The following is a 56,824-nucleotide window of genomic DNA, read 5'->3' on the forward strand; positions in this document are numbered from 1 at the left end:
CGCCCTTCGCGAGCGCATCACGAAACGCCGCCCGGTCCGCCTGCACGAACGTCAGTCCCTTGGCGGACAGCTGAGTCTGCAGCGAGGCATTCATGCGTACGACGTCTTCGCGCTGCTCCATGCTCGCCCGGTCGAACTCGCGGCGCACGATGGCCTTCAGGTCGTCGGGCAGCGCCTTGAACGCGCGCGGATTGCCGAGCAGCCAGAACGGATCCCAGATGTGATTGGTCTGGGACACGTATTTCTGCACCTCGTATAGCTTGCCTGCCTCGATCGTGACGAGGCCGTTCTCCTGCCCGTCGACCAGATGTGTCTGCAGCGCCGTGTAGAGCTCGTTGAAATTGATCGACGTGGGATTCGCACCGAGCGTCTGAAACAGAGACGTGAACATGGGCGACACGGGAACGCGAATCCGGTATCCGCGCAGATCCTCGGGTGTCTTGATCGGCTTCGTAGCCGAGGTGATCTGCCTGAACCCGTTATCCGCCGCTTTCGATACGGAGACATAGCCGGTCTTGTCGATCTGCGCGCGGACCATCTTGCCGAGGTCGCCGTCGACGCCGCGCCAGACCTGGTCGTAGTCCGTGAACGCGAAGCCCAGGTTGGTGATGGCCGCGAGCGGAATGGTCGTCGACAGCACCGAACCCGCGATGTTCAGGAACTCGATGCCGCAGGAACGCACCTGTGACAAGAGATCGGTATCGGAACCCAGTTGCGATGCGGGAAAGAACCGGATCTCGAGCCGCCCATTGCTCGCCTCGCGGATCCGGTCGATCGCCTGCTTGAGTCGCGCATTGATCGGCTGATTGAGGGATTGCCCGGTCGCGAGCTTGTAGGTGAACTCCGCAGCGCGCGCAGGCCGGGTCCAGATCGACACCAGCGGAAGAGCGGCCGCAGCCTTCAACACCGCGCGTCGCGAGATGCGACGCGGCGAACTCGACGTGCTCATGATCCTGTCTCCTGTTTTAGTGAACATCCCGCGTCCCGCGCCCCTTTATGGATGAGGCGTCGAGGCACGTCGCGGCGGGCTGTATTCGATTCTTCTGGCCTCGCCGCCTGCCTTGCGTGAGCAAAATATAAGAGGCTTGTTGGTGAAGAACAATTCAATTATTTTGTGAGACGTTGTAGCCAATCTACAAGGTGACTCTTCATGTATCTGCCGTTGCGCGCCATCAGTGTCTTCCACGCTGCCGCAAGTTCGGGCAGCATCTCGCGGGCGGCCGCCGAGCTGAACGTCACGCCGTCCGCGGTCAGTCAGCAGATCCAGTCGCTCGAGACGCATCTGGGCACGGCGTTGATGACGAAGGTCGGACGGGGCGTCGGGTTGACTGAAGCGGGCGAGCGCTACTTCGCGATGATCTCCGAAGAGATCGACCGGATCGCCGAAGCGACTCAACGAATGCGAGGATTGCGCTCCGTCACGCTGCTCACGGTGCGCGCCACGCCCACCCTCTCGACGAAGTGGCTTCTGCCGCGGCTACGCTCGTTCCTGGACGGTCATCCAGATCTCGAAGTGCGGCTCAACGGAACCAACGAAGTGACCGACTTCGCTCAGGACGCGGTCGATATCGAGATCCGTCATGGAAGCGGGCAATGGCCGGGCGTGTACGTCGAAGCGTTGGCCGAGGAGACCTTCTTGCCGGTCTGTTCACCCGCTTACTGCGCAGCGGCCAGTCTCGATGCGGCGGACCTGCCGCGCCACCGTCTCATCCACTCCGTGAAGTCCCAGGTCCAGTGGCCATACTGGTTTTCGGCAGCGCAGACGCCACCGTTCGATCCGGGCCAGCGCGTCCTCTTCGACCGCAGCCACATGGCGATCGACGCCGCCGTCGACGGCATGGGTATCGCACTCGAAAGCACGTTGATGATGTGGCGCGAACTGCGTGACGGCACGCTCACGTGCCCGGTCAGGCAACCTCCGGACATCCGCCTGAAGACGCAATGGATCGTTTGCCCGTACGAGCATCTGCATAAAAAGAAGGTCACGCTGTTTCTCGACTGGCTGCGCGCGGAGCGTGCGGCCTGGGAAGCGGCGTCGGGCGCGTCCGCCGTGCACGGATCATGAAGCGTGACTTAAAGATCGGATCGGAAATGTTAATTGTTCTGGTGCAAGCGCCTGACTACACTTGCTCGCAAGAAAGACGCATCGCTGTTCGGCTTTCGAATCCGACCAAGAGGCGCGTTGCCGCACGCCGGTCATGCGGCCGTGACCCATGATCTCAACCACAAAGGATTGCAAATGAATCTCTCCAGTCTGCTCCAGGCACGCAATGCTTCCGGGCGTCCGGTTCGCATCGGCCTGATCGGCGCCGGCAAGTTCGGCTCGATGGTCCTGTCGCAAGCACGCCATATCGAAGGTCTGCATGTGGTGGGCGTCGCCGATCTGGACGTCGGAAAGGCGCGCGCCTCGCTCGCGCGAGTCGGCTGGCCCGAGGCGCAATACGGCGCGAAGACCCTTGCGGATGCGGTCAGGACCGGCGCGACGTGCGTGCTCGACGATGCCGCCGCCCTCGCCGACTGCGGCGAGATCGAATGCATCATAGAAGCAACCGGCCACCCGATCGCGGGTGTGCGGCATGCACTCGCCGCGATCGACGGCGGCAAGCATGTCGTCATGGTCAATGTGGAAGCGGACGCCATGTGTGGCCCGCTTCTGGCAGCACGGGCTCGTGAGCGCGGCCTTGTCTACAGCATGGCGTATGGCGACCAGCCCGCGATCATCTGTGAACTCGTGGACTGGGTCCGCTCCTGCGGCTTCGAACTCACCTCGGCCGGCAAGGGGATGAACTTCGAGCCGCGCTACCGCTATTCGACGCCGGACACGGTGTGGGGCTTCTTCGGCTGGTCCGAGGAGGAAGTCGCCAAGGGGGATTTCAATCCCAAGATGTACAACTCTTTCACCGACGGCACCAAAGCGGCGATTGAAATGGCGGCGGTCGCGAACGGCACCGGTCTCGACTGCCCGGACAACGGCCTCGCGTTTCCGCCGACCGGCCTGCACGATCTCGCGCGCGTGTTCCGGCCCGCGGCGGACGGCGGACGCCTCGCGCGCAGCGGCCTTGTCGACATCGCAGCGAGTCAGGAGCCGGACGGCCGCGAAGTGTTCAACAACATTCGGTATGGCGTATTCGTGACGTTCAAGGCACCGAACGAGTATGCGCGCGCCTGCTTCAAGCAGTACGGTCTGCTGGTCGATCCGTCGGGCTGGTATGGATCGATGTGGCGTCCGTTCCACATGATTGGTCTCGAGACCAGCGTGAGCGTGCTGTCCGCCGTGCTGCGCGGAGAGGCGACCGGGACATCCAGGGAATTCCGCGGCGACGCCGTCGCAACGGCCAAGCGGGATCTCAAGCCTGGAGAGATGCTCGATGGCGAGGGCGGCTATGCGGTGTGGGCCAACGCCATTCCCGCAGCGAAAAGCCTGGCGATCGGCGGCTTGCCTATCGGCCTTGCGCACAACGTGAAGCTCAAGCGCCCGGTCGCCAAGGACAGCATCGTGCGCTTCGAAGACGTGGAGCTCGAACGCGATCTCGACGTCGTCGCACTGCGCCGCGAAATGGAACAAAGCGCGCTCGGCCAGCAAGCCAAGGCGGCGTGAAGCGGACACCATGAAATCGAATGGAGAAGCCCGCATGAAGAGCCAGTCAGGGGTGTCGACGCCGTTTGTGGTTATCGCGGAATTCGAAGTGAAGCCCGAATGTCTTTCCGACTTTCTCGCGCTCGCCCGCGATGACGCCCAGCACTCTCTCGCCGACGAATCCGGCTGCCGCCAATTCGATATCGTCCGCGTCGAGGATACGACGCCGCGGGTCGTGTTCTATGAGGTGTACGACGATCGCGCGGCTTTCGATGCGCACTTGCAGACCCCGCACCTGAGTCGCTTTCGTGGGGGCTTTCCGGCGCTGATCGTCGCGGAACGCCCGGTACGCTTCGGCGCACGCGAGCATTCATGATGCGGACATCCCTCACCGTGGGCTTTCTTGGCACCGGCATCATGGGTTCGCCCATGGTTCGCCGGATCGCCGGAGCCGGATATCGCGTCGCCGCGTGGAACCGCACGCGCGACAAGGCGGCGCCGCTCGTCTCGGCGGGCGTCGGAATCGTCGATCAGGCGCGCGACGCCGTATGCGATGCCGACGTCGTGGTCTGCATGCTGAGTTCGGGGCCGGCGTGCGACAGCCTGCTGCTTGGCGAGCGCGGCATCATCGCGGCCATGCGTGCCGGAAGCGTGCTGATCGTGATGAGCTCGATTCCGGTCGACACCGCGCAACGCCACGCCCACGCTGCCGCGGCGCACGGCATCGGCTATCTCGACGCGCCCGTATCGGGGGGCGAACGGGGTGCGCAGGATGGGACCCTCGCGATCATGGCGGGCGGTGATGCCGACGTTTTCGAACGATCGCGCGCATTGCTGCAGACGATGGGTCGTCCAACTCGTATTGGCCCGGCTGGTACGGGCCAACTCGCGAAGCTCGTCAACCAGATGATGGTCGCGAGCACCATTGCCACCGTCGCGGAGGCGATGCTGCTGGCGGAGCAGGGAGGCGCCGACCCCGCCCAGGTGCGCGCGGCACTGCTCGGCGGCTTCGCGGACTCGACCATCCTTCGTCAGCATGCCGCCCGCATGATCACGCGCGACTTTACGCCCGGCGGACCGGCAAAGTATCAGGTCAAGGACACGAAGACCGCGCTCGCCTTTGCTCGAAACGTCGGGCTCAGTCTTCCGGTGCTGGGACTGGTAGACGACCTGTTCTCGGATATGGTCGAGCACGGCGATGGCGAACTCGACCATAGTGCGCTGATCCGTGAATTGCGCAGGCGCAATGGCTTGCCCGACTCGTGATCGGTCAACTGACAAGTCGATCGGCGTGTCGCTCATTCACGTGTCCGCGACAAGCGCGATTAGCGCTTTATGACTTCTTGTGTCTCGCCGAGCACGACCGCAGGACCGTGCTTCACGCGCTCTCTCCCCGCTTAGCCATTGAGGCTGTTTTCAAGCGCATTGAGCTTTTCCACGCGCCGGCGGAAATCCTCGTCGGTTGAGAATTCGGCACCGAGAAACGCGTCGATGAGATCCGTCGCGAGCCATGCACCGACGATCTGCGCGCCGAGGCACATGACGTTGACATCGTCGTGCTCGACCGACTGATGCGCGGAATGCACGTCATGGCACACCGCCGCGCGAATGCCCCTGATCTTGTTCGCTGCAATCGATGCACCGACTCCGGTGCCGCACACCATGATGCCGCGCTCGGCGCGCGCCGCCAGCACTTCGCTCGTCAGAAGCTGCGCGATGTCCGGAAAGTCGACGGGCGTATCGCTGAAGCCACCGACGTCGATCACTTCGTGTCCCAACGATCTGATATGGCCGATCACCGTGGACTTCAACGACCATCCCGCGTGATCCGAACCGATTACGATGCGCATTCCATGCTCCCTTTGTCTTGTTGAACGTCGCGGCGCGCCACGCGCACGCCTTGGTTGCTTCGATTCTGCTCAACGCATCTGAGGAGGCAGATCGTTGCCGTGGTACTTCTTGTAGATGGCGTTGAGCTTGCCGTTCTTCAGGTTCGCATCGATCCACTCGTTGAGTTTGGCGAGCAACTGCGTTTCGCCTTTTTTCACGCCGACCGCCAGATCGAATACATGCAACACGACTTTTTTCTCGAACGGCCGATCGGGCGTCTTCTTCGTGATCTGGTTGACGATGGTGAGGGACGTCGCGATCAGATCGCACTGGCCGCTCACCGCGGCGGTCACGTCGGTCGCGTCGTCGTCGTAGCGGGCAACCTGAAAGCCCTTGTCGCGCGAGATCTTCGTCAGCTCGACGTCCTGCGTCGTGCCGCGCGTGACGCAGACGGTGCGGCCCTTCAGATCGTCGATGCTCTTGACCGGCACGTCCTTGCGCCCGCCGATGACCGATTCGAGCACCGCGTAAGGCTTCGAGAAATCGATCACCTTGGCGCGCTCGGGTGTCACCGACAGTGTGGAGATCGCGATATCCGCCTTGCCGGTCTGCAGATTCGGAATGCGCGTCGCGCCAGTCGTCTGCACGAAATCGAGCTTGAGCCCCCAGTCCTTCGCGAGCAGTTGCGCGGTTTCCACGTCCGATCCGATCGGCTTCATGCTCGCGTCCATCATGCCCGAGGGCGGAATGGCGAGATCGGTCGCGACGCGGATCGATTTCGACTTCGCGATGTCGTCGAGGACATCCGCGTGCACGGCGCCGGCGGCCGCGCCCAGAACACAGGTCGTGATCGCGGCAAGGGTGAACTTCCTGCTTGTCATCATGATGATGCGGTCTCCTGGTTGATAAGGAATATAGTGGTATGAATGTGTTCAGACGCGCTCTAGAGATCGCAGTCGAGGAATTGCTGCAATTCGGCCGATCCCGGCGCGCGCATGATCTCCGGGCCGCCGCGTTCCCAGACGCGTCCCTGATGCATGAAAAGCACCTGATCCGCGACATTGCGCGCAAAGCCCATTTCGTGCGTCACCATGATCATCGTCATGCCGCCGGCCGCGAGGTCCTCGATGACGCGCAGCACTTCGCCGGTCAGTTGCGGATCGAGCGCCGAGGTGACTTCATCGAACAGCATGACCTTCGGCTGCATCGCGAGCGAACGCGCAATGGCAGCGCGTTGCTGCTGACCGCCCGAGAGCTGCTCGGGATAGTGATCGGCCTTGTCCGCAAGTCCCACGCGCTTGATGGCCTCGCGCGCCAGCTCGCGCGTCTCGCGCTTCGGCACGGATTTGGCCAGACGCGGCGCGAGCGCGATGTTCTGCTCGACCGTCAGATGCGGAAACAGGTTGTATTGCTGAAACACGATGCCGACATCCAGCCGCAGCGCCTTGAGCGAGACGTTCGGATCGTCCACGCGATGCCCGCACACCGTGATCTCGCCGCGATCGATCTCTTCGAGGCGATTGATGCAGCGCAGGGCCGTGCTCTTGCCGGAGCCGCTTCGTCCGATGATCACGGTCACCGTGCCGCGACCCACGTCGAAGCTCACGCCATTCAGCACCTGCGTGGCGCCAAAGCGCTTGTGCACGTCCTCGACCACGACGACCGGATCGGCGGCCTGCGGAAGGATTGCCGAAGCGCCGGCATCGTAAAGCTCGGCCCCCTTGACCGGCTGAGGAAATTCAGTCATGCGCGATTGGCCTCCAATTTCAGCGCCCGCGCGAATCCGGTGCGGCGTTCCAGCGAGCGGCTAAGACGCGAGATCGGGTAACACAAACAAAAATAGACCGCGGCGATGATCAGATAGACGATGAACGGCTGGAACAGCGAGTTATTGATGATCTGCCCGGACCGTGCGAGCTCGACGAAACCCACCACCGATGCGAGCGAGGTGTTCTTGATGATCTGCACCATGAAGCCGACCGTAGGCGGCGTGGCGATTCTGACGGCCTGCGGGAGAATGACCCGGAACATCCGCTGTGTGCGACCGAGCGCGAGACACTCCGCAGCTTCCCATTGCGGCTTCGGCACGGACTGGATCGCGCCGCGCCAGATCTCGCCGAGATACGCGCTGACATTGAGCGTGAGCGAAGCGCCCGCCGCGACGAGCGGTGAAATCGTTACGCCTAAAGTTGGCGATCCGAAATAGGTCACAAACATGACGACCAGAAGCGGCGTTCCCTGTATCAGCTGCACGTAGCCGGTTGCGGCCATCCGCACACCTTCGCGCGGCGAAATGCGCGCCAGCGCGACGAGAAAGCCCACCAGTCCGCCGCCGATCAACGCCACCAGCGAGAGCACGACCGTCCAGAGCGCTCCGTCGATCAGAAACTCGAGGTGAGTGGCGTTCAGATGTCCAGGCATTTCGATATCCGTTGTAGTGACCGTGCGTCAGAGCGGCGTGCCGAGCCTGCGGCGTCGCGGAAACAGCCAGGCGCCCAGTGCCCAGAAGCCGATTCGCATCAGCAGCGACAGCGCCACATAAGCCACCGCGACGACGAGATACGTCTCCAGCGGCCGATACGTCTCCGACTGAACGAAGTTCGCCACCGCGGTGAGCTCTTCCGTCGATATCTGCGAGCACACCGACGACGCGAGCATCATCAGCACGAACTGGCTCGTGAGCGCGGGATAGACGCGCTCCAGGCCCGGCAGCAGGATAACGTGGCAATAGACCTGCAGGCGCGACAGCCCGAGACATTCGGCCGCCTCGATCTGGCCGCGCTGGATCGAATCGAAGCCCGCGCGCATGATCTCGGCCGCGTACGCGCCCACGTTGATGACCAGCGCGAGGATCGCCACGGTGACCGCGGAAAGCCGCAATCCCATGCTCGAGAGACCGAAATAGACCAGGAAGATCTGCACGAGCAACGGCGTGTTGCGGATCGCTTCGACATAGCCGCCGCAGAGTGCGGCAAGCCAGCCGATCGAGCTGCGGCGGCCGATCGCACACAAGGTGCCGATGAGAAATCCCAGCATCGTCGCCGCGACCGCGAGGATCAGCGACAGGAACGCGCCTTCCATCAACTCGGGCCAGTGCTCGAGCACGACAGAGAAATCGAGGTTCGTCATGGCGATGAGAGCGAGGTGCGAAACAGGCGCTTAGCCGGCGCTCTGGCCCGTCATGCGGTCGTACACGCGGAACAACGCCTGATTGCCGTTGCGTCCCTCGCCGTGCGCGACCGCGTCGAGATATTGGTTCGTCACCAGCGCCGATGCCGGCAGCGGCACGTTGAGCGTGTGCGACTGCTCCTGCACGAGACGCAGATCCTTGAGCATCAGATCGATGCGAAAGCCCGCGGACGCGTCGCCGTCGATCATCGCGGGCCCGAGCTTGTCCATCATCCACGACGCCGCCGAGCCGCCCAGCAGCACCTCGCGCAATTGCTTGAGATCCACGCCCGCAGCGCGACCGAGTGCGAGCGCTTCGCAGATCGCCTGGATGTTGATGCCGCAGATGAGCTGGTTGCAGAGCTTCACGGTCTGGCCCGCCCCGCTCGCACCAACGTGCGTGATCGTGGTGCCCATCGCCTCGAAGAACGGCGACGCCATCTCGAACGCCTGCGCCGTGCCGCCGGCCATGATGGTCAGCGTGGCGTTCTTCGCGCCGATGGGACCGCCTGACACCGGCGCATCGACGTATTCGATGCCCTGCGCCGCGCACTGCGCATGCATGCGCCGTTCGGCTGCGGGCGCGATCGTGCTCATGTCGATGATCAGACGCCCCGCCGGCGGATGCGCGAGCAGCCCCTCCTCTCCGAGCACGACCGCTTCCACGTCGGGCGTGTTGGGCAGCATCGTGATGGCTGCGTCCGCGCCCTGCGCCGCGTCGGCGACACTGCTCGCCGCATGGGCGCCAAGCGCCGCGAGTTCGTCGACTGCTTCACGGCGCACGTCGAACACGCGCACGGCGATACCCGCCTTCATCAGATTCAGGGCCATCTCGCGCCCCATGGTACCCAGACCAATGAAACCCGCCGTGCGCGGCGCTGTGCTCTGTGACATCGAATCCCCTTTCTGATCTCTTTCAGGAATGGTGAAAGCGCTGGACCGCCCTGCGCTCAGGAAGACTTCCATTCGGTTGCGGCCTTGTGCCGGTACTCGTCGCCGATGCTGAAGTGCTCGCGCAGAATCCGGTCGGCCGCCTCTTCGTCGCGATCGACGATGGCCTGAAAAATCCGCCGATGATCCGCGATGACGCGCGACTTGATATCCGGATGCATCTGCACGGTCTCGCGGCGGTTGCGATGTGAATGCATCAGCAACGCGGCGACCGTGCTGTGCAGGTTCATCAGCGTCTTCGAGCCGCCCGCCTGCACCAGCGCCGCGTGGAATTCGAAATCCGCCTGGCTGCCCAGCTCGAGCTGGTCGACGGTGGCCTCGATCCGATCGATCGCGGCGCGCAGGCGCTCGAGGTCGGCGAGCGTCGCGCGGCGGCACGCGAGCCGGATGGACTGGCACTCGATCGCGACGCGCGCCTCCATCACGTCTTCGACGACGTCCTTCTCCTGCGCGAGTGCGAAGGCGAAGAACTCCCCGAGCGTGGACACGTCCGGGCGGCGCACGATGGTCCCGATGCGTTCGCGGATCTCGACGGCGCCGATCATCGACAGCGCCCGCAGCGCCTCGCGCACCACGGGACGGCTCACGCCGAGCTTCAACGCGAGATCGCGCTCGGGAATGAGCTTGTCGCCGGGCTGTATGGCACCTTCCAGCAGCAGGTCGCGGAGGAAGGAAAAGACCTTCTCGAAGCCCTTGCTGTCCTCCTCTTGCCGAACGATTTGCATGACATCTCTTGCGGTAAAACCGTGGTAAGACCAGAAGATAAAGGAAGGGATGATCGTTACCTATACGGGCTTTCCCGAAGCGCCGCATCGATCCACGTGGTCCGGGCCGGCGCTGATCAGGCCGTGCGTAGGCCGTGCGACGCACGCCTTCGGTTTTTACTTGCGGTGAAAGGCATTGATTCGAATGTCCGTTGCTCGCAAGGCCAGGTCGCCTCACCCGATCAACTCCTTGCGGGCCGGAACAACCGGAGAAACGGCGCAATGGTTAGCGCGGCGCCGTCCATCCTTTGTAGTTCCCGACGTTATCCCGCGTGACCAGCGTCGATGGCATCAGAGTCATCGCCTGGGCGGGCGGCTTGCCATTCATGATGTCGTAGCCGATCGTGACGGCTTGTTGGGCCATCGTGTAAGGATCCTGGCTCGACGAGGCCTGGATCAGCGAGTCGGGTGACTTCAGCGCGGTTTCGATTTCGGGAGCACCGTCCACGGACGTGATGAAGAGGTCTTTCCGGCGCAACTGTTTCGCGGCGAGGTCGCTTCCGAGCGCTTGCGGGTCGTTGATCGCGAATACGGCATCGATCCTCGGATAGCGGGTGAGATACCCCTGCATCGCATTCATGCCGCCTTCGCGAGAGGCCTTGCCGTCCTGATCGTCGGACAGCACCTTGATACCCGGATTCTTCGCCAGCACCGCCTTGCACGCACTGACACGATCCACGATGGATGACACCTGAGGCCCGTTCTCGATGATCACGTTGCCCTTGCCGTTGAGTTTCTTCACGATGTACTCACAGGCCAGCTGCCCGGCTTGCAGATTGTTGGTCTGGACCGTGGCGTTCGCGCCGGCCGAGGCCACGTCCACCGCCACTACCACGATGCCCGCGGCTCGCGCACGCATGACGGCAGGCTCGATCGCCTTCGGGTCGGCCGAATTCAGCAAGATCATGTCGACGTGTGCGGAGATGAAGTTGTCCATCTGCGTGAACTGCTTGTTCAGGTCGTATTCCGCCGACACCGAAGTCACTTTCGCGTCGGGGTTGATCTGCTTCGCGCGCGCTTCGGCGCCCTTCACCACCGTCACCAAATACGGGTTGCCGAGCGAACCCACGGTAATGCCGATCGACTTGAGCGGCTTGCCGTCGGCATGGGCTGTTGCCGTCGCCATCATCCCGAGCGCGAGCGCGGCGCTCGCGAGTACACCTTTCTTCTTGAACATGTTCTCCGTCTCCGAGGAGGTCCGTTTGCGCTTTCTGGCGACGAAGGGACCCGCTTCGCCGCCTGGCAAAGTTTCGATGTGAACTTGGGAGCCCGGCCTGTCGATCGTCAGGCCGGGCAATCAGGCATGCGCTCAGCGAGCGCCGATCTGCTGCTTCAATGCATCGAGCCACAGCGCGACGGCGACCGCTCCACCATCGGGTACGCCGACTGCCCGCGCGCCCAGATAGCTCGCGCGGCCCACGCGCGGCATCATATTGGCGGTGTCCTCTGCCCCCTTCCGAGCAGCGGAAACAGCGGCAACCCAAGCGTCTTGCGCAGACTTGCCGGCATTCAGCGCTTCCGCGAAGGTGTTCGCGGCGGGCAGCAAGGCATCGAGCATCGTGCGATCGCCGGCCTTTGCGCCGCCCAGATCGCTGATGGATTGCACCGCTTCCCTGAACGCCAGGGCCCAGTCCTTCGCGTCAGGTTCGACACTCGCGCTCAGATGGCGCGCTGCACGCATCAACGCGGTCGCGTAGAACGGGCCCGAGCTGCCCGCGATGGCCTTGCGCAACGCTGCGCTCAAGGCGGATAGCGCACGATCGGGCGCGCCGAGTGCGCCAGGCGGCACGTCGAGCATCGCCTGCCCCGCCCGTTTCATGCTCGCGCCCAAGTCACCATCTCCGGCGAGCGAATCGAGTTCGGTCAGCCTGGGCTCGTTCGCGATCAACGCATTTGCGACGGATTCCAGGGCCGGTCGGATGCGCTCCCCCCAACCCCTGGCGGATTCGCTTTCCGCATCGGCTTCCAGCGTGGGTGGCTCGGCGGTAACATCGATATGAATTGCGCGATTGACCGCGCCGCTGCCCGGCCATGCATGTGCTTGCGTCGGCGCATCCAGCAGGTCGAGCGTCGCGTCATCCACACGCAGAAGCGAGATCGAACAGCCCGGCATGTTCAATGCCGACAGCAACGTGCCCGCCCAGGCGCGCTCGATCCGCATGTCGCGGCGAGCGAGATTGTCATGTGCCGCGCGCAGCACGATATCCAGTTCCATTTGCGGCGTTGCACCCAGACCGTTCACGAGCAAAGCGACACGTTCGCCGCTCTTCAGATGCAGGTCGTCGACGATGTTGGAAACGAGCGTATCGGCGAGTTGATCCACGGGCATCGGCTTCGTTCGCTCGACGCCCTTTTCGCCGTGGATGCCGAGGCCGAGCTCGATCTCATCGTCGGCAAGCACGAAGCCGGATTTGTCGATGCCCGGCAGGGTGCAGCCGTCGAGCGCGACGCCCATCGTGCCAAGTCTGCCTGCGGCGTCACGCGCGATCGTCGCCACTTCGTCGAGCGCGAGTCCACGAGCCGCGGCGGCACCCGCAATCTTGTGAATCAGCACCGTCCCCGCGATGCCGCGACGCTGACTGCGTCCCGCTTGATGGCGCAGGGACACGTCGTCCGCAACGATCACGACTTCGACCGGAATGTTCTCCGAGCGGGCCAGTTCCGCGGCCAGCCCGAAGTTGAGGCGGTCGCCCGTATAGTTCTTGACGATGAGGAGTGCGCCACTCGGTCCCGCAGTCGCACGAATCGCCGCGAGCACCGCGTCGGTCGAGGGCGAGGTGAACACCTGCCCGCACACCGCCGCGCTCAACATGCCCGCGCCGACATATCCTCCGTGGGCGGGCTCATGGCCGCTCCCGCCACCGGAGATGACGGCGACGGTGCGGTCGGTGCTTTCATTCTGGTCGCGGCGCACGAGCACGTTCTCGTCACCGAGAATCGCGACGTTCGGCGCTTGCCGGGCAATCCCTTCGAGCATCTCGCGCACGACGTCCGCAGGGTTGTTGATGAGTTTTTTCATGACGAATTTCCGGAAGGCGTTATCGATGTCTCTCCGCTCATGCGATCAGGCGGCGCGAACGAGCGCGGCACGGCTTTCGGCCTCCTGTTCGGCGAGTACCGAACGCTCGCTTCCGGTATCGAACGCGTGCGGCGTGTCGGCCTTGTGCCTGAGGGTGATCGATCTGCCGACCTCCAGTCCTTCGCGACGTTCGAACTGCGCCATGACAACCGCGTCTCCGGTCGACACCTGGACCATGACCTGCGAGCCGAGCGGCTCGATCAGTTCGATGCGGCCGCGCACGAAACCGGCGCCGCCTTGCACGCTCTCCCCCTCATCGGCCGGGAAGAGATGCTCGGGCCGAATGCCTGCGATGACCTTGCCCTTGCCGGACTCCGCCAGCGCCCGGCTCACATGCTCGGACGTGCGCAACTCAAAGCCAGCGCCTTGCAATACCTGCCCGTTGCCTTGCACGCTCGCGTCGAGAAAATTCATCGACGGACTGCCGATGAAGCTCGCGACAAACTTGTTGACCGGTTCGTCATAAATTCGCTGCGGCGTATCGATCTGCTGTGCCACGCCATTCCTCATTACGATGACGCGATGGCCCATCGTCAAAGCTTCGAGCTGGTCGTGCGTGACGTAGAAGGTCGTCACTCTCAGGCGGCGGCAGAGCTTGATGATCTCGCCTCGCATGTCCACCCGCAGCTTGGCATCGAGGTTGGACAGCGGCTCGTCCATGATGAAAATGCGTGGCTCGCGCACGATCGCACGGCCGAGTGCGACGCGCTGACGCTGACCGCCCGAGAGCGCAGCCGGCTTGCGTTCCAGGTATGGCGTGAGTGCCAGCGATTCGGCGACCTGCCGAACGCGCTCGTCGATACGCGCCTTGGACCATTTGCGCACTTGCAGGCAGAACGCGATGTTGTCGTAGACGGTGAGGTGCGGATACAGCGCGTAATTTTGAAAGACCATCGCCACATCCCGCTCGGTGGGCGTCTGGTCCGTGACGTCGGCGCCATCGATGAGAATCGAACCGGAGGACACGTCTTCGAGTCCCGCGATCATGCGCATCGTCGTGGACTTGCCGCAGCCCGACGGGCCGACAATGACGATGAATTCACCGTCCACGGTCTTCAGGTTGAGCGAATCGACGGCATTGGCACCGGCAAAGGACTTCTTGAGATTGCGTAATTCGACGACTGCCACGGTTGTCTCCTTTAATCGATTAGGCGGGGTGCGGCCTTTTTTTCATGCACTAGGCGGCCCGCTGATGCCGAAGTTCCTCGACGAAGGCGCGGAACCGAATGAAGTTGCGTTCGTACAGGTCTTGCCATTCCGGATAGGGCTGAATGAATCTCACGTTTCGCTTCAACGGCGCGCGGTCAGCGCCAAGCGCGTCCTGAGCGATCAATGCGACACCGAGCGCCGTGAGCTCGTCCTCTTCGACCGCGGCCACGGGTTCGCCAAAGACGCTCGCCCGCAGACGCAACAGTGCGTCGGAGCGCGCCCAACCGCCGATCGAATAGATCGGATTTGCCGGGGCGCCCGCTGCGCGAATCGAGTCGCGCATGCAGCGTGCATAGAACGTCGCGGCGTCGACCGATGCCCGGAGCCGATCCGGCGCAGTCGATGGGCCCGGCCGCAACGCATGGTCGATCGCGGCAAGGACGTCCGTCATCGGCGCCGGTTCACCCGGTGCGACCTCGCCCGAAAGAAAAGCGCTCAAGCCGGACGCGCGAAACCTTTCGAGCGACGCGGCAAACTCGAATACGCCGAGACATGCCACGCCGGACTGGCCCAGGGCGGGGACGGAAAACGCCACGTACGGGTCCGCGCGCGGTGCCAGCGCTGCAACCTCGTCATACATGAGGTTGGCCGTGCCGAGCGAATCCACCAGTACGTGCGACCTGAGCCGACGCACGGCGGAGGCAGCGACCGGATGATCGTGGCCGCCGGCCACCAGCAGCGTATTGCCGTCCGCGGCGCCATGTGCGAGCAACGAGCCTGTTGCCACTGTTCCGACCGCTGTGCCGGCCGCAACGACGCGCGGTAGCGGCAAGGCACCGGATGCATCGAGCAGCGATGCGATCCACTTTCGGTCGAACACGTCGTAGCACGCGGTTCGTGCGGCCAGGGTCTCGGTCATGAACGGCGTCTGACTCCACCACGCGGCCGGAAAGTCCGTCAGCGCCAGCCAGAGGTGCGCCTTGCGGGCAACCTCGGGACGATGCTGTCGCAGCCACTTCCATTTCGCCGCCGTGCGAGAGAAGTCGATCGCGACGCCTGCGCGGACGCATTCGCCGACCTGCGCTCTCAGCTGCAGGGCTTCCCTCTCCGCGCGCCGGTCGAACCACGGAATGGCGAGATCGAGCGGACGCAGATCCGAGGCAACCGGCACGCCGTCCTCGCCCACGCCCGTCACGGCGATCGCCAGAAGCGGCGAGACCGCACCCGTCGCGCTCCAGCCTTCGATGATCATCGCCTCGAGCGTCGACACGAGGGCGAGCGCATCCGTCGCCGGACGGCCTTCATCGATCACGCGGGGCACCGCGAGAGCTTTCGTCCACACCGTGGTCGCGTCTTTGTCGACGAGCGTGACCTTGACGTTGGTCGAGCCAACGTCGATGCCGCAGACAAGTCCCTCTGGGTGATCAGGGCGATCAGGGCGATCAGGGCGATCGGTCGCAAGCGTCATGATCAATCGAACCGCAGCTGCGTTTTGACGGACGTGCCCGACGACATCCTTTGCACGGCCGTGGCGAACTCCCACACGGAAAACGTGTCGCCGATGATCTTGCCTGCGTTCCGTGCCACGTCATACATCAGGTCGACCGCGGCGGGAAACTGGTTCGCGAGAGAGTTCGAGCCGATGATGCGCAACTCGTGCTCATAGACCGTGAACGGATTGATGTCGACGGTGGCTTCGACATGGTGGACACCGACCTGCACCAGCACGCCGGTCTTGCGGATGTGTTTCAACGCTTGCCGCAACGCGGGCATCGCGCCGGCCGCCTCGAACACGACTTCGTATTTCTCGCCTTCGATCGCATCGGGCGTTGCAACCTTATGCGCGCCGACATCGCGTGCGATCTGATGCTTGCCGACATTCGGATCGACGACCGTCACTTCGGCCGCGCCGAGATGCTTTGCGATGATGGCAGTCAGTAGCCCCATCGTGCCCGCGCCGATCACCAGCACGCGCCTGTCTTTCACGCCCTGCGACGACTCGACCGCATGCAGCGCGCATGCGAGCGGCTCGATCAGGGCGGCTACGCCATGACCGATGTCCTCGCGCACGACATGCGCGTTCTTGCCTGGTACTGCGGCCTGCTCCGCCGCGGCACCCCCGCGGCCGACGCCGATGGGCGTGAGCGCATTGCACAGATGAGGTTTGCCTTCGCGACACCACTCGCACACGCCACACGAAACATTGGGATTCACCGCGACGAAGTCGCCCTCACGGATGCCCTTGACCTCGCGTCCCACCGCGAGCACGTGTCCGGCGAACTCGTGCCCCGGCGTGACGGGATAATTCGTGCCCGGAAAACCGTGCTGGCAGATATGCAGATCGGTCCCGCAGATGCCGCACGCGAGCGGCCGAACTACAATCTCGTCCGCTTTTGCTACCGGGTCCGGCACTTCCACGACGTCGATCGTGTGATTGCTTTGGATACGCACTGCGCGCATTTCATGACCTCGATGATATGTTTTATCGGACCGCGCCAAATGTGAGACCGCGTGTCAGGCTCTTTTGTGCGAGCCAGCCCGCCACTACGACAGGGATGTTGAGCAGCGTCGCCACCGCCGCGACCTGCGCCGTGTATAGCTCGCCGAAGCTCAGGAACTTCTGCAGGAACACAGGCAGCGTGCTCGATGTCGTCGTCAGGTTCACCGCGAGGAAGAACTCGTTCCACGCGAAGATGCCGCACAGGAGCGCCGTCGATGCAAGGCCCGGCATGATGAGGGGCACCACGACCAAGAGCAGTTCGCGGAAGAATCCCGCGCCGTCCACACGCACCGCATCGAACACTTCCACTGGAATTTCGTTCATGAACGAGCGGATCATCCAGATGGCGAGCGGCAGATTCATCGACGTGTAGACGATGATGAGTAGACCCGCCGTGTTGAGCAGGTTCAGGCTTTGCGCGACGAGGTAGATCGGCACGATGCCCGCTGCGATCGGCATCATCTTCGTCGAAATGAAGAAGAACAGCACATCACGCCATTTTTCGACGGGGCGCACGGCAAGTGCGTAGGCTGCGGGCACGGCAAGGCACACCACGATCGCGGTCGAGATGCCCGTCGCCAGCACGGAATGCAGCACGAACGCGCCAAAGTCGTTGTCGAAGATGCGGCGATAGTGATCGAAGGTCGGTGCGAAGAAGAGCTTCGGTGGCGAGCTCACGGCGTCCTGTTCTGTCTTGAAGCTCGTGAGCACCATCCACGCGATGGGCGCGAACATGGCTAGCGCGCCGACCCATGTCAGCACGCTCAGCACGACGTCGAAGGCCTGGTTGCGGTCCTTGCGGCTCATGCGCGGCCTCCCGTCTTGAAGATGCCCGCGACGACCTTGAGCATCGGCATCACTAGCGCAATGGCGATGACAAGCGTAATGACGCCATACGCCGATGCCTGTCCGAGATCGAATGCGCTGAACGCTTCGAGATAGACGTAATACGACAGATTGGTGGTTGCGTACGCGGGGCCGCCTGAAGTTAGCGTGGCGATCGCCGCAAAGTTTTCCAGCACATACATCGACGCGAGCAGCGCGGTCAGTTCGAAGAACGGGCGCAGATGCGGCAGCATCAGTCGTCTGAAGGTCATCCAGCGACCGGCGCCGTCGATGGATGCAGCCTCGGTCACTTCCACCGGGAAGGACTGCATGCCCGCAAGCAGAATCAGCAAGGCAAACGACGACCACTGCCATGCGGTCAGGAAGATGATCGAAAGGCGCGGATATTCGCTCACCCAGTTCACGCGCCCGAGCCCGAGCGCCGAGGTTGACCATCCGAGCAGGCCGAAAGTCGGATCGAAGAGGCCCGCTTTCCAGAACAGCGCCGCAGCAACCGGCATGACGAAGAACGGCGTGACCGCAAGCGTGCGCGCAACGGCGCGTCCGGGAAAACTGCGCGAAAGCCCGAGTGCGAGCAGCGTGCCGACGACGATCGCGCCCACCACGATGCTCACGGTCATGAATGCCGTATTGCCGATGGCCTTCAGGAACACGGGGTCGCTCACGGCATCGATGTAGTTCTTGAAGCCGACGAAACGCCGCGCACTCGTCGAGACGAGATTCCAGCGAAACAGGCTATAGAACGCCGTGATGAAAAATGGCGCCTGCGTCACGGCGATGACCACGAGCAATGCCGGCAGAAGCGGCGCCCTCAACTGCCAGACCTTCCGATGCATGCGCGCTCCGCGAGCCGCGAGCCGGGCGTCGTCAGCCGGCGCGGCGGTTGCTGTTGAATAAGGCATGAGCATTCTTTCCAGGTTGATGCGACCGGCAGCGCTGCCGCCGGCGTCGTACTGCTGCCTATCGATGCGCAACGTCATGCGCCGTGTCACTTGAGGTAACCCGCGTCCTCCATGATGTCCTTCGTCTTCTTCTCCGACGCGGCAATCGCCTGGTCTACCGACATCTGCCCGCTGATTGCGCCGGCGATCTGTTGGGAGGAAAAGTCGCCGATCTGCTCGAACTCAGGAATATCGACGTACTGCACCCCGGTGTACGGGACGGGTTTGACCGTCGGATGCAGCGGATCGGCCGCGTTGATGGACGCGAGCGTCAGGTCGCCGAATGCCTGGACGGCCTTCTTGTATTCAGGAATTTGATAGGTCGACGTGCGCGATCCCGGCGGCACCTGGCCCCAACCCGCTTTCTGGCCGGCCAGCTTGATGTATTCGGGGCTCGTGAGCCACGCGATGAGCTTCCACGCGGCATCGCGGTTGCGGCTGGTGCTCGGGATCGACAGGCCCCATGCCCAGAGCCATCCGGATGCTTTGGTCGCTTTCACGGGCGCCATCGCGAAGCCGATGTTCTCGCGCAGACCAGGCGCCGCCTGATCGAGCACCGGACCGGCAAACACGGTGTCGTCGTACCACATGGCCGCATGGCCTTGCGAAAAGAGTTGCAGGCATTCCTGCCAGCCGTCCTTGGCCGCGTCCGGCTGCCCATGCTCGCGCAGCAGGTTCACGTAGAACGTGATCGCCGCTTTCGACTCGGGTGAAGAAAGCGCCGGTTGCCATTTCTCGTCGAACCAGCGCCCGCCGTAAGTGTTGATTACCGTCGTCAGGGACGCGAGATTCTGACCCCAGCCCGGCACGCCGCGCAGGCAGATACCGGATACGCTCGCGCTCTTGTTGTCGAGCTTGGCCGCGAACTGCGCGATCTGATCCCATGTCGGGTTCGCCGGCATCGTCAGGCCCGCCTTGGCGAACAGGTCCTTGCGATAGAACATGAACGAGGATGAACCGTAGAACGGCGTGGCGTACAGATGGTCCTTGTACGACACCAGATTGCGGATCGGCTTGAGCAGGTCGCCCTGATTCCACGCGGTGTCGGCCTTCGCGTACGAATCGAGATCGACGATCCAGCCCTTCTGCGCCCACAGTGGTACTTCGTACGCGCCGATCATCACCACGTCGTACTGGCCGGACTTGGTCGCCACGTCCTTCAGGACAGCGGGACGCAACTGGTTCTCCGGTAGCGTCTGGAAACGGACCTTGATGTCCGGATACTTCTGCTCGAAGTTGCCGATCAGCTTCGCCGCAGTCTGCATTTGCGGGTTCGCGGCGAGCGCCACCGTCAACGTGGTTTCGCTGTACGCGAGGGTCGTGAAACCCAATCCCGCCGAGGCAACAAGACAGCTTTGCAGTGCGAGCGTGCGCAATCCGGCATGAAATGTCATTTAAGTCTCCTAACTTATTCTGTTGGTACGCCGGGATGTCCGGCGCGAAACGTTGGATTTCAGTCGTTGTTCAGTGCGGCCTGCGCGTCCACAGTTACCTTCACCACGTCACTGCGCAGCCATGACGTGTAGAAATCGAAGGGCTTGCCGTCGGCGCCCCATGACACCGAGGTCACGAGCAGAAGCGGCGAGCCAACGGGCACTTCAAGCAGCGTGGACAGATCCCGTGTCGCGGCCACGGCCTCGACGCCACGGCGGGCGCGAAACACTTCGTACCCGGCCGCCTTCAGTGTGCGGTTCAATGAGGCGCCTGAGGTCAGGACCTCGCTGGACCGGAGTACGCTCTCGATTTCGAGCAGCAGATAGTTCACCGAGTACAACGCGAGCTGGCCATCCAGTCGACGCACGCGCGCCAGCCTGAAGCCGCCGATACCGCTGTCGAGATCCAGCGCTTGCGCAACCGCATCAGGCAGGATGCATCGTTCGGCTTCGAGGACCTTGGTCTCCACTGAGCGATGTTGCTCCACTTCCGCTTCGAAGAACCCCTGTGCGACCTGCAGGGTCCAGCCCGATTGCGCCTGCTCCGCGACGAACGCGCCCCGGCGCGGGATCATCTTGACCTTCCCTTGGTCCGCCAGATGCCGAAGCGTCTCCCGCACGGTCGAGCGGGCGAGCTCATAGTCGCGGCACAGGTCGCTCTCGGACGGCAGCCGGTCGCCGGGCGCATAGTCGCCACGGTCGATCGCCTGCATCATCAGCTGCGAGAGCTGAAGGTAATAGGGAACCGGCGACGAGCGGTCGATTCCAGGCGCGAGTGAAGAGACTGCATTCATACCGATGTTCGCGATGTAGGTGTTGTACGTACAAGACGCACCGAGTATAGGCGGCGGGTCGAGCGAAGAAAAGAGCGGGTTCTCCCCTACTTTTGTACGTTCTGTCCGTGTGTATCATACGGTACGTATTGTACGTACAACACGTACAGAAGCACTTTCTTCAACCGGGTGTCTGCAACACGGGTCGCTGCACCCGCATTTCGTCAAGGGATGCTCTCTCATGTCTATGGATTACCGCCTTCGCCGTACGCTGCCCGGTGACCGTGTCGCCATCATCATGCCGGTGGATCACGGCCTGATTTTCGATCGCATCGAGGGGCTGGAAACCCCCTCGGCGCCCTTTGCCGCCTGGGGCAAGCAGGATGTCACCGGCTTTATGATGACGCCGGGTCAGGTCCGGCAATCCGCCAGGTTCTTCGCGGCCAATCCGCATCTCACGCGCGTGTTGACCATCGACACGTATTACGACTATCGGCAGCAGGATGGCGGCGGCTCCCACGGGCTGATCACGAGCGTTGAAGAAGCGGTCCGCATGGGCGTCGATGCGGTAAAGATGCTCTTCCCCTGGAACATGTCGCGCGCAGAGCAGGTCGCAATGTGCACGCGCGTCGGGCAGGTCGTGAACGAATGCAACCGCTGGGAGATCCCGCTCGTGCTCGAACCCGTGCTGATCGGTGCGCCGCGCACGGAAGCGGTCATCGAGCAGGAAGAGAAAGTGGCGCGCATTGCCTACGATCTGGGCGCGCACATCATCAAGATCGCGTTCCCGGGCGAGGAGCGCACCCGGCGCCTGGTGGATGAACTGAAAGTGCCCCTCGTGATCGCAGGCGGTCCCCTGTCAGGCGAACCGGGCGATACCGTGGATGCGGTCGCGCAGACGATCCGGGCGGGCGCGCGGGGCGTCATTGTCGGACGCAATATCTGGCAGCGGGAGCCAGGCGCGGGCAAGAAAGTGCTGGCTGACATCGCCAGGCTCACGCGCCAAGTGAAGTTCGACGACTGATCCTTCAGACATGCGGGCGCTCCCGGTTGGTGCGGGCGTCCGCATCGCTCACTTGTCCCCAAAGCGTCACAACACGCCGGGGAACGTCGCTGGAGGAAGCGGGTTCAATCTCGACGGCTGCTGTCGAAGGAAGGCAAACGGCCGCAGACCGCCAGCCCTTTCGGTCTTCGACAGCCAAAAGCGAGCGCCACCGATGACCGACCTCGCAGCCGCTCTCAACCATTGAAACGTAACGTCTCGATCACCAACGCCAAAGCCGGGGAAATCTGGCGTCGGTTGGCATAGTAAAGGTGATAGCCGGGATACTGCGGCCACCATTCCTGCAGCACGGGTATCAGTCGACCCGCCGCCACGTGGGGTTCGATCAGATCGAATGGTACGTAGGCAAGCCCCGTCGCGTCCAACGCGGCCTGCAGCATCAGGGACGTGCTGTTGAAGACCGTCTGACCGTCTACCCGCACGTTGAACCAATCACCATCCTTTTCGAAGTCCCACGCATAAAGACCTCCGTGGGTTGGCAGGCGCAGATTGATGCACTGATGATCCGTCAGATTACGTGGCGTTTTCGGAACCGGACGTCCCGCGAAATACTCCGGTGAACCGGCCACGGCCATTCGAAAGGCAGGGCCGATGCACACGGCGATCATGTCCTTGTCTACGCGATCGCCCACCCGTACACCGGCATCGAAGCGTTGCGCTGCGATGTCCGTGAACGCGTAGTCCACGCTGAATTCAAGATGGATGTCGGGATACTCGCGCAGCAGCGATCTCAACCGCGGCCAGAGCACGGTGACGATGGCGTGATCGTGGGCCGTAATGCGCACGGTGCCAGCGGGCTTGTCTCGCAGCAAGGCAAGAGACGCCAGTTCTGCCTCGATCTCATCGAGCCGAGGCGCCAACGTCCCGAGAAGCCGTGCTCCAGCCTCGGTGGTGGAAACGCTGCGTGTGGTGCGCGTGAGCAGCCGCACGCCCAGACGTGCCTCGAGCGCCAGCATGGCATGGCTCAACGCCGAGCGGGAAACGCCCAGCTGCGCAGCGGCTCGCGTGAAGCTGCGCTCACGCGCGACCGTGACGAAGGCCTGAAGGTCGTTCAAATTTTCCTTTCGCATTGGTGAGCTCGTTGCACCATCGTGTGCAGATTTTCCTATCTTCTCAAACAATAGGCGCGCTTGTACATTTTTGGATGAGCGGTCGACGCACGAACGACGGCATAAGACTCCGGACCCGAACCATCATCTTGCCTACGCCGGCGCGAATCCGAGGCTGCCGCGAATGTCTCGGAAAGATGCTGCACGAATGCGGTCGGGCCGTGCGCCGTCCGAACCTTTACCTGGAAAACTGAAGGAAGAGATCATGGAACTGAAGCGTGCTGGCTCCCAGCCGTCCGTCAAAGGCCCTGCCGAGTTCTTTACCGGGATCGTTCGCATCGATCCGTTGAATAATCCGCCGGCGCCGGCGCGTGTGTCATGCGCCAGCGTGACCTTCGAGCCTGGTGCACGGTCCGCATGGCATACCCATCCGCTCGGACAGACGCTGATCGTGACGGCAGGTTGCGGCTGGACACAGTGCGAAGGCGAAGACATCGTCGAGATCCGCGCGGGCGACGTCATCTGGTGTCCGCCCGGACACAAGCACTGGCACGGCGCGACGCCCACGACGTCGATGACGCATATCGCCGTTCAGGAAGCGCTCGACGGCAAGAACGTCGAGTGGCTCGAGCACGTCACCGATGAGCAGTACCTGGTCGGACCCAGAGACGGCCAGTGAGGTCCAGACGCGCTCGCGAACGAGGAAAACAGTCATGAACAAGACTCTCGATGTTGTCGCGGCATGCATCGCGATGCTGCCGGTCGTCATGGCCGGCGCAGCCCAGCCGGTGCCGGTCGAAGCGTCTCCGGCAGCGAGCCAGCAGCTCACACCCGCGGGCGCGCAGGCCTCTGCTGCGGGACCGGCCGGATACTTCACCGGTCGGGTGCGCGTAGACCCGTTATCGCCGGCCAACGACACCATCAATGTGTCGAGCGCCTACGTGACCTTCGAGCCCGGCGCCCGCTCGTCCTGGCACACGCATCCCAAGGGCCAGTTCCTGGTGGTGACCTCAGGCGTCGGCCTGACCCAGGAGTGGGGCCGACCCGTCGAGGTAATTCGTCCCGGCGACGTCGTATGGTGTCCGCCCGGCATCAAGCATTGGCACGGCGCGGCGGCGAACACGGCGATGACCCATCTGGCCATCACCGGCACCGTCGACGGCAAGAACGTGAACTGGATGGAGAAAGTCACCGATGCGCAATACGACGCCCGGCATGATGTCTCTTCACACGACTGATCAACCTCCGCCCCTTCGGCGTAGTCGATGGCTTCCAGCCTTGGCGCTCGGGATGGCGGTGGCGGCCGGGACGTCGCTCTGTCTCGCCCAAAGCGTGCCGGCTGCGGCACTAGAGGGACATACGAAGATGGATAGCGAACAGACACTTACCGCGAAGCAGCAAGCGATTGCTCCAATCGCAGCCTTTGCGGCGACCGGTGACATGGCCCGTCTCGACAATGCGCTGAATCAGGGATTGGACGCTGGACTGAGCGTGAGCGAGGTCAAGGAGATGCTCGTGCAGCTCTACGCCTACGCCGGTTTTCCCCGCAGCCTGAATGCGCTCGGTCAGTTGATGAAGGTAATCGACGCGCGCCGGCACCGCGGGATCGAGGATGCGCCCGGTCGCGAGCCGGGCCGGCCCATCCCGACCGGCGAGGCGCTCCTTGCCGCCGGCACCGCCAATCAGACGAAGCTGGCAGGGACACCGGTGAAGGGACCGCTGTTCGACTTCGCGCCTGCCATCGATCGGTTCCTGAAGACGCATTTGTTCGGCGACATCTTCGAGCGCGACAACCTTGACTGGCAGAGCCGCGAGCTGGCTACCGTGGGAGCGCTGGCCGCGCTCGACGGCGTTGAGCCGCAACTGCAAGCGCACATTCGTATCAGTCTGAACGTGGGCCTGAGCGCGTCCCAGTTGCGTCAACTGGCGCAGGCGTTGCACGAACGCGGCGACCCCGCCGCGGCCGCGCGCGTGCAGGCTGCGCTCGGCAAACAACTGGCGACCGACAGCTAAGTCGTCGATCCGTAGCGGATCGTGGATGGACCGCCTCCGCGATCGCGGCGATATTCATATCTGCAGGCCCTTTGGCCGAGCGAATCATGCGCGTGTCGCCAGGCAAGGAAACGGTTCTCTCGCTGCTTCATATTTTCGGGCTTGAACATGTCATTTGAATCCACCGAACCGCGCTTGCCCGTCATCACCCAACAACGCACGTTGGGAACGGGCAGCAACCGCATGCAAGTCTCCGCACAGGGCTTTGGCGTGATGGGGATGAGTTACAACCGCGGCCGCCCCCCCGATCGGAACGCGATGATCGCCTTGCTTCGGCGGGCTGCGGAACGCGGCGTCACGCTGTTCGACACCGCGCAGATCTACGGACCGCTGGTCAACGAGGAATTAGCGGGCGAGGCGCTTTATCCCTACCGGAACAAAGTGAGCGTGACGACGAAGTTCGGGCATGGCATCGTCGACGGGAAGCATGTCGTCGGAAAGCTGGACAGTCGTCCCGCGACCATTCGCCGCGTCGCGGAGGAATCGCTCAAGCGCCTGCGGGTCGAGGCCATCGATCTCTTCTATCAGCATCGGCTCGATCCGGACGTGCCGATCGAAGACGTTGCGGGCGCCGTGAAAGACCTGATCCGGCAAGGCAAGGTGAAACGGTTTGGGCTCTGTGAAGTGGGTGTACAAACCATCCGCCGTGCCCACGCCGTGCAGCCGGTGACTGCCGTGCAAAGCGAATATCACTTGATGTGGAGAGAACCGGAATCGGACGTCTTTCCTGTGCTGGATGAACTCGGCATTGGATTTGTCCCCTACAGCCCGCTTAACCGTGGATTTCTCACAGGCGCAATCAACGAATACACGCGCTTCGATTCCGGCAATGACAATCGCAATACGTTGCCGCGTTTCACTCCGGAAGCAATACGGTCCAACCTGGCGCTCGTCGAGGTGCTTGACGCTTTCGGCAAGACTCGCGGCGCGACATCGGCGCAAGTGGCGTTGGCATGGCTGATGGCACAGAAGCCGTGGATCGTTCCCATTCCGGGCACCACCAAGCTGGCGCATCTGGACGAGAACCTTGGGGCGGCCGACTTGACGTTGACGCCCGACGAACGGCGCGAACTCGAAAGCGCCGTTGCGAAGATTCAAATCGTCGGTGATCGGTATCCGACTGAACAGCAACGACAGATCTCACGCTGACATCGCGGCGATTTCACGAAAGGCAACATCAGTGTCGACAGGACACTAAAAGGATCAACGGCCGGTCCAGCGCGACCAGCCGATTAGATATCGCTTGGAGAAGCATGGTGAATATTTCATTTGAAAATCAGGTGGCACTCGTTACCGGCGCGGCCTCGGGGTTGGGGCTTGCAACGGCGAAGGCCTTCGCGGCATCCGGCGCGTCCGTTGCGCTAGCGGACTGTGACGAAAGTGCCGTGCGCGATGCGGCCGAGGAATTGGCCGCTGAAGGCCATAGGACATTAGCCATCCGTTGCGACGTATCCGACGATGCGCAGGTCGAAGCAATGGTCGAACAGACTGTTCGCACCTTCGGCCGGCTCGACGCTGCATACAACAATGCGGGCGTTCAAAACGTTCTTGCTGAGACCGCGGACTCGCCGCGTGAGGATTACGACCGGGTCATGGCGATCAATCTGCGCGGTGTGTGGAGCTGCATGAAGTTCGAGCTGCAGCACATGCGCAGGCAACGAAGCGGCGCCATCGTCAACTGCTCATCGCTTGGCGGCCTGGTCGGAGGCGCTGAGCGCGGCACCTATCACGCGGCCAAGCATGGAGTCATCGGGCTCACGAAAAGTGCAGCACTCGAATATGCCGCGCGCGGCATTCGGATCAACGCGGTGTGTCCCGGACTGATCTGGACACCGATGGCAGACCAGATGGTCGCCTCGGGGCAGGGAGAGGCGCTCAACGCGATGCTGGCTAATATTCCGATGGGACGCCATGGACGCGCGGACGAAATCGCTGACGCTGTCTTGTGGCTTTGCAGCACGGCTGCAAGCTATGTGACTGGTCAGTCGATCTCGGTTGACGGCGGATTCATCATGCGTTGAGCGTCGGCGATAAATGGCGCTTCATGAGGAAGCAAGCACTCTCTCTCCATGCAGCGCCGCCCGGCGGGATTTCCGCACATCAGGACGACGGCCTCGTCCGCCGTGCCTTGCAACTGACGACGATAGCCGATTAGGCAGTGTTCGCCCTCGAAACATCGAACGGTCGTTCGCGAACGTCGCACGCTGCAGGAAGTGCGCGGCCCGGTCATTGACGCGGTCCGGTCGCCAAGCGGATGAAAATCGCAATCTTTACTGGATTTCCTCGTAACTTTGCCGTTATTGCGAATTGCGACCGGCGGTCCTTCTGCGCTGAGGAGGCGGCTATGGAGAGCGGGCTAAACGCATCGCCCGCCGGCGACATCGATAAGTAGTTTCTAACGGGGACAAGCGAAATGTTGCGAAGAACGATCTCGATCAAAGGCCGCATAGCAGTCGCTGTAGGCTTCCTGGCCGCGCTGCTGCTGATAACGGGCACGCTCGGCTTGATGGGGATGAGCCACACGAACACGGCGCTTCAAGAAACGGCGACCGGTCAAATGCCGAGCGCGACCAACGTGGCAAATGCCGAGATCTACGCGGCTCGAGCGCGTCTGGCGCTGGATCGGGCCGCACTGATGACCGACGCCGCCGAAGCCAAGCCAGTCCTGGATCGAGCCAGGATGCTCTACTCGACGTCCGAGTCGTGGTGGCAAAAATATCTCGCATTGGCTCGCGATGGCGATCAGGATCGACTCGCTCAGGATGTCAAACGGGCGCGCGAGGTGTATGCCAATGCACTCGCCCGATTCGCCGCCGTGATCGAGTCAGGTGACCGCCCGGCGTTCGTGGATCACGCCAACCAGCTTCAAGTCGCCTATAACAAGCTGTCGCAGGCGGATGACGCACTGGGCAAGTTCCAGGCAGAAAGCGCGGAGCACGGTCTCGCGGAGGCCCGTTCCAATTATCTGATCCTGCGTCTCGTCACAATCGTTGCGCTATGCGCGGGATTGTGTGCGGCGCTTGCCGCGTACCTTACGCTGCGCCGCGCCATCGGAGCGCCGCTGGCCGAGGCTTTGCAGCATTTTGAGGCGATTGCGGGCGGCGACTTGCGCCGCACGATCGTCTCAAGCTCCAGCGACGAAATGGGCCAACTCCTCCAGGGGGTCTCCCGTATGCAGCAGCGCTTGACTGAAACGGTACGGTCCGTACGAACCGGCTCAGAATCCATCGCCTCAGCCACCAAAGAGATTGCGGCGGGAAATAGCGACCTGTCCTCGCGCACCGAAGAACAGGCGTCGGCGCTGCAGGAGACGGCCTCAAGCATGGAGCAACTCACAGGAACCGTGCGCCACAATGCCGACAGCGCACGTCAAGCCTCGGCACTGGCATCCAGCGCGTCTGAAATAGCGAACAAAGGAAATGACGTCGTGACCCAAGTGGTGGGCACAATGGGGGAAATCAGCCGGAGTTCAACGCGCATCGCCGACATTATCTCCATCATCGAAGGCATCGCTTTCCAGACAAACATATTGGCGCTCAATGCTGCCGTCGAGGCAGCGCGCGCTGGCGAAGAAGGACGCGGATTTGCGGTCGTGGCGGGCGAGGTGCGCACACTTGCGCAACGCTCCTCCGCTGCAGCCAAGGAGATCAAGGAACTCATCGATTCCTCCGTGGCATGCGTGAATACCGGATCAACGCTCGTACACGAAGCCGGAAATACGATGAACGAGATCATCAGTGCGGTACAGCGCGTGACCGACATCATGGGCGAGATAGCCGCAGCTTCGGAGGAGCAAAGTGCAGGCATCGATCAGGTCGCGCGTGCCGTCACGCAAATGGACGAGGTTACTCAGCAAAACGCCGCGCTTGTCGAGCAGGCAGCGGCAGCAGCGCAGTCCCTCGACGATCAGGCAACGAAGCTCCAGCAGGCGGTTTCCGTTTTTTCGGTCGGCGCCGCAGAAAGGCATCATGCTTGAGCATTCGGTCGCAGCCGCCTGAAACGGCGCAGCTTGCCTCGCCAATCGCAGGAAGCGCTTGGGAATAGTTGCCGCCGCTGACAGCTGTTCCGCGCCGCATCGGGGCGCGGTCTATTGCGGCATCTCGAGATCCTTGATGACCGCGGCGAGAAAACGTGCCGCCTCGCCGCCGGTGACGACCCGATGATCGAAGGTCAGGCTGAGTGGCACGATCCGGTGCACCACGGGAACACCGTTCTGCGCCACGACCTGTTCATGAATGCGCCCGGCTCCGAGAATCGCAACCGTCGGCGGCACGACAATCGGTGCCGCATACTTGCCGGCGATCATGCCGAAGTTCGACAAGGTGATCGTGTTGTTGCGCAGTTCCTCGGGTGGAATCTTCCGCGCCCGGATGTCGGCGCGCATCCGGTCGAGCCCTGCGCGCAGGTCGGCGGCATCGCGGTGCACGATATCGCGCAACACCGGGACAAAAAGCCCCTCGGGCAGGTCGACGGCGATGCCGAGATCGATCTTCTCGAGCACATGGCGCCGTCCCGCGTGGCCGTCGAACCAGGCATTCAGCCCCGGCTCCGCCCGGCATCCGGCCGCGAGCGCACGGATCAGCCGGATCGTGACATCGGCATGCTCGGACCACGCCTCTATGTCGGCGTCGTCGATGACCGTCGCCGCCGCCACTTCGCTCTGCGCACGCGCCATGTTTTGCGCCATCGCGCGCCGCACGCCGCGCAGTACTTCGGGCGGCCCCAGTTCAGCGAGGGTCTTCGCCGCGCGTTGCACGTCCGCGGCCGTGATCACGCCTTCCGGCCCCGACGGCGTCACCATCGCCAGGTCGACGTCCAGCTTGCGCGCGAGCGCCCGCACCGCGGGAATCGCCTTGATCGAGACCGCACCGGCACCGCCGCCGAGGGCGGCCGGCGCTTCCTGCACCACTTGCCGGCCCACGTCCATGTGCCCGACCACGGTGCCTGCGTCCGCATCGCCGCCCTCGCCCTCGCCCTCGAACCCAACGAGCGGCGCGCCCAGATGCACGATCTCGCCCGGCTGACCAAAGAGCCTCGCGATGCGCCCGGAATAAGGCGACGGGATCTCGACGATGGCCTTGGCCGTCTCCACCGACAGAAGGGGCTGATCGGCGCGAACCTCGTCGCCCGCCTTGACATGCCACTCGACGATTTCCGCTTCCTGCAAGCCCTCGCCGAGATCCGGCAACTTGAAGACCTTCATGACGTCACGCCGCCTCCATTGCCTGCCTGACCGCGGCGACGATCCGTTGCGGGCCGGGCATGTATTGATTCTCGAGCCTGTACAGCGGGACCACCACGTCGTAACCGGTGACGCGCTGCACGGGCGCGAGCAGGGAATACAGGCCGTGCTCGGCGATGCAGGCGGCGATCTCCGCGCCTACCCCGCCGGTGCGCGAGCCTTCGTGTACGATCACGCACCGTCCGGTTTTCGCCACCGACTCAAGAATCGTGTTCATGTCGAGCGGCTTGAGCGTCGTCACGTCGATCACCTCGGCCATCACGCCTTCCGGCGCCAACTGGTCCGCGGCGGCCAGCACGTCCTGCAAGGCGCCTCCCCAGCCTACGAGGGTCACGTCCGACCCGTCGCGCAGCGGATAGCAGCAGTCGAGCGGCAATGCTTCGCCATTGTCCTCCACCGTCTGCCTGAACAGCCGGTACAGGCGGGTCGGCTCGAAGAAGATCACCGGGTCCGGGTCGCGAATCGCGGCGAGCAGCAAGCCATAGGCGCGCGCCGGCGACGACGGCGTCACGACGCGCAGGCCGGGCATATGCACGAACAATGCTTCGGGACTTTCGGAATGGTGTTCGGGTGCATGAATCCCCGCGCCGCATGGCGTGCGGATCACGAGCGGGCAGCCGAGGCGCCCTCGCGTGCGGTGCCGCAGACGGGCGGCATGGTTCAGGACGTGATCGATGGCCGGATAGATGAAGCCGCTGAACTGGATCTCCGCGACGGGTCTCAGGCCCATGGCCGCCATGCCGATGGCCGAGCCGACGATCGCCGTTTCGGCGAGCGGCGTGTCGACTACGCGCTCGGCGCCGAAGCGAGCCTGCAATCCGAGCGTCGCACGAAACACCCCGCCATTTGCGCCGATGTCCTCGCCGAGCAGCACGACCGCCGGATCATGCTCGAGCTCGTACGAAAGCGCCAGATTGATCGCCTCGACCATGTTGAGCTCAGCCATTGAGGTCTCCTGCCGGCGCGAAACGCCGTGCCGTCGCCAGTTGCTCCTGCATGGCCCGAGGCAATGCCGCGTAAAGATGGTCGAACATCGCCGATGTATCCGGCGCGGGCGTCGCGAGATATGCCTCTACGGCCCGCTCGACCTCCGCATGGCACGCCTTGCCCAGCGCTTCTTCCTGCTCCTTGTCCCACACCTTCATGCGCATCAGGTAGAGGCGCAACCGACGCAGCGGCTCGGATTCCCATCGCTGGCTCACAACCTCGGCATCGCGATAGCGTGACGCGTCATCGGCCGTGGTGTGGTCGCCCAGCCGGTAGCTGAGGGCTTCGATCAATGTCGGACCCTCGCCCCGCCGCGCCTTGGCGAGCGCCGCACCGGCAACCTCACGCACGGCAATCACATCGTTGCCATCGACCTGAAGACCGTCGATGCCGGCCGCGATCGCCTTCTGCGCGAGCGTTTGCGCGGCCGTCTGGCGGCTGCGCGGCACCGAAATCGCCCACTGATTGTCGTTGATGACGAGCACGAGCGGCGCCCGCCACACGCCGGCCATGTTCATCGCCTCGTAGAAGTCGCCCTTTGATGTGCCGCCGTCGCCGAAGATCGCCACCGCGACGCGCGGTTCGCGACGCAGCCGGAATGCGTAGGCCGCGCCCGCTGCATGGCAGACCTGCGTGGCGATCGGCACGCAGTTGGGAAAATCGTTGCGGGGTACGCTGAAATCGCTGCCGCGCTCGTCGCCACCCCAGTACAGCAGACTTTCCGTCATCGTGACGCCGCGCAGCAATTGCGCCGCGTGGTCGCGATAGGATGGAAACAGCACGTCGTCGGCTCGCATTGCGCTCGCCACTCCGACACCGATCGCCTCCTGACCGACCGACGACGCGAACGTGCCGAGCTGACCGGTACGTTGCAGCGCAACCGCCTTCGTGTCGAACGCCCGTGTCAGCACCATCCTTCGATAGAGCTCGATCAGCACGGCGGCGTCGCTCGCAAAGCCCGGTAGCGCCTGAACACACTCGCCATCGGGGCCGAGGAATTGGGTGTACCCGATGTTGAAGCTGGCAGCCGTGGTCATGACTCGCCTCCGCGTCCTTGCGGATATCGTAGTCCTTCCTGCATCGACGCGCTTATGCTCCGCGTGAATGCGACATCAGCGCCGGATATCCGACACGCGTCAGCCCGATTGCTTATCGCGACAGTTCCAGTTGGCATGTCCGAAACGATTCACCTAAAGTACAGATTAACCGGCTGCTTTTCGCATGTTCGCCATCCCCGCCTGGCGCGACGGCAGCTCCGGGAGGTGTGTCGTGTTGCGCCAGTGTCTTGCCCGTCTTCTGTTGCGCGTCGCGGTGCCGATCGCGATGCTCGCGGGCATTGCGTGCCTTGCATTTGCGGCGGCTCCAGCAGGCACGCTGTCAGCGACTGGCGAGCAACCCGCACCGAAAGCGGCCCTCGCGGCGAGTGCCGCCGAAACGTTGGATTTTCCCGCCATCGTCGAGCGCTACGGACCGGCCGTCGTGAATGTCAGGGCCGCCACGCCCGACGATCAGCCGCAAACGGCGACCCCCGACATCCTCGATGCCGACGATCCGCTCCTCGCCTTCTTCAAGAGCGTCGCGCCGCAATTTAAGGAACCGGCCAGTCCTCCGGGCGTCATCTTCGCCACGGGCTCCGGGTTCATCGTGAGCGCCGACGGTCTCATCCTCACGACCGCGCATGTCGTGAACCAGGCCGACGAAGTCAGCGTGACCCTGACCGACCGGCGTGAATTCAAGGCGAAGGTCCTTTCGATCGATGCCGCGAGCGACGTCGCGCTGCTGCGCATCGACGCGGCCGGGCTTCCCACCGTCAGGCTCGGCGACTCCTCGAAGGTGCGGCCCGGCGAGCAGGTGTTGACGATCGGCTCGCCCGGACGCTTTCAGACGACGGTCACGGCGGGCATCGTCAACGCGACGTCGCCCGATATGCCGGACGGCAAACGCTTTGCCTTCTTCCAGACCGATGTCGCGACCCATCCGGACAATTCCGGCGGCCCGCTCTTCAATCGCGCCGGGGAGGTGATCGGCATCGACGTGCAGGTGTATGGCGGCTCGGAGCGTTTCCAGAGCCTGAGCTTCGCCATTCCGATCAACGCGGCGAAGGCGCGCATGCAGCCCGAAGGACCGCGCGAGGTATCGAAGGGCCGGCTCGGCATCGAGGTGCAGGACGTGGATCCCGGGCTGGCGGGCGCCTTCGGCTTGCCGCGGGCGGCGGGCGCGCTCGTGATTTCGGTCGCGCCCGGTTCGCCGGCGCTCGACGCGGGCCTCAAGCCGGGCGACGTCGTCGAGCAGGTCGGGGACAAACCGATCGATCATGCCGCGGATTTCGTCGAGCGGGATGCGGCGCTCGCGCCGGGCGAAAAAGTTGCGCTTCGGATCGTGCGCAACGCCAAACCGATGACGCTGACGATCAACCCTGGCGTGGACGCAAAGAGCGCGCATGCGCCGAAGAGCGAAGCGAGCACCGCGGATCGGCTCGGTCTTTCCGTGCATCCGCTGACCCTTGCCGAGCGCCGCACGAGCGATCTACCGCAAGGCCTGATGGTCGACGCCGCCTCCGGGGCGGCGGCGAAGGCGGGCATTCAGCCCGGCGACATCGTCCTGGGAGTGAACGATGCGCTCGTCGAATCGCAAGAGGAACTCGCCGCGTTGACTTCCAAGGCCGGCAAGAAGGCCGCCTTGCTGATTCAGCGCGACCGTGCGCGCAATTTTGTGTCCGTCGACTTGAAATGAACGATTGGGGCGCGGCGGGGTGTGTTGAACTTCATTGGAAGGGTTGGGTTTGCCGGATGCGAACACGATGACGAAACTTGCCGCTGCCTTGCTTCTCGCGGCCACAGCACTCGTGGTATTCGCCGGCACATCGATGATCGGCGACGCCGACTCGACCGCCTCAAGCACTCCGGCTCGCGCATACAGGTTGGCGCAAAGCTCGAATGCGAGGACATACGCCGATGTTCGAGTTCAACGATACTTATTATCGGCCAAAGTCCGATCATATCTTGCAGCGCAGGACGTCAACCAGACGTACTCTAGCAACATTGCGCGCTTGTGCCGGAAGCAAGCAGTCCTCGATCGCACGACAACGTTCGAGTCGCTTGAGAACTATGCAGATTCAAGGGAGTCCGCTTATGAAGGCAAACGACCCACGAGACATTGAGCAACTTGAGCCGCACGATGAAAATGATCTCTTGGACGAGGCACTCAAAGAAACCTTTCCCGCTAGTGATCCGATAGCCGTTCGGCCGGATCGCACGCGTTCCGACAAAACGCCGGCCGAAGCCAATACTCACCACGCGGGGGCCGTGCATATCGAACGCGTCGTGTCCTTGCGCCCATCCGACTACCGCTGTTAGCATCAAGGCGTCAGGGTTTCGCGTCGGCAGGCTTGAACAATTGCGATCGATGTCTATATTCGAATCTGTCTCCTCCACTTCTCCAGAGTGGTTTGCAGCCCGCCTAAAAGCGGGCTACTTTTTTTAGCGCTCCATCATTCGGGCCCCCGCACTATCCGAGCCCGTGACGATTGTCCTAGATGCCGGTTAGCGCCTCACGAGCAGCGACGGCACTCCGATAAACCTTGAAAGCGTCTTGCTGCTTGCCAGCTGCCAGGTCGAGCTCGGCCTTTGTCCTCGCCGACTCACACGCCGCTCTTGCAAGCGCATAGGCTTCCGCGCAATTCTGTTGAAGCTCTTGAACGTCGGCATCGCCCGAATTTTCCATGTCCGATCTCCCATTGATAGCAATCTCGCCTTCACAACGAGGGCGCCGCCGCTCCCGTTCGAGGATCAAGAAGCGGATGAGTCGTGCTCTATATAATCGACTCGGCCGAATCACCGGCGAGTAACAATTGCGGAAGTTGTGAGAATGACCACCCAGCCCCCGCACTTTCAAGTATCCAGACCATATCGAAGCGGTGTTCCGGCCACGCTGAAGGCACCTTGGGAGCATTGGGCAGCATTCCGATTAGAGACGGCAGGATTTTGTGCTCCCATGTAATCAGAACCACCCCCGCTTCAACGAGTACGTCCTTCATCAACGCTTCACCGTCATCCTTCAGGTAATTAGACGAATATTTGACGCGCGATGTTTCCTTGAGCAGCGCGACAAGAGGCGCAACCGTCTGCATTGACCGCTTGCTTTTGCTGCTGGGTCCGCTCCCCGCGGCGAAAACACAACTCGGTGTCAATTGTTCGCGTCGTCGCTCGTCCGTCGGCCGAAAAAATTGAGCCAACGCTCCGGCACGCTGCCAACCACGGACCGCGAGGCTCTCTTCGTCGGACTTCCCCATCTCGTCGATTCCAGCCCCTGTTGAAGCAGTAGGCTTTTCCGCGTGTCGAATGAACATGATTCGATGGGGTGCCATGTCGTCTCCGTGGACAGTCGATGCACAGGGCAATATGTAATATACGACCAGACTTTGTATTCGATGAAAGCTAGCGATACGGCGAATGAACTCGGAACAGAGGATGCACGCCGAACGCGAGTGTTGATTGTTGAAGGCTAGCACGTAATGCCCCCGCCGGCTCTATTGTCGCTGGGACTCTCGGGCTTTCGTGCCGACCTCAGCATGCTCGGCCGACGCGACCATGGACGGGAGTTGTTTCAATCCGCAAACAACAATCCAAAAATATTGGCCACCGAGTCGAAACTTAACGCCTGACACTATGACCAAGCTGTATATCAAGGCACCCTACCCGATTCCAGTCGCACAGCCAAACGTAGAGGCGCTCAACGACGCTCGAAGCCTCGGGAGGTCGACCAGGATGGCCTTTCCACGTAACCTCGCCACATGTTCAGCTTGCTGATGGTGCAGTCGAGCGTTCAAGCTTGAAAACGTGAGACGATCAAGGCAAAGCTTGTCCAGAGTGTTTTTTATCTGAACCGCTCATCTTGTCACGGGAGATCCTTGTGAGCCCAAAAACTACGCCGATCAGTGACGCCCAGCGGGCACTTGACACCGAGCCACAATCTATCGATGCCCCGATGTCAGCGGCGGCGGCATTCCTCGTCCTGGTGGTAAAAGATGACGACGAGTCAATCGCTAGTGCGCGCTCGGTGGTAGGCGGCATCGATGACCTGGTAAAAGATCTCAGGATCCGGGCCAACAGCGGATTGTTCACCTGTAACGTCGGGATCTCGCACCGCATTTGGGAATCGCTCACAGGCAAGCCGCTACCCAGCGAACTCAGACCATTTCGCGAGGTGCGAGGCGCCCAGCATATCGCAGTCGCTACCGCGGGTGATTTGTTGTATCACATTCGTGCTGAATCGATGGATCTGGTTATCGAGTTCGAGAAGCTCCTTCTTGAAGCCTTCGGCGATTCGGTGACCGCTGTTGATGACGTGGCCGGGTTTCGCTACTTTGACGGACGCGACTTGCTCGAATTCGTCGATGGAACTGCGAACCCGGACGGCCTCGACCTGCCGGCCGCGACGATTGTCGGCGATGAGGATCCCGATCATGCCGGCGGGAGCTATGTCGTCGTTCAGAAATACCTTCATGACCTCCCCGCCTGGAGAGCTCAAAAAGTGGAAGCTCAGGAGGCGATCATTGGACGCACAAAGTTCGACAATGTCGAGCTACCGGACGCCACAGAGGGCCAAAAATCTCACAAGACTCTTTGTACAATCCAGGACGCCGAAGGGGAGCATGACATCCTCCGCGACAATATGCCGTTCGCGGTTCCTGGTCTCGGGCAGTACGGTACCTACTTTATCGGTTACTCGCGTCACTTGTGGGTGATCGAAAAAATGATAGAGCGGATGTTTATTGGCGACCCTGCTCCGCTCCACGACCGCATTTTGGACTTCTCAAAGGCAGTTGCCGGGGTGACGTTCTTTGCTCCGAGCCGCAAGTTTCTAAGCAACCTAGCCGATTAAACGATCGTTTTACGAGTCCGTGTTGAGCTGCAGGAAGGGGGCACCGTCTACGGAATTTTTAGCTCGGTGCATACATGACGCAGCGGCGAATCGTCGACAAGTCTGGCATGCGGAGCAGACGCTCAGAAGATCGATCCGGATACTGATGCGGCGGTGGACATTGGCCGAATTTGACTGAGCACGACTACGTGCGCGACGTCTGCCTCAGCAGCGAGAATCGTTCGACTGTCTTTTCGCTCACCCACGACGATGACGCTCGATCGAAGTCGCGACAATGCGGCGCGGCGAGATGGAGTCTGAACGCGTCTTCATCGACGTATTTCTCGTAGAGGAAGAACACCGGACGGTCCTGTGCCTCGCAGACGTCGAACACGATGCAGCCGTCCTCTTCTTCCAGTGATGTCGCCGCATTCGCGAGGATCGCGTTCGGCGGGGCAAGCGGGTCGCTGGCAAGCATCCCGACGGTTCTGCTTTTTCGACTACCCATCAAGGACCTGGAGGGCTCGACGCTTGGCATCATCGGTGACGGCGCATTGGGAAAGGCGACCGCCGATATTGGAAGAGCATTGGGGCTGAAGGTGCTTTTCTCGGCCTTCAAGGGACGCGACGATATGGGAATGCTCTACACGCCATTCGAGCGCGTGCTCGAAGCGTCCGACATCATCACGCTACATTGTCCGCTCAACGAGCAGACCCGCGACCTCATCGGCGATGCGGAGTTCGCGAGGATGAGACAGCGCCCTCTTCTCATCAACATGGCGCGCGGTGGACTCGTGAACGAGGCGGCATTGGTTCGTGCCTTCAAGGGTGGCTTGATATCAGGCGCAGGATTCGATGTCGTCAGTCAGGAGCCGCTTCCAGAAGCCAATCCGTTGAACGAAATCCTGGATCATCCGGCGTTCATTCTCACACCCCACGTCGCGTGGGCAAGCGACGGCGCAATTCAAGCGTTCGCGAATCAACTCATGGACAATGTTGCTGCGTATGTCGCAGGGAAGCCGCAAAACACCGTTAATGCACCGCGCGGCAAAGGACTGGCTGTCTGAGCGTGGGAATGTTTCCTGCAGATTCAGCGTGGTTGCCTGAGATGGGACGGCCGGCGAGTGCGATGCCGGTCGATGACCGCCTCCGCGATTCGAATCGTCACGCGAAGGGCGGCCTGCCGGAAAAGAAGAACTCCAGACTCCGACACACTCGTTCGCTTTTCGCATCGCGTGACATATGCCCTGTCTCGACAGCAAACCGCGTGTAACATCGTTCGAATACCACCCATCGTGGTCGATTGATTGCGGTATTCCAATGCCGCGTGCTCCACCCGTACGAATGTGCACGTGCTACCGGGAGACGATGCGATGCGCGTACTGCTCGTCGATGATCACGAGCTCTTCAGAGCCGGTCTTGCACTGCTCATCAAAGAGCTGTTCCCGGATGCCGAACTCTTGCATGCGAGTACGTTGTCGCAAGGAGTCGATCTGGCGATGACCGAGCATCCGGATATCGTCTTTTTGGATCTCGAACTTCCTGACGGGCACGGTTGCGACGCGCTGGCCCAATTGAAAGACGCACGACCGTCCTTGCCCGTGGTCGTGATATCGGCTGACGAAAGCGTGGAGACCGTCGGTCGATGTCTCGAACTCCGCGCAATGGGCTACGTGCCGAAATCGTCTTCGCCCGAAGCACTCCATGCCGCGATCGTTGCCGTACTCTCAGGCGGCGTGTTCCTGCCCGCGGCGAGCATCGCCGGGCTGAGGCGCACGATCGACACCCACGAAGCGCAGCCACGCGAATCAGGAAAAGCGCAGCCGAACGGTAGCGTTGAACCTTGGGACGCTCCGGGCCTCGGGCTCACGCCCCGTGAGTACGAAACGCTCGCGTGGCTCGTACGCGGTCTTCCTTCCAAAGCCATCGCGTCGAAGATGGGGCTCGAAGATATCACCGTGCGCAAATACATCAGTCATCTGCTCGCGCACTTCAACCTGCGGCGCCGCACCGAGCTCATCGTGCTGCTGGCGGACAAGGGCATTACGCTCGGGACGGTGTCAGTCACGGATCCTTCGCGAGAGCGGGGTTCATCTTCCGCTGAGCGGCAACGAACCCGCTGATTTCCGCCAGCAAGTCCTCCGGTGCGGAGGACTTGCGCAATAGCACGAACGGCTGGGGAAAGTCGCGAAGGACGCGATCGGACAGTAGCTCACCGGTGATGAATGCAACGGGAATGACGCCCGCCCACGCGAAATGACGCCTGATGCGATCGGCAACCTCCGTGCCGGTGGCTCCGTCGCGCAGCCGGATATCGGTGACGATGAGATCCGGAATGCGGCTGTCATCGGCGAGGATGGTTTCGAATCCGGCCATCGACTCGGCGGCGAGCACGAGCGCGCCCGCGCTCGAGAAAAGACGCCGCAGGCCTTCGAGGACGGTCGGTTCGTCGTCGCACAGGAGCATGAACGTGCGGTTGAGATCGGGCGTGCAAACGTTGCCTCCCTGATCTTCCGCTCCGGCGGCCAAGGTCGATGTCGAAACGGTCGCGTAGAGCGAAAAGCGTGATCCGCGGCCTTCGACCGATGCGAAGCTCATGCCGTGTCCCGGCAGAATGCGGATCACCCGATGCACGATAGACAGCCCCAGTCCCAGCCCTTTCGAACGGTCGCGTCCCGGATTGTTGATCTGATAGTACTCGGCGAAAATAGCCTCGCGGTGGGCGGCGGCAATGCCGATTCCCGTATCCCATACGTCGACGCGCAGCCGTCCATCCAGTCGCACCCAGCCGAGCACGACGCCGCCCGACGACGTGTTCTTGATCGCGTTCGATACGAGATTGGATACGGCCCGCTTGAAGAGCGACCGGTCGGTCTCAATGAACGGCGGGGACCCTCGCCGCCCGGCGATTCTGAGATCGATTCCCCGCAACCGGGCCGTCTCTCGATATTGCTCGAAGACCTCGGTCAATAGATCATGCGTGTTGACTGGCGTGAGATGGGGAATATACGAACCCAGCTCGCTGTAGTCCTGAATGTCCTTGAACATGCCAAGGATGTCGGACGCGGTCTCCTGGATGACGTCGAGGTCGCGATCCACCGCGTGTCCGTCCCTGATCCTGGTCCGGGCGCTGCGGATGAAGAGGTTGATCGCGGCGAGAGGCTGCTGGATGTCGTGATACGCCGATGAAAAGAAACGCTCTTTCTCCTTGACGAGCTCCTGCATGCGTTTGTTCTGCTCGTTGACCACGCGCGACGCCGCTTCGACGCGCGCCTTGGCCGCGCGCAACGTGCGCCGGTACACGAATTCACGCCTCGCGGCACGTTCCAGCGGAATACTGACGAGCAAACCGACGATATACATCATCGGCACCATCGTGGCGTGCGCAATCACGGACTCCACGCGCACGTCGACGCTCTGGCCGCTAGGCTTGAAATAGAGCATGACCAGGTAACTGACGACGCATAGCCCGATCAGCCACGCCGCCGTGATCACTCGAAGCCGGAAGGCCATGAATATCATGAAAAGGGAGAACGTCAGGATCGGGTAAGCTTCCCGCCAGGCAAGGTCGCCCGGATAGATCTGCACCATTCTCAGGACCGCGAACCAGCAAGTGACCGTCCAGACACTCAGCAGCCCGACGGCCCAGCGCTCCTCCAATGCGCGCGGGGTCCACAACAGCACGGGCACCGTCATGCCGATCGTCCCGGCGATTCTCAGGAGAATGAGCTCGTTATGGTGCAGGTGGACCGGATCCAGCGCGTCGAGCCGCCAGAAGTCGCGAATGGAAAATGCGATCCACAGCGCGGTGAAGATTGCAATGGCGAGCCGCCGCTGTCCGGAGAAACGCCGCGCGTAGTCCATCCGGAACGCGCGTTCCTGAGCCGCAGATCTGAACCTGCGCACCCCGAGGCCTGACGATCTCATGACGATGCTCGATCAGGAAATTCGCCGTCCGCTGATACGGCAGCGTGCAACTCAAACAGAATAGCAGGACGCCATTCGAAGTCGAATACACAAATGTAGCAGTTTTGATGTGCCTGCCAGCTCCCGACCACCTACATCTTTCGCGCCTGGATCTGCAGCGCTCGCCTACCTACGTGGGTATCGACGGCGCTGCCTTCGACCGAGAATCCATATGACAGCGCCGGGAAACGAGAGTTGAGCTCTCTTCGTAATGGCCGATCATCTTGATACGCCCTCCTCTTCCGGACTTTCACCAGACGCGCCATGAATGGCGCAGGTTGCACGCGTCAGTGATTCAGGCGTACAAGGAGAGCGTTCGTGAAACTCAATCGATCTATTGCCACCAGTCTCGTGCTGGCGGCAGGCGTCACGGCAGGCACATGCCTGGCGCAGTCCTCAAACGATCAGCAGGAGACCATGACGGGTAGTGGTGCGGCACAAGTTTCAGCGGTGGCCGTTCCGTCGGCGGCACTGCCGACCACTGTCGCCGAGAAAACCCGCGCGCAGGTCATGCGTGAACTCGTCGAGTTTCAAAACAGCCCTCAGGCTGCACAAGTGGGCGAGCTTTACCGAGGAAGCTGACAGGAATGCGATGTGGCCGGCGAGTGCAGTCGCCCGCAAGACCGTTGCGTAAAGGAGGGCTCGTTGCGGCCGGCGGCCCTCCTTCGCTGGGCCGTTGGCCCATATCGCGCCAAAGCCTGACGCGGCCATGACGCGAGGGCCGTATCCGACCGTATCGAAGCCCAAGGTTTTTCCGCCCGGAGCTCGATGGCCAACTATCGGACCTTGCGCCCGAATCCCGCTCCCTGGCATTCACGAGGAGGTTGCCATGAAATCAATCCTTATCGCGGTCGTTGCAGCGTCGGCGCTTTCCCTATCCGTTGCCGCGCTCTCTCAGACGGATGCGACACCGACGCGTGCCCAGGTACGTGCCGAGCTACAGCAGCTCGAACAGGCCGGCTATGATCCGGCCAAAGGTGAGGATGCGAGTTATCCGAGCGACATCCAGGCGGCAGAGGCGCGGATATCGACCCACGGCTCAACCGCGTATGGCGGCGTGGCGTCCAGCTCTTCGACGTCCGGCTCTCGTGCCGTCGTTCGCCCCGCCTCTGCCGAAGACATGAAGCAGCTCTATTTTGGAGGTCAATAGCAGCTTCCGTTTCTTCCCTCTTTGGGGTAAGACGACGCGACCTCGGCTTGCTCAAGCCTGGATCGGCTCGAGCGCCGAAGATTGGTCAGTCTTCGGCGAACGTCGGACGCCAGAGGACTGGTCGACGCCTCCGGCGCGCCATATATCCCACCGGTCATTTGCCATTCTGCTGGGTTTGTCGATTGTCCTCGAACGCATGCGCCCGCTCGCGCCAGCGACCGGCCCAGGTCGACCCCTTGCGGACACTCAACACTAACGACTCCCGCCGAACGCGAACAGATGCGATGATAGGGTCGGCCAAAGGCACTGGCGAGATGTCGCAAGCGACTCCCCGACCATTCGCCGCTCACTCCGCCGAACGGTGATAGCGCGCCACGTAGCGCGCCTGGCCGATGATCTTTCCGTGCATCTGATAGGCGACGAGCGCCGGACTGGAATCCGCTTTGACATCAAGGCTGGAAACCGCCAGTGCCGAAACCGTCACGATATATCGATGGGATTCGCCTTGCGGCGGGCACGGTCCGCCATAAGCCGAGGCACCAAAATCGGTCAGCGTCTCGATGGCACCTATTGGCAGCACTCGGGCATTGCCCGACGCGCCTTTCTCGATCGAGGTTTGCGACGGCGGAATGTTTGCCACTTGCCAGTGCGTCCAGCCCAGACCGCCCGTGGGCGCATCGGGGTCGTGGATGGTGATGACGATGCTCTTCGTGCCGGTCGGAATATGCGACCACGAAATGCGCGGAGACACGTTTTCGCCGTGGCAGCCAAATCGACCGTACACTTGTTCGTTTCCGAACTGACCGCGATTCAGCCCATCGACTTTGACAGTGAAAGAGTTTGCAACCGCGACGGCTGGTACAGTTGCAAGCAAAGCCGTGCAGAAGGCTGGCAGGAGACCGTTGAGTTTCATATCGAGTCCGTTGTGTAGAACTAGTAGAAGAAATGTGCTCATTAACTTTCATTGGCTGAACGTTATGAGCAGGCACCCGCGGAAATGCCGGCACCTTGCGGGTTTCAATCAACCACAGTAGTCCAAGAAGACCGGCGCGCAACGAAAAGCGTCGCCGTCCAATGCCATTCGGCCGGCAGAGAGGAATGGCAGGTGTGCAGCCGCAAGCAACTCATCGGTATCAGCCACGTTCCGCAAGAGATCGACCCGAACGCGTACAGCCTCATCAGCGTCGTGTTCGAAGCCGTTATGCCAGTTCGGACTCGAAGCCAACGGGGAACACGGCGTCGCCGGCCGGCGTCAGTCGATCGCCGTCGTGGCGACCACGAAGATGCTGTGTCCAGGGCTACGGCCGCCAGTGATGCAGACACCCATCGAAGCCACCTCGCACTGCTCCTCGAATAGCTGGAGTCGGCTTTCGTAGGCACACTGAAGTCGAGCCAATCAGTAGTCCCACTGTACCGGCACAAAACGGAAGCCCTTACCGGTCTTTGCAATGTGACCGATGGACGGAAACGCGACATGCGCTGCGGCCAGGAGCGCGCGGGTTTCAGCGGCTTCGTTGAACAGCGCGATACGCACGTTCACAGCCGCTTCAGGATCGTGCTCGAAGCCATTTTGCCAATCGGGATTGTCGAAGTTGACTTCGAAAATCGCGTCGCCTACGAACGTCAGCTTCTCCCCGTTTGATGCGACATCCACTACGCAATGCCCCGGCGTATGACCACCGGTTACGCGCGCCGACACGCCCGCTGCGACTTCCACGGTCTGCTCGAACTGCACGATGTTTTCGCTGTAGAGTTTCACGAACTTTGCAGCAGCCTCGCGGAGCGCGGGAGGAACCGTTTCTGGCATCACCGTCTTGCTGAAGTCTGGATTTTTCCAGAACTCCACTTCTGCGGCTGACACGTGAATGCGCACGTCCGGACGCAGCCTGGCCTTGACACCATCGACGTTCAGCCCGCCGACGTGATCCATGTGCATATGCGTGACCACGATATCGGTGATCGCAGCCAGGTCGATGCCAGCTGACTCCAGGCGCATGACCGACTGACCGGCGCGCGAGAAGTATTCGAAACCGTCGCCTACGCCAGAGTCGATCAGGACTAGGCGTTCGCCGCTGCGCACGAGCGCGATATTCAACGCCCAATCGAACATATCGCGTTGCAGGAAACGACCATCGAACCAATCGTTGCGGTCTGCTTCGCTCACGTTGGTGGACATGGTGGAAGTCGGCAGCGGCAGGACGCCATCGCTGATCAACGCCACGTCGACGTCACCCACGCGCACGGCGTAGCGGGAAGGCACGAGTTCGACCGAACCTTCTTTGCCGAGATTGGCGATAACGGGCTGCACGTTGCGGATTGTTTGGCTCATCTTCGATAGTCCTGGAAATTAAGTGGAGTAAGCCGCACTGCGCGGCGTGTTTTCACGAGCACGACCACGAATGCCGCGCGCTTCGTTTTGCTCGCATTTCGACCGAGCGTGTGACGGATTGTAGGTAGAGGTGGCGAAGGCCAGTAGCATCACGAATGAGTACACCGTGTTGTCTGGGTGGCGACAATAGACGACGGACAGGCGGTGAGTGGCGGCTCGATCCGGCGATTGCGCAACAGCCGACGAAGCCGCTCGGAGTTGAAGCCGCGGTCGGCGGCGATCACGCGCAGGCATTGCAGTGCAGTGGATGGCCGCGCAATCCGCGAATCGGTGGAGTCGCGTTGATCGGCGGCACTGATTGCCTGACGTCCTTGACGTTCGTCTATATGGGGATCGTGGCGAGCGAGATGCCGTTGGCGCCGGTCACGGTGTGGTGAAGCTGACCTCCATGGGCATGGAAGACACCTGCCAGGAAAGAAGCCATGCCCGGGAAAAGCGCGGCGCTCCGCTCAGTTATAAAGAAAGCACGCCACAGTTTTCTCGACGGCTGTTAGCGCCGAGTGAGCAAAGATCTCATGAACCCGCATGCGGCATGAGCGACTGTTTTCAAGCCAAGTTCCACCGTTCGAAACGCGAAGCCGATTGTCGGCTTCTGGCCGAACTGAGCCGGCTGCACGCCCTACCGCACCCTAAGGCTCCCATCCTGAAGGAAGCGACCCACGCGACCCCCAGCGAACCTCCCCGCCCTCACCGTTGCTCGATCCAGGTCTCCATCGCGGACAGAGTTCAGACTTGAGCGAACAAAGCGTCAGCCGTCGACCCACATCAGCCCACCGAACTCGCGGGACATCAACGGCGCCTTCCCGTGGACTTCAGACATCCGCCGCGCAGCGCGCGACAACGCAATATGCGCAGCGAGTCTCGAAGCCACTACACCCGATCCTCGCCACGCCAACGATTCGACGCGGCGATCCGCCCGCTTCGACTTATCACAATGCGGGCGGCAGGAGCTTCCGGTCTATGAAAGACTGGAGCGCGTTGCAAAATGCGTCCCGAGTGTCGACGGCCGCATTGAATCCCGCTTTGCGAAGCTTGATGGTGCTGACGAAAGCAACCGGGCCGGCCGGTGCGCCGTATGCAAACGCAAAGTCCGCATGCTGATCGCCCTGTCCGACGAACGCATGGAGATCGCCACTCGCAAGGCCGTACTTCTCGACGACCTTCGCCCACACGTCGGCATTGTCGCGAATGTACTGCGCAATACTGACAGGCTCATCCGCTCCGACGTTCACGCCCAGCGTCTTCGCCATCGCGGGCCAAACGCTGCGCCATTCGAAGACATCTCCGTTGGTGACGTTGAAGATCTCGTTCGCCGCCTGCGGGGATTGCGCCGCCCAAACCATCACCTGGCCGACGAGGTCGGCGTCGGCCATTTCCCACACGAACGATGGGCCGCCCGGAAAGCTGAATGCTTCGCCCTTTTCGCGGCGGATCGCTGCATAGACGCCAATGGCCGGTAGCACGTTGAGCGCGCCGGCCGTCTTCCCGGTGACAAGTTGCGGGCGCAGCACGGTGTAGGCGAAGCCGAACTTTTCACCTGCGTCGCGGACGTAATCCTGTTGATCGAAGAAGAAGTTCGCGTGATTGTCACGGGGGTCGCTCTCGCGTGCAGGGATAGCGATAGGGTGAAGGTGGACGCCGTACGCCTTCGTCCCCTGCAGAATGGACACGTGCTTGAGTGTCGACTTCCCTGAAACGAGGGGCTCAATGACATTGCTCAGCATCGCATTGTTGATTTCGATCTGCCTTGCGTTCGACCAGCCGCTCACCAGATCTTCGGCGTTCTCGTAGATTGCTGCGTATGCAACATGCGTGATGCCGTCGAGCGCGGACAGCGCTTCACGGGCAGCCTTTTCGTTGCGCAAGTCCACCGGGATAAATTCGAAGTCACGGCCGCTCGGCAGTTCCGGCTTGCGCCTGGAAATGCCAACAACATCCCAACCTGCAGAGAGGAAGCCCTCGATAGCGGCTACGCCAATGAGCCCGCTTGAGCCCGCCACCAGAACCTTATTGCTCGCGTTCATTCAATTTCTCCGATTCCATCGTTTCTATACCGGCTCAAAGCTTGCGCACCGCATATCGCGCGACAGGTTTGAGCGACCTTCCGACGTCCGGTCGGTTGAATGAAATTTAGTCTCGAGCAGAAGCTGGCAGTAGTAGGCGTCGCGGAATTCCGGTTATTCCGTCGAGTAATGGGTTGGGCCGATACGGCTCGCAATTACGCCCGAGCGAGAGCCTCTTCGACGAACTCAACGAAAGCGCGCGCTCTCGCCGTCACCAGCCGCCCTGACGGGAAGACGGCCCACAGATCGAGCGCGGGCAAAGTCCAGTCAGTCAACACGGCCTTGACCTTGCCGGAGGCCAGTTCGGGGGAAAACATCCAGCGCGATGCAACGGCGAGCCCCATTCCGCCGAGGACCGCCGTCCGTATTCCTTCGGCCGCACTCACGCGAAGGCGTCCTGACACCGTCACGTCCTCTTCGTCGCCGTTCCTGCTGAACGTCCACGATTCACCGCCGCCGCGCTGGGAATAAACGATTGCCTGATGCTGGCTCAGCTCGGCGGGCGTCGTGGGCACGCCGGCACGCGCGAAATACCCGGGCGTGCCGATGACGAGCCGCGGGCTCCGGCCGATGCGCCGCGCCGTCATGTTGGAATCGGCCAGCGATCCCATCCGCAACGCCACGTCCAGGCCCTCTTCGAGCAGATCGATGTTGCGATCGTCGAGCCTCAGGTCGATTTCCAGCTGCGGATGCCGGCTCATGAGGGCATCCAGCGCCGGCAGCACGTGAAGACACGCGAACGTCACCGCTGCGCTCACGCGCAGCATGCCAGACAGGCTATCGGACGCGTCACGAACGATCTGTTCGGCCTCGTCGGCCTCCATGATCGCGAGCTTCGCATGCTCGTAGAAACGCTGGCCGGCGTCCGTCATCGTCAGACCTCGCGTCGAGCGCAAGATGAGCCGCGCACCCAGGCGCTCTTCGAGTTGCGCGACGGCTTTCGAAATGGCGGGCTGCCCGACATTCATCCGCTTTGCCGCTGCCGAAAACGATCCCGCCTCGGCGACGCTCACAAAAATTTCCATGGCAGCCAGTCGATCCATACTGCGCGTCTCCCGCATTATTCGAGGTCACTGTGCGGCCGCCGACATGCGCGACGACGATTCAGTCGCCGAAAAACTCCATCGCCTGCCCGTTCAAGCGAGGATGATCGACGACCACGCCGAGGCAGCGCCCGCTTTCATAGTCGAATGCGATGACGCCATCCTGCGCGGTGCAATACAGCTGGCCGTCCGGTCCGAACCGCAATCCGCGCGGACGGCGAAATGGCACGTCGCCCGCAGGAGCGAGGACGCGCACCAGCGCGCCGCTCCTTGCGTCGTATTCTCTAACAGATGTCGCTGCTGTGGGTGAGCCGAACGGAAACTCGCTCGACGCCAGCACGTTGCCCCCTGGCGCGATAGCGAGATCCAGCGGACTCATTGTGTCGTCGGCGGCGAACGTGCTATTCCTGAGTGCGCCGCTGAACCTGAACTGCAGAATCGCATTTCCGCCACGCCCATCCGGTCCGACGCCCGATGCGAGAAACAACGTGCCATCCCCGGCGAACGCGAAGCCGCGCGGAAACGGGACGATGCCGCGCTGCAGTATGGGCGTGCCGATACCTTCGAGATCGGGTGGGAATGCGGCGATGGTCCTTTCTGTCCGCAATCCGACGTAGTAGCGGCCGTCCGGTCCGAAGTTGCCGCCGCCGGCGTTCAGGCCCGGGATATGGCCCGTGTCGTATTGAATGTCGCCCCGCGCATCGAGCGCGAGAATGCGGTCGTCGCCGCTGTTGACATAGAGCAGTTGTTGGTTCGCGTGCACGCGAAGTCCACGCGGATCGACGATACGCAAGTCGTTGCTGAAAACGCCTTGCGCCGTCCCGTCCATCGAGAAGGCCAGTAGCTGGCCGTATCCATCGCCATTCGCGCTGCTGGCACTCGTCACCAGTATCTTCATGTCGCCGCTCCTTTGCCCACTGGCCGCCATAACTGCCGCTCAGCGCGCGACGAACATGGCGCGTCGCCGGCGGACATTCGGCCCTGTACCGTTACACGACCCGACGCGCCGATCATGCCTACATGTTCCGCTTCGCAACAGGCGCGCGTCAGGCATAACTGCCATTCCACCGAGGCATGACGATCCGGTCGCGGATCACGAGATGCCCGCACGGAATAACAGTTATCGCCGGCAGCTCTCTTCTGCACTGCTGCTGCGGCGACCATGATTCGCTCATCTTCAACGCTCCCCAGGGGGATGAACGAATGAACAAGCTCTTCAGTCGTACCCATGTCGGACCTTTCGAACTCAATCACCGTGTCGTTCTCGCCCCGCTCACGCGGATGCGTACCGAGGAAGGCAATGTTCGCGGCGACCTGATGGTCGACTACTACGCGCAGCGCGCTTCCGAAGGCGGCCTGCTGATTACCGACGCAACCGCCGTCTCGCCGCTTGGCATCGCGTATGTCGACGCGCCGGGGATCTACACGCTGGCGCAGGTGAAAGGCTGGAAACGCGTGATCGATGCAGTGCATGCAAAGGGCGCACGCATCTTCCTGCAGATGTGGCACGCCGGACGCCAGGCGCATCCGGCCAACACGGGCGGCGTCACGCCTGTTGCCCCGTCCGCGTTGCGCTCGCTCGAACACGCAGCCATTCGCGATGTGGACGGCAACATCATCGAAGCCGAACTGGTCGTGCCGCGTGCGCTCGAACTGAACGAAATCGCGGGCATCGTCGAGCAGTTCCGCCGCGGCGCCGCGCTTGCGAAGGAAGCAGGCTTCGACGGTATCGAGTTGCACGGCGCAAACGGGTATCTCTTCGAGCAGTTCCTGCTCGATGGCACGAACCATCGCACCGACGCATATGGCGGTCCGATCGAAAACCGGGCGCGATTCCTGTTCGAAACGCTCGATGCCGTCGTCTCCATGTGGGGCTCCGGCCGCGTCGCTCTTCGCCTGTCGCCAAGCGGCACATACGGCACGATGTCCGACAGCAACCCGCATGCCACGTTCGGCTATGTCGCAGAGCGTCTGAACAGCTATGACCTCGCCTGGCTGCATGTAATCGAGCCGCGCATTCGCGGCATCGTCGATCAGGAAACGAGCGAGTTGGACGTGACATCAAAGGACATGCGGCGCATCTACAAAGGCACGATTATCGCCGCCGGTGGTTTCACGGGCGAAAGCGCCGAACAGATCGTCGCCGACGGGCATGCGGACCTCGTCGCATTCGGACGCATGTTCATTTCGAATCCCGACCTGCCCGAGCGTCTGCGCACCGGCAAACCGCTCACCCGCTACGACCGCTCGACGTTCTACGGCGGCGATGCACGCGGTTACACGGACTATGCCTTTCATTCCGGGGCGACAGCCGCGTAGTGACGTTCCATGAGACGCAGGCCAAAACAGGTGGAAGCACCGTTTTGGCCGACTCAACCATGCATGAAACACACACGAAACACCGTGTTATTCCATTCCGGAAGGACAGCACCATGAATCGACTTGAAAACAAGACCGCCATTATCACGGGCGGTAGCAGCGGCATCGGTCTCGCTACCGCGCAGCGGTTTGTCGACGAGGGCGCTTACGTGTTCATCGTCGGCCGGCGGCAATCGGAACTCGACAAAGCCGTGCAGCAGATTGGCCGCAACGTGACGGCCGTGCAGGCCGACGTGACGAAGCTCGATGACCTCGATCGCCTCTTTGCGCTCGTCAAGGAGCGGCGCGGCAAGATCGACGCACTTTTCGCCAATTCAGGTTCGATCGAACACCGGACACTCGATGAGATCACGCCCGAGCACTACGACGCCACGTTCGACGTCAACGTACGCGGACTCATTTTTACCGTGCAAAAGGCGCTGCCGCTAATGGTCGAGGGGAGCAGCATCATCCTCACCAGCTCGATTGCAGGCATCAAAGGCCTGCACGCTCACGGCACCTACAGCGCAGCGAAGGCCGCCGTTCGATCGCTGGCGCGGACATGGACCGTCGAGTTCAAGGGCCGAGGCATCCGTGTCAATGCGATAAGTCCGGGCGCCATCGACACACCGATCATCGACAGTCAGGTTTCTTCCGCGGCCGAAGCAGACGAACTGCGGGCGAAGTACGCCGCCGCGACACCGCTGGGCCGCATCGGCCGTCCCGAGGAAATCGCGTCGGCCGTGTTGTTCCTCGCGTCCGACGACAGCAGCTTCGTCGCCGGCACTGATCTGTTCGTCGACGGCGGCATCGCACAGGTATAAGCCGCCAGTCCCATCTCTCGATGTCCGCCAACTGCGTCTCCGGATATTGCGCGGCACGGATTGCGTCGAAGTCCACCTGCGGGGATGGCGGATAGCCAGGGCGGCACGGGCCTCCACAGGTCTTGAGAACCGGGATAGTCCGCGGCGCTGAGGTCGCGGGTCCATTCCCGCGAGGAATGACAGTTATCGACACAGCCTGTCTTCTTATCACGCGCATTGCGCCTCATTATCTGCTCACCGTCAACCAACGAGGAGCAGATGATGACTTTCTTCGAATCCTTCACGATCGACACCGCACCTGCAGAGTCGAAGCCCATCCTTGAAGAAGCGAAGCGTACCTTCGGTTTTGTACCGAACCTCCAGGCGCACATGGCCGAATCACCGGAACTGCTCGCCGGCTATACGGCGCTGTGGGATCTCTTTGCGAAAAGCACACTCACGCCTCACGAGCAGCAGGTCGTCTATCTGACGTCGAACTTCGAAAACGACTGCCACTACTGCATGGCGGGCCACAGCACGCTCGCGAAGATGATCAAGATGGAGCCTGCAGTGATCGCCGCGCTTCGCGCCGGTACGGCGTTGCCGGACGCGAAGCTGGAAGCGCTCCATCGCTTCACGACGATCGTCGTGCGCGAACGTGGATTCGTTCCGGAGGCGGAAGTGGACATCTTCCTTGCAGCCGGTTATACGCGCCGCAATGTGCTCGAGGTGGTTCTCGGTGTCGCGACCAAGGTCATGAGCAACTACACGAATCACATCGTCCATACGCCGTATGATGCCTTCATGAAGGGCAACGAGTGGACGAAGCCCGAGCACGTGTCTGGTAAGCAATCTGCCGCGTGATTCGTCCAGCCTTCAACAGTCGATGAAGACGTGTCATGTCGCTGCGGGAAAACTCGATACCTTGAAGGCCGGGTTCAGTGCGGGCACGTTCCCGGCAGCGCAGGGCGGGAAATCCATCCGGTCATGGAGCGTGCGACTGGGCTTGGCACCGTAGCCGGAACTCCTGCTGTCGGATGTCGCCGCGTTCATGACCGGACAAACGCTGTACGTGGATGGTGGCGCATCAATCGGCAAGGTCGGTTCCAAATGAGTTCCGATGCAATATCGAGAACGCTTTGCAACCAACTACGCTAAAGCCGTTCGATCAGGAAATTTTCGAGGGAGGACAACACCTCGTTCTGGGCATCCTCAGGCAGCAGATGTCCACCGGGCAGTCCGCCACCCGTCACATGGATCGATCGTCAAACCGGCACATTCAGTGGCGACTTCTTCTTGCGAAGGCCTGCACGCAGGCTGTTGCATTCCGGCATACCAGGTGGTGAGGCGACGGCAACGAGCGCGGGCAGAACGGCCTTTCCCGGTTGAGTTGCAGACGTTCAGATGCCGCTAGCCGCGGCGGGATGAACGGCGCTTCATGGCGGGTCAAGACGCTCAACGTTGTGGATCAACGATGCTTGCCTGAAAACCGGTCGAACCTCTTGGGGTGCGATACCGTAAGCACGCCGGAAAGCCCGCGTAAAGTCCGAGGCGCTGTTGAAGCCGACCGAGTAACCAATCTCCTGGATGGGGATCTTGGGGAACCGGACGAGATCGTCTACCGCGGCGCGCAGGCGAAGGTGGCGGATGTAGGCTGCCAGCCCACCCTCGTGCTGGAACAGCCGATAGACCGTCGGCCGCGACAGTGCGAGGGATTCGAGCACGCGCTCCGGAGAAAGGTCGAAGTCGGTCAGATTGGCCTGGACGAAACGGCGCGCTGCGTCGAACGCAATGGCGCGCGCAATAGCGCGTTTGCTCCCCCTCAGACCCGCCTGCTCTCCAAACGCGTCCGCAATCAGTTGGACGATATCGCCGAGCCGGCGATGGGCGTCGTCAAAGGACATGCGGCGAATGTTCGCGGAAAATTCCGTTACACGCTGCCTGATGAGTTGCACGGCCGGCTCGTGCGGCGCGAGCACGCGCCCGTGTAACGCGCCGGGATCCGGGAACACCTCTCTCAGCGACGTACCGGGCACGAAGAGCGTCACGTGCCGGCACGCACGCCGTATCACATGCAAAGGCTGATCGAAGTCGACCGCGAGGACGCCGACCTCGACGGGCGTGTCTTGCCGCTTCGCCGGGCGTGCAAGGAGAGTCTCGGAATCGCCTCCGATCACAATATGAAAGGCGATGGCCCGCGCATTGTCTTGCGAGATCCGGGAAATCGTCCGCTCGAGTGTCAGCTCATCCGTATAGCTATCGCCGAAGAGGAATTCGCCGAACTCATACCAGTCAATCGCGCCGCGAAAGGGCCGCTCCATCTGCGCACTCGACAGCGCCACATCCATGATCGGGCCTATGCGCTCGCGCCATGCCAGCAGTTGCTGGCGCGCGGGCAGATCGTTCACGTCGAAATGGACACGAACGATCTGCCTGCGGGACTCCGGGCTTGCACCGGGATAGCTTTCAGTATGCGACACGAGAACCACCTTGCGAAGATTGGTCGAGTCGATGAAAACAGTTTTCTCGGCAACGAGACGGCAACGCAAAGCTGCCAGCAATTCAGGTGGAAAGCGTTAAAGCCCGTCCCGCATAACCGAAAAAGCCGGCGACACCGCGTTTCTGGATTACGACACAAGGCGCGAGAACTTGAACGCGCTCTCGCCTTGAGGGGCCAAGCTGGCAGGCAGCGCCGCGTTCGCGTCCACGCGAATCGCGATTTGAGCGACCGTGGCGCCGAGAAATGAGACGCACGGTAAAGCGTGTCGAACAATGCGAATTATTGTCGTACGGAACAAAGCAGACGGCTTTTCCGCTGTATACGGAACATGGCCTAGGGCATCGCGTTTCCGGAAGGTGCGAGACGTACGATCAGAGACAGACATGAGCGCAAAAAAACACCCTGCTCCGACGGGCGGGGCGCTGCTGCCGGCCAGCCTGGCCGACGCACAGATCGACCACTTCGAACGCATTGTCCGGCACATTACGCGCGCGGACGCGGGGGCCGCTTATCGTGGGCTCGATCATGAGTATTCAAAAAAACGCCTTCGAAAACTGGTGGAAACGCATGACCTTGTAGCCGTTCAGCGGCGACGGGTCCTGCTGCTCCTCGACCTGCTCGAGCGGCACGCATTGGTCAGCACGCGCGGCCGCACGGCAGCGTGATGCGGCCAGTCGCATGGGTTCGATGCGCCGGTTTGATTTCGGCATTTGTTTATGACCGGTTTCGAAGTGTGTCGCCAACTGGATGTGGCGCCGTTTGAATGCCCATGCAAGGGTGCTGACCAACGAAGAAGTAACGCTTTTCCTGACATCCATCACGAAACCGGCAAGAGGCTTGCACCCCCGCTTTAGCGTCAAGCCAGGCTTCAGTCAAGGAGATCGGCACCTGTCGTAAGGACAATCTTTCCAAAGTGTGTGCCGGAATCGATCAACTCATGAGCGCTGCGAGCATCGGCCAGTGTAAAGGTCTTGTAGACAACAGGCTTGATCCTGCCGCTCTCGATGTGCGGCCACACCTGCCGCTCGAGTTCATTGATGATGGTCGCCTTGTCCGCGGATGTGCGTGATCGCAATGTCGAGCCCATATGCGTCAGACGTTTCGTCATCAACGGCAAGACGTCGAGATCCTTCGCCGGCCCCTTGATCACGCCCACCTGGAGGATCCGTCCGTCCATGGCTGCGGCGTCATAGTTTCTAGCCACGTAGTCGCCGGCAATGATGTCGAGGATCACGTCGACGCCCCTTCCATCGGTAAACCGCTTCGTTTCGGCGACGAAATCTTCCTCGCGATAATCTATCGCGAGGTCTGCGCCTAGCGCCAGGCTGGCCTCCCAATGCGCCTGCGAGCCAACTGTCGTGATGATTTTCGCAGCGCCGAATGCCTTCGCCAGCATGGTCGCCGTGGTACCGATACCTGATGCGCCGCCATGGATCAACACCGATTCGCCGGCAACCAGCTTGCCGCGCTGGAACAGGTTCAGCCATACCGTCATGAACGTTTCGGGCATGGCCCCCGCTTCCACCAATGTCAGGCCTTTGGGGATATGCATCGTGTTGCAGGCGTGCGCGACTGCATATTCTGCGTAGCCACCGCCGGGAATCAATGCACACACCAGTTCGCCGATCCGGAACAGGGACACGTCGGCGCCAACGGCAACCACTTGACCTGCCACTTCCAGCCCCGGAATGTCCGAAGCGCCGGGGGGTGGATCATACAGTCCTTTGCGCTGGAAAACGTCTGGGCCATTCACGGCGGCCGCGTGGATGCGGATCAGAACCTGATCGGCGGCCGGCGTCGGCACCGGGCGCGTGGTCGGCACCAGGACCTCAGGACCGCCGGGTTGTTTGATCTCAATGGCCATCATGGACGACGGCACACGATAAGTTGAAGCAGACATGGATACCACTCCTTCTATGGATGAGGCTCGATTGATTCGGGCGAGTCATTGAACGAGGAACTCTTGCGTTCAGTATAGGAATCGACATCGATGAATAAGTGCAGCATTATTCGCGTGGTGGGATGCAAATTTGCATCAGGAGGGCGGCACGATGAACTGGGACGACGCGCGCGTGTTTCTCGCCGTGCAGCGCGAAAAAACGCTCCGTGGCGCGGCCAGAACGCTCAATCTCGATCAGGCGACGGTCGGCAGACGGATTGCGGCACTCGAGCACGCCCTACGTGCAACGCTCTTCCTGCGCACCTCCGAGGGTTACGCGTTGACCGCCGCAGGCGAGGCCGCGCTGAGATCGGCGGAGAAAATGGAACACTCCGCGCACGAACTCGTCAGGCGAACTCAAGGCACGGATACACGGCTTGCAGGGGACGTCAGAGTCACCAGCACCGACTCGATCGCGCTCGAATTCCTGCTTCCCGCCATCGAACGCCTGCATGCTGCGCATCCCGACGTGCGCGTCCTGCTGGACACCTCGACGCGCATGCTGAATCTGGCGAAGCGCGAAGCGGATATCGCGGTCCGGTCAGTCAGGCCGGATAATCCCGATCTGGTCGCGAGGCGCCTGGCTCGCTGGCCCATGGCGCTCTTTGCGTCGAATGCTTATCTCGAGCAACACGGCAAGCCCGCCGCCGGCTCCGCATTCGGGGGCCATGATCTCGTCGTCTATCAGGCAAGCGGGACCGGTGATCGATCACCGACTCTTGCGGGCGAACCGATACACGCGGGGCGCATCGTATCGACCTTCAATTCCAGCCTCATGCTGCGTACCGCGGTGAAGGCGGGCCTCGGCATTGGTGAGCTTCCGATACATCTGGCTGAACACGACGGCCTCGTGCAGATATGGCCGGAACCCGCGCGTGGGGCGGTCTACGAAATCTGGCTCGTCACGCATCAAGACCTTCGCCATACCGCGCGCATCGCGGCAATGATCGATAGCATCGTCTCCACGTTCGAGGACCCCACGACTCGCACAAAATAGTCGCGCACGATTTAGCTGCGGCCGCTGCGTGTCGCGTGACGAATAGTTCCAGGCACGTGCCACCGGAACCGGGCATGTTGTTACCATCGAGGCCACCTCGCGCGGCAGCAGGTAGCGCACCGCGAGACGGAGCTTTCAAACCCTCGATCCTATTGGTCCTCAATGTGTCACGAACCAGACCGCCGAGGATGAGATCGGGCGGTACGTCCTTTCAGCCAGCGATTACAGGCTTATTTCACATTGCCTTTGCGACAGATCATCGATTCGTGAACGTCAGTCATATACGCGGAAGGCGGCTATAGCATGGCAATCATTGATCCATCGGGGGCATCACAGATGTGAATGCCGGT

Annotated in this window: 54 protein-coding genes and 2 pseudogenes (1 of these 56 only partly in view); 23 read left to right on the forward strand and 33 right to left on the reverse strand. The window is 62.1% G+C overall.

Features of this window, described 5'->3' with window-relative positions; genetic code table 11:
* Positions 1-949 carry the 5' portion of a TRAP transporter substrate-binding protein gene (locus AWB83_RS09415; RefSeq protein WP_087044572.1) on the reverse strand. It extends 80 nt beyond the left edge of the window, so the window shows 949 of its 1,029 coding nt (coding positions 1-949); it begins with the start codon at positions 947-949; its stop codon lies off the left edge, out of view.
* A 201-nt stretch (positions 950-1,150) separates the two neighbouring features.
* Here AWB83_RS09415 and AWB83_RS09420 point away from each other — a divergent pair, with 201 nt between their 5' ends.
* The 4 genes from AWB83_RS09420 (at position 1,151) to AWB83_RS09435 (ending at position 4,843) form a co-directional block, all read left to right on the forward strand.
* Positions 1,151-2,065 carry a LysR substrate-binding domain-containing protein gene (locus tag AWB83_RS09420; protein WP_087044574.1) on the forward strand — a complete coding sequence of 305 codons (915 nt, stop codon included), beginning with the start codon at positions 1,151-1,153 and terminating at the stop codon, positions 2,063-2,065.
* Between the two features lie 174 nt (positions 2,066-2,239).
* Entirely contained in the window at positions 2,240-3,598 is a 1,359-nt protein-coding gene (locus AWB83_RS09425; protein WP_096059364.1) for an NAD(P)H-dependent oxidoreductase, read from the forward strand.
* A 34-nt stretch (positions 3,599-3,632) separates the two neighbouring features.
* Positions 3,633-3,953: a putative quinol monooxygenase gene (locus AWB83_RS09430; protein ID WP_087044578.1), complete on the forward strand. Its 321-nt coding sequence runs from the start codon at positions 3,633-3,635 to the stop codon at positions 3,951-3,953.
* On the forward strand, positions 3,950-4,843 hold the full coding sequence (locus AWB83_RS09435; protein WP_208636731.1) for an NAD(P)-dependent oxidoreductase: 894 nt from the start codon (positions 3,950-3,952) through the stop codon (positions 4,841-4,843). The genes AWB83_RS09430 and AWB83_RS09435 overlap by 4 nt, the downstream gene beginning before the upstream one ends.
* 131 nt (positions 4,844-4,974) lie before the next feature.
* On the opposite strand, the gene rpiB is transcribed toward AWB83_RS09435, so the two are convergent.
* The 16 genes from rpiB to AWB83_RS09515 all read right to left on the reverse strand — a co-directional run bounded on the left by rpiB (position 4,975) and on the right by AWB83_RS09515 (position 21,032).
* Complete coding sequence (gene rpiB / locus AWB83_RS09440) at positions 4,975-5,427, reverse strand: ribose 5-phosphate isomerase B (protein ID WP_087044580.1); 453 nt, start codon at positions 5,425-5,427, stop codon at positions 4,975-4,977.
* A 69-nt stretch (positions 5,428-5,496) separates the two neighbouring features.
* Complete coding sequence (locus AWB83_RS09445) at positions 5,497-6,291, reverse strand: transporter substrate-binding domain-containing protein (protein ID WP_208636732.1); 795 nt, start codon at positions 6,289-6,291, stop codon at positions 5,497-5,499.
* A gap of 59 nt (positions 6,292-6,350) precedes the next feature.
* Positions 6,351-7,154 (reverse strand): amino acid ABC transporter ATP-binding protein, encoded by an 804-nt coding sequence (locus AWB83_RS09450; RefSeq protein WP_087044582.1) that lies wholly within the window; start codon positions 7,152-7,154, stop codon positions 6,351-6,353.
* On the reverse strand, positions 7,151-7,828 hold the full coding sequence (locus AWB83_RS09455) for an amino acid ABC transporter permease (RefSeq protein WP_087044584.1): 678 nt from the start codon (positions 7,826-7,828) through the stop codon (positions 7,151-7,153). The genes AWB83_RS09450 and AWB83_RS09455 overlap by 4 nt, the downstream gene beginning before the upstream one ends.
* Positions 7,829-7,855: 27 nt before the next feature.
* Entirely contained in the window at positions 7,856-8,536 is a 681-nt protein-coding gene (locus AWB83_RS09460; protein WP_087044586.1) for an amino acid ABC transporter permease, read from the reverse strand.
* 30 nt (positions 8,537-8,566) lie between these two features.
* Positions 8,567-9,541 (reverse strand): NAD(P)-dependent oxidoreductase, encoded by a 975-nt coding sequence (locus AWB83_RS09465; protein WP_279629083.1) that lies wholly within the window; start codon positions 9,539-9,541, stop codon positions 8,567-8,569.
* Positions 9,526-10,251, reverse strand: a complete 726-nt coding sequence (locus AWB83_RS09470) for a FadR/GntR family transcriptional regulator (RefSeq protein WP_087044590.1) — start codon at positions 10,249-10,251, stop codon at positions 9,526-9,528. The genes AWB83_RS09465 and AWB83_RS09470 overlap by 16 nt, the downstream gene beginning before the upstream one ends.
* Before the next feature lie 265 nt (positions 10,252-10,516).
* On the reverse strand, positions 10,517-11,467 hold the full coding sequence (locus AWB83_RS09475; RefSeq protein WP_087044757.1) for an ABC transporter substrate-binding protein: 951 nt from the start codon (positions 11,465-11,467) through the stop codon (positions 10,517-10,519).
* Positions 11,468-11,599: 132 nt separating this feature from the next.
* Positions 11,600-13,309 carry a dihydroxyacetone kinase family protein gene (locus AWB83_RS09480; RefSeq protein ID WP_087044592.1) on the reverse strand — a complete coding sequence of 570 codons (1,710 nt, stop codon included), beginning with the start codon at positions 13,307-13,309 and terminating at the stop codon, positions 11,600-11,602.
* 45 nt (positions 13,310-13,354) lie between these two features.
* The gene (locus AWB83_RS09485; RefSeq protein WP_087044594.1) at positions 13,355-14,497 is read right to left on the reverse strand and encodes an ABC transporter ATP-binding protein; all 1,143 of its coding nucleotides are present in this window, start codon (positions 14,495-14,497) and stop codon (positions 13,355-13,357) included.
* 49 nt (positions 14,498-14,546) lie between these two features.
* Entirely contained in the window at positions 14,547-15,986 is a 1,440-nt protein-coding gene (locus tag AWB83_RS09490) for an FGGY-family carbohydrate kinase (protein WP_087044596.1), read from the reverse strand.
* 2 nt (positions 15,987-15,988) lie between these two features.
* The gene (locus AWB83_RS09495) at positions 15,989-16,978 is read right to left on the reverse strand and encodes a zinc-dependent alcohol dehydrogenase (protein WP_087044598.1); all 990 of its coding nucleotides are present in this window, start codon (positions 16,976-16,978) and stop codon (positions 15,989-15,991) included.
* Between the two features lie 22 nt (positions 16,979-17,000).
* Complete coding sequence (locus tag AWB83_RS09500; protein WP_244197643.1) at positions 17,001-17,825, reverse strand: carbohydrate ABC transporter permease; 825 nt, start codon at positions 17,823-17,825, stop codon at positions 17,001-17,003.
* Positions 17,822-18,700 carry a carbohydrate ABC transporter permease gene (locus AWB83_RS09505; protein ID WP_087044761.1) on the reverse strand — a complete coding sequence of 293 codons (879 nt, stop codon included), beginning with the start codon at positions 18,698-18,700 and terminating at the stop codon, positions 17,822-17,824. The genes AWB83_RS09500 and AWB83_RS09505 overlap by 4 nt, the downstream gene beginning before the upstream one ends.
* Positions 18,701-18,852: 152 nt before the next feature.
* The gene (locus tag AWB83_RS09510; RefSeq protein ID WP_087044600.1) at positions 18,853-20,199 is read right to left on the reverse strand and encodes an ABC transporter substrate-binding protein; all 1,347 of its coding nucleotides are present in this window, start codon (positions 20,197-20,199) and stop codon (positions 18,853-18,855) included.
* A 59-nt stretch (positions 20,200-20,258) separates the two neighbouring features.
* The gene (locus AWB83_RS09515; protein ID WP_087044602.1) at positions 20,259-21,032 is read right to left on the reverse strand and encodes a GntR family transcriptional regulator; all 774 of its coding nucleotides are present in this window, start codon (positions 21,030-21,032) and stop codon (positions 20,259-20,261) included.
* Positions 21,033-21,141: 109 nt separating this feature from the next.
* On the opposite strand from AWB83_RS09515, the gene AWB83_RS09520 reads away from it, so the two are divergent.
* Complete coding sequence (locus AWB83_RS09520) at positions 21,142-22,035, forward strand: class I fructose-bisphosphate aldolase (protein WP_244197645.1); 894 nt, start codon at positions 21,142-21,144, stop codon at positions 22,033-22,035.
* Between the two features lie 215 nt (positions 22,036-22,250).
* On the opposite strand, the gene AWB83_RS09525 is transcribed toward AWB83_RS09520, so the two are convergent.
* Positions 22,251-23,144, reverse strand: a complete 894-nt coding sequence (locus AWB83_RS09525) for a LysR family transcriptional regulator (protein WP_087044606.1) — start codon at positions 23,142-23,144, stop codon at positions 22,251-22,253.
* Positions 23,145-23,388: 244 nt separating this feature from the next.
* Here AWB83_RS09525 and AWB83_RS09530 point away from each other — a divergent pair, with 244 nt between their 5' ends.
* The 6 genes from AWB83_RS09530 (at position 23,389) to AWB83_RS09555 (ending at position 29,151) form a co-directional block, all read left to right on the forward strand.
* Positions 23,389-23,802: a (R)-mandelonitrile lyase gene (locus tag AWB83_RS09530; RefSeq protein ID WP_087044608.1), complete on the forward strand. Its 414-nt coding sequence runs from the start codon at positions 23,389-23,391 to the stop codon at positions 23,800-23,802.
* Positions 23,803-23,836: 34 nt separating this feature from the next.
* Entirely contained in the window at positions 23,837-24,361 is a 525-nt protein-coding gene (locus AWB83_RS09535; protein WP_087044610.1) for a (R)-mandelonitrile lyase, read from the forward strand.
* A gap of 127 nt (positions 24,362-24,488) precedes the next feature.
* The gene (locus tag AWB83_RS09540; RefSeq protein ID WP_244197646.1) at positions 24,489-25,136 is read left to right on the forward strand and encodes a carboxymuconolactone decarboxylase family protein; all 648 of its coding nucleotides are present in this window, start codon (positions 24,489-24,491) and stop codon (positions 25,134-25,136) included.
* A 147-nt stretch (positions 25,137-25,283) separates the two neighbouring features.
* Positions 25,284-26,324 (forward strand): aldo/keto reductase, encoded by a 1,041-nt coding sequence (locus AWB83_RS09545; protein ID WP_087044614.1) that lies wholly within the window; start codon positions 25,284-25,286, stop codon positions 26,322-26,324.
* 107 nt (positions 26,325-26,431) lie between these two features.
* Positions 26,432-27,196, forward strand: a complete 765-nt coding sequence (locus AWB83_RS09550) for an SDR family NAD(P)-dependent oxidoreductase (RefSeq protein WP_087044763.1) — start codon at positions 26,432-26,434, stop codon at positions 27,194-27,196.
* A gap of 392 nt (positions 27,197-27,588) precedes the next feature.
* Positions 27,589-29,151 (forward strand): methyl-accepting chemotaxis protein, encoded by a 1,563-nt coding sequence (locus AWB83_RS09555; protein ID WP_087044616.1) that lies wholly within the window; start codon positions 27,589-27,591, stop codon positions 29,149-29,151.
* A 111-nt stretch (positions 29,152-29,262) separates the two neighbouring features.
* Here AWB83_RS09555 and AWB83_RS09560 read toward each other — a convergent pair whose 3' ends face one another.
* The 3 genes from AWB83_RS09560 to pdhA are packed head-to-tail and all read right to left on the reverse strand — an operon-like array spanning position 29,263 to position 32,441.
* Positions 29,263-30,378, reverse strand: coding sequence for a dihydrolipoamide acetyltransferase family protein (locus AWB83_RS09560; protein WP_087044618.1), 1,116 nt, complete (start codon positions 30,376-30,378; stop codon positions 29,263-29,265).
* A 4-nt stretch (positions 30,379-30,382) separates the two neighbouring features.
* A complete protein-coding gene (locus AWB83_RS09565) occupies positions 30,383-31,363 on the reverse strand; it encodes an alpha-ketoacid dehydrogenase subunit beta (RefSeq protein ID WP_087044620.1) in 981 nt (326 codons plus the stop codon).
* The gene (pdhA, locus tag AWB83_RS09570) at positions 31,356-32,441 is read right to left on the reverse strand and encodes a pyruvate dehydrogenase (acetyl-transferring) E1 component subunit alpha (protein ID WP_087044622.1); all 1,086 of its coding nucleotides are present in this window, start codon (positions 32,439-32,441) and stop codon (positions 31,356-31,358) included. Before pdhA ends, AWB83_RS09565 begins: the two co-directional genes overlap by 8 nt.
* 184 nt (positions 32,442-32,625) lie before the next feature.
* Between pdhA and AWB83_RS09575 the strand changes: the two genes are divergently transcribed.
* A complete protein-coding gene (locus tag AWB83_RS09575; RefSeq protein WP_087044624.1) occupies positions 32,626-34,137 on the forward strand; it encodes a trypsin-like peptidase domain-containing protein in 1,512 nt (503 codons plus the stop codon).
* Positions 34,138-34,535: 398 nt separating this feature from the next.
* Positions 34,536-34,760 (forward strand): hypothetical protein, encoded by a 225-nt coding sequence (locus AWB83_RS36015; protein ID WP_143750030.1) that lies wholly within the window; start codon positions 34,536-34,538, stop codon positions 34,758-34,760.
* Between the two features lie 175 nt (positions 34,761-34,935).
* Here AWB83_RS36015 and AWB83_RS09580 read toward each other — a convergent pair whose 3' ends face one another.
* Together AWB83_RS09580 and AWB83_RS09585 are read right to left on the reverse strand one after the other, a co-directional pair.
* Positions 34,936-35,127 (reverse strand): hypothetical protein, encoded by a 192-nt coding sequence (locus AWB83_RS09580; RefSeq protein WP_087044626.1) that lies wholly within the window; start codon positions 35,125-35,127, stop codon positions 34,936-34,938.
* An 88-nt stretch (positions 35,128-35,215) separates the two neighbouring features.
* Complete coding sequence (locus tag AWB83_RS09585; protein WP_087044628.1) at positions 35,216-35,770, reverse strand: histidine phosphatase family protein; 555 nt, start codon at positions 35,768-35,770, stop codon at positions 35,216-35,218.
* A 545-nt stretch (positions 35,771-36,315) separates the two neighbouring features.
* On the opposite strand from AWB83_RS09585, the gene AWB83_RS09590 reads away from it, so the two are divergent.
* Entirely contained in the window at positions 36,316-37,287 is a 972-nt protein-coding gene (locus tag AWB83_RS09590) for a Dyp-type peroxidase (RefSeq protein WP_087044765.1), read from the forward strand.
* A 184-nt stretch (positions 37,288-37,471) separates the two neighbouring features.
* On the opposite strand, the gene AWB83_RS09595 is transcribed toward AWB83_RS09590, so the two are convergent.
* Positions 37,472-37,660: a putative quinol monooxygenase gene (locus AWB83_RS09595; RefSeq protein WP_244197647.1), complete on the reverse strand. Its 189-nt coding sequence runs from the start codon at positions 37,658-37,660 to the stop codon at positions 37,472-37,474.
* A 50-nt stretch (positions 37,661-37,710) separates the two neighbouring features.
* Between AWB83_RS09595 and AWB83_RS09600 the strand changes: the two are divergent.
* A pseudogene (locus AWB83_RS09600) lies at positions 37,711-38,333 on the forward strand (NAD(P)-dependent oxidoreductase); the annotation flags it as partial.
* Positions 38,334-38,639: 306 nt separating this feature from the next.
* Complete coding sequence (locus AWB83_RS09605) at positions 38,640-39,389, forward strand: response regulator (protein WP_087044630.1); 750 nt, start codon at positions 38,640-38,642, stop codon at positions 39,387-39,389.
* Here AWB83_RS09605 and AWB83_RS09610 read toward each other — a convergent pair.
* Positions 39,331-41,193, reverse strand: coding sequence for a hybrid sensor histidine kinase/response regulator (locus AWB83_RS09610; protein WP_087044632.1), 1,863 nt, complete (start codon positions 41,191-41,193; stop codon positions 39,331-39,333). The genes AWB83_RS09605 and AWB83_RS09610 overlap by 59 nt on opposite strands.
* A gap of 357 nt (positions 41,194-41,550) precedes the next feature.
* On the opposite strand from AWB83_RS09610, the gene AWB83_RS36020 reads away from it, so the two are divergent.
* Positions 41,551-41,814, forward strand: coding sequence for a hypothetical protein (locus AWB83_RS36020; RefSeq protein ID WP_143750031.1), 264 nt, complete (start codon positions 41,551-41,553; stop codon positions 41,812-41,814).
* A 247-nt stretch (positions 41,815-42,061) separates the two neighbouring features.
* Entirely contained in the window at positions 42,062-42,382 is a 321-nt protein-coding gene (locus tag AWB83_RS09620; protein ID WP_087044636.1) for a DUF4148 domain-containing protein, read from the forward strand.
* A 346-nt stretch (positions 42,383-42,728) separates the two neighbouring features.
* Here AWB83_RS09620 and AWB83_RS09625 read toward each other — a convergent pair whose 3' ends face one another.
* From AWB83_RS09625 to AWB83_RS09645, 6 genes and pseudogenes are all read right to left on the reverse strand, one after another.
* Positions 42,729-43,295 carry a YbhB/YbcL family Raf kinase inhibitor-like protein gene (locus AWB83_RS09625; RefSeq protein ID WP_087044638.1) on the reverse strand — a complete coding sequence of 189 codons (567 nt, stop codon included), beginning with the start codon at positions 43,293-43,295 and terminating at the stop codon, positions 42,729-42,731.
* A gap of 483 nt (positions 43,296-43,778) precedes the next feature.
* Positions 43,779-44,711, reverse strand: a complete 933-nt coding sequence (locus AWB83_RS09630) for an MBL fold metallo-hydrolase (RefSeq protein ID WP_087044640.1) — start codon at positions 44,709-44,711, stop codon at positions 43,779-43,781.
* A 212-nt stretch (positions 44,712-44,923) separates the two neighbouring features.
* Positions 44,924-45,165, reverse strand: a pseudogene (locus AWB83_RS37135) (IS5/IS1182 family transposase); the annotation flags it as partial.
* 535 nt (positions 45,166-45,700) lie between these two features.
* Entirely contained in the window at positions 45,701-46,795 is a 1,095-nt protein-coding gene (locus AWB83_RS09635; RefSeq protein WP_087044641.1) for an NAD-dependent epimerase/dehydratase family protein, read from the reverse strand.
* A gap of 194 nt (positions 46,796-46,989) precedes the next feature.
* Positions 46,990-47,877, reverse strand: coding sequence for a LysR family transcriptional regulator (locus tag AWB83_RS09640; RefSeq protein WP_087044643.1), 888 nt, complete (start codon positions 47,875-47,877; stop codon positions 46,990-46,992).
* A 61-nt stretch (positions 47,878-47,938) separates the two neighbouring features.
* Positions 47,939-48,775, reverse strand: coding sequence for an NHL repeat-containing protein (locus AWB83_RS09645; protein ID WP_143750032.1), 837 nt, complete (start codon positions 48,773-48,775; stop codon positions 47,939-47,941).
* 305 nt (positions 48,776-49,080) lie between these two features.
* Between AWB83_RS09645 and AWB83_RS09650 the strand changes: the two genes are divergently transcribed.
* From AWB83_RS09650 to AWB83_RS09660, 3 genes are all read left to right on the forward strand, one after another.
* Complete coding sequence (locus AWB83_RS09650) at positions 49,081-50,196, forward strand: alkene reductase (RefSeq protein WP_087044647.1); 1,116 nt, start codon at positions 49,081-49,083, stop codon at positions 50,194-50,196.
* A gap of 113 nt (positions 50,197-50,309) precedes the next feature.
* Entirely contained in the window at positions 50,310-51,059 is a 750-nt protein-coding gene (locus AWB83_RS09655; protein ID WP_087044649.1) for an SDR family NAD(P)-dependent oxidoreductase, read from the forward strand.
* 261 nt (positions 51,060-51,320) lie between these two features.
* Positions 51,321-51,902: a carboxymuconolactone decarboxylase family protein gene (locus tag AWB83_RS09660; protein ID WP_087044769.1), complete on the forward strand. Its 582-nt coding sequence runs from the start codon at positions 51,321-51,323 to the stop codon at positions 51,900-51,902.
* Positions 51,903-52,474: 572 nt separating this feature from the next.
* On the opposite strand, the gene AWB83_RS09665 is transcribed toward AWB83_RS09660, so the two are convergent.
* Entirely contained in the window at positions 52,475-53,599 is a 1,125-nt protein-coding gene (locus tag AWB83_RS09665; protein WP_244197648.1) for an AraC family transcriptional regulator, read from the reverse strand.
* Positions 53,600-53,921: 322 nt separating this feature from the next.
* Here AWB83_RS09665 and AWB83_RS09670 point away from each other — a divergent pair, with 322 nt between their 5' ends.
* Entirely contained in the window at positions 53,922-54,203 is a 282-nt protein-coding gene (locus tag AWB83_RS09670; RefSeq protein ID WP_087044651.1) for a hypothetical protein, read from the forward strand.
* Between the two features lie 203 nt (positions 54,204-54,406).
* Here AWB83_RS09670 and AWB83_RS09675 read toward each other — a convergent pair whose 3' ends face one another.
* Entirely contained in the window at positions 54,407-55,438 is a 1,032-nt protein-coding gene (locus AWB83_RS09675) for an NAD(P)H-quinone oxidoreductase (protein ID WP_167389090.1), read from the reverse strand.
* A 151-nt stretch (positions 55,439-55,589) separates the two neighbouring features.
* On the opposite strand from AWB83_RS09675, the gene AWB83_RS09680 reads away from it, so the two are divergent.
* Positions 55,590-56,474 carry a LysR family transcriptional regulator gene (locus AWB83_RS09680; protein ID WP_087044773.1) on the forward strand — a complete coding sequence of 295 codons (885 nt, stop codon included), beginning with the start codon at positions 55,590-55,592 and terminating at the stop codon, positions 56,472-56,474.
* Positions 56,475-56,824: the final 350 nt, after the last annotated feature.

This window comes from Caballeronia ptereochthonis, from assembly GCF_001545075.1.
Classification (GTDB): domain Bacteria; phylum Pseudomonadota; class Gammaproteobacteria; order Burkholderiales; family Burkholderiaceae; genus Caballeronia; species Caballeronia ptereochthonis.

Excerpts from the sequence above, each read along its gene's own strand:
- AWB83_RS09525 (WP_087044606.1), bottom strand. The coding sequence starts at position 23,144 with ATGCGAAAGGAAAATTTGAACGACCTTCAGGCCTTCGTCACGGTCGCG.
- AWB83_RS09480 (WP_087044592.1), bottom strand. The coding sequence starts at position 13,309 with ATGAAAAAACTCATCAACAACCCTGCGGACGTCGTGCGCGAGATGCTC.
- AWB83_RS09585 (WP_087044628.1), bottom strand. The coding sequence starts at position 35,770 with ATGGCACCCCATCGAATCATGTTCATTCGACACGCGGAAAAGCCTACT.
- AWB83_RS09450 (WP_087044582.1), bottom strand. The coding sequence starts at position 7,154 with ATGACTGAATTTCCTCAGCCGGTCAAGGGGGCCGAGCTTTACGATGCC.
- AWB83_RS09555 (WP_087044616.1), top strand. The coding sequence starts at position 27,589 with ATGTTGCGAAGAACGATCTCGATCAAAGGCCGCATAGCAGTCGCTGTA.
- AWB83_RS09635 (WP_087044641.1), bottom strand. The coding sequence starts at position 46,795 with ATGAACGCGAGCAATAAGGTTCTGGTGGCGGGCTCAAGCGGGCTCATT.
- AWB83_RS09675 (WP_167389090.1), bottom strand. The coding sequence starts at position 55,438 with ATGTCTGCTTCAACTTATCGTGTGCCGTCGTCCATGATGGCCATTGAG.
- AWB83_RS09470 (WP_087044590.1), bottom strand. The coding sequence starts at position 10,251 with ATGCAAATCGTTCGGCAAGAGGAGGACAGCAAGGGCTTCGAGAAGGTC.
- AWB83_RS09605 (WP_087044630.1), top strand. The coding sequence starts at position 38,640 with ATGCGCGTACTGCTCGTCGATGATCACGAGCTCTTCAGAGCCGGTCTT.
- AWB83_RS36015 (WP_143750030.1), top strand. The coding sequence starts at position 34,536 with ATGAAGGCAAACGACCCACGAGACATTGAGCAACTTGAGCCGCACGAT.
- AWB83_RS09510 (WP_087044600.1), bottom strand. The coding sequence starts at position 20,199 with ATGACATTTCATGCCGGATTGCGCACGCTCGCACTGCAAAGCTGTCTT.
- AWB83_RS09545 (WP_087044614.1), top strand. The coding sequence starts at position 25,284 with ATGTCATTTGAATCCACCGAACCGCGCTTGCCCGTCATCACCCAACAA.
- AWB83_RS09505 (WP_087044761.1), bottom strand. The coding sequence starts at position 18,700 with ATGCATCGGAAGGTCTGGCAGTTGAGGGCGCCGCTTCTGCCGGCATTG.
- AWB83_RS09420 (WP_087044574.1), top strand. The coding sequence starts at position 1,151 with ATGTATCTGCCGTTGCGCGCCATCAGTGTCTTCCACGCTGCCGCAAGT.
- AWB83_RS09495 (WP_087044598.1), bottom strand. The coding sequence starts at position 16,978 with ATGCGCGCAGTGCGTATCCAAAGCAATCACACGATCGACGTCGTGGAA.
- AWB83_RS09620 (WP_087044636.1), top strand. The coding sequence starts at position 42,062 with ATGAAATCAATCCTTATCGCGGTCGTTGCAGCGTCGGCGCTTTCCCTA.
- AWB83_RS09535 (WP_087044610.1), top strand. The coding sequence starts at position 23,837 with ATGAACAAGACTCTCGATGTTGTCGCGGCATGCATCGCGATGCTGCCG.
- AWB83_RS09530 (WP_087044608.1), top strand. The coding sequence starts at position 23,389 with ATGGAACTGAAGCGTGCTGGCTCCCAGCCGTCCGTCAAAGGCCCTGCC.
- AWB83_RS09515 (WP_087044602.1), bottom strand. The coding sequence starts at position 21,032 with ATGAATGCAGTCTCTTCACTCGCGCCTGGAATCGACCGCTCGTCGCCG.
- AWB83_RS09465 (WP_279629083.1), bottom strand. The coding sequence starts at position 9,541 with ATGGAAGTCTTCCTGAGCGCAGGGCGGTCCAGCGCTTTCACCATTCCT.
- AWB83_RS09475 (WP_087044757.1), bottom strand. The coding sequence starts at position 11,467 with ATGTTCAAGAAGAAAGGTGTACTCGCGAGCGCCGCGCTCGCGCTCGGG.
- AWB83_RS09565 (WP_087044620.1), bottom strand. The coding sequence starts at position 31,363 with ATGGCTGAGCTCAACATGGTCGAGGCGATCAATCTGGCGCTTTCGTAC.
- AWB83_RS09575 (WP_087044624.1), top strand. The coding sequence starts at position 32,626 with ATGTTCGCCATCCCCGCCTGGCGCGACGGCAGCTCCGGGAGGTGTGTC.
- AWB83_RS09455 (WP_087044584.1), bottom strand. The coding sequence starts at position 7,828 with ATGCCTGGACATCTGAACGCCACTCACCTCGAGTTTCTGATCGACGGA.
- AWB83_RS09625 (WP_087044638.1), bottom strand. The coding sequence starts at position 43,295 with ATGAAACTCAACGGTCTCCTGCCAGCCTTCTGCACGGCTTTGCTTGCA.
- AWB83_RS09630 (WP_087044640.1), bottom strand. The coding sequence starts at position 44,711 with ATGAGCCAAACAATCCGCAACGTGCAGCCCGTTATCGCCAATCTCGGC.
- AWB83_RS09435 (WP_208636731.1), top strand. The coding sequence starts at position 3,950 with ATGATGCGGACATCCCTCACCGTGGGCTTTCTTGGCACCGGCATCATG.
- AWB83_RS09540 (WP_244197646.1), top strand. The coding sequence starts at position 24,489 with ATGGATAGCGAACAGACACTTACCGCGAAGCAGCAAGCGATTGCTCCA.
- rpiB (WP_087044580.1), bottom strand. The coding sequence starts at position 5,427 with ATGCGCATCGTAATCGGTTCGGATCACGCGGGATGGTCGTTGAAGTCC.
- AWB83_RS09650 (WP_087044647.1), top strand. The coding sequence starts at position 49,081 with ATGAACAAGCTCTTCAGTCGTACCCATGTCGGACCTTTCGAACTCAAT.
- AWB83_RS09680 (WP_087044773.1), top strand. The coding sequence starts at position 55,590 with ATGAACTGGGACGACGCGCGCGTGTTTCTCGCCGTGCAGCGCGAAAAA.
- AWB83_RS09670 (WP_087044651.1), top strand. The coding sequence starts at position 53,922 with ATGAGCGCAAAAAAACACCCTGCTCCGACGGGCGGGGCGCTGCTGCCG.
- AWB83_RS09610 (WP_087044632.1), bottom strand. The coding sequence starts at position 41,193 with ATGAGATCGTCAGGCCTCGGGGTGCGCAGGTTCAGATCTGCGGCTCAG.
- pdhA (WP_087044622.1), bottom strand. The coding sequence starts at position 32,441 with ATGACCACGGCTGCCAGCTTCAACATCGGGTACACCCAATTCCTCGGC.
- AWB83_RS09655 (WP_087044649.1), top strand. The coding sequence starts at position 50,310 with ATGAATCGACTTGAAAACAAGACCGCCATTATCACGGGCGGTAGCAGC.
- AWB83_RS09580 (WP_087044626.1), bottom strand. The coding sequence starts at position 35,127 with ATGGAAAATTCGGGCGATGCCGACGTTCAAGAGCTTCAACAGAATTGC.
- AWB83_RS09460 (WP_087044586.1), bottom strand. The coding sequence starts at position 8,536 with ATGACGAACCTCGATTTCTCTGTCGTGCTCGAGCACTGGCCCGAGTTG.
- AWB83_RS09560 (WP_087044618.1), bottom strand. The coding sequence starts at position 30,378 with ATGAAGGTCTTCAAGTTGCCGGATCTCGGCGAGGGCTTGCAGGAAGCG.
- AWB83_RS09430 (WP_087044578.1), top strand. The coding sequence starts at position 3,633 with ATGAAGAGCCAGTCAGGGGTGTCGACGCCGTTTGTGGTTATCGCGGAA.
- AWB83_RS09425 (WP_096059364.1), top strand. The coding sequence starts at position 2,240 with ATGAATCTCTCCAGTCTGCTCCAGGCACGCAATGCTTCCGGGCGTCCG.
- AWB83_RS09490 (WP_087044596.1), bottom strand. The coding sequence starts at position 15,986 with ATGACGCTTGCGACCGATCGCCCTGATCGCCCTGATCGCCCTGATCAC.
- AWB83_RS09660 (WP_087044769.1), top strand. The coding sequence starts at position 51,321 with ATGACTTTCTTCGAATCCTTCACGATCGACACCGCACCTGCAGAGTCG.
- AWB83_RS09640 (WP_087044643.1), bottom strand. The coding sequence starts at position 47,877 with ATGGATCGACTGGCTGCCATGGAAATTTTTGTGAGCGTCGCCGAGGCG.
- AWB83_RS09645 (WP_143750032.1), bottom strand. The coding sequence starts at position 48,775 with ATGAAGATACTGGTGACGAGTGCCAGCAGCGCGAATGGCGATGGATAC.
- AWB83_RS09445 (WP_208636732.1), bottom strand. The coding sequence starts at position 6,291 with ATGATGACAAGCAGGAAGTTCACCCTTGCCGCGATCACGACCTGTGTT.
- AWB83_RS09500 (WP_244197643.1), bottom strand. The coding sequence starts at position 17,825 with ATGAGCCGCAAGGACCGCAACCAGGCCTTCGACGTCGTGCTGAGCGTG.